Annotated in this window: 50 protein-coding genes, 1 pseudogene and 1 CRISPR repeat array (1 of these 52 running past the window's edge); of the genes and pseudogenes, 23 read left to right on the top strand and 28 right to left on the bottom strand. The window is 42.6% G+C overall.

The genetic code is table 11. The features are described 5' to 3' along the window. The 4 genes from CDG76_RS07385 to CDG76_RS07375 form a co-directional block, all read right to left on the bottom strand. Positions 1–2,507 carry the 5' portion of a PAS domain S-box protein gene (locus CDG76_RS07385; protein WP_094348397.1) on the bottom strand. The gene continues 865 nt to the left of window position 1, outside the view, so 2,507 of the gene's 3,372 nt are visible here — the first part of the coding sequence; it begins with the start codon at positions 2,505–2,507; the stop codon falls past the left edge of the window. Between the two features lie 13 nt (positions 2,508–2,520). Continuing rightward, the gene (locus CDG76_RS07380; RefSeq protein WP_094348396.1) at positions 2,521–4,500 is read right to left on the bottom strand and encodes an ATP-binding protein; all 1,980 of its coding nucleotides are present in this window, start codon (positions 4,498–4,500) and stop codon (positions 2,521–2,523) included. Then, positions 4,487–4,702 carry a hypothetical protein gene (locus CDG76_RS35935; protein ID WP_143854041.1) on the bottom strand — a complete coding sequence of 72 codons (216 nt, stop codon included), beginning with the start codon at positions 4,700–4,702 and terminating at the stop codon, positions 4,487–4,489. The genes CDG76_RS07380 and CDG76_RS35935 overlap by 14 nt, the downstream gene beginning before the upstream one ends. Before the next feature lie 381 nt (positions 4,703–5,083). Beyond that, positions 5,084–5,584, bottom strand: coding sequence for a fatty acid hydroxylase (locus CDG76_RS07375; RefSeq protein WP_094348395.1), 501 nt, complete (start codon positions 5,582–5,584; stop codon positions 5,084–5,086). A gap of 1,025 nt (positions 5,585–6,609) precedes the next feature. Here CDG76_RS07375 and CDG76_RS07370 point away from each other — a divergent pair. Next, positions 6,610–6,756, top strand: coding sequence for a ribbon-helix-helix protein, CopG family (locus tag CDG76_RS07370; RefSeq protein WP_094348756.1), 147 nt, complete (start codon positions 6,610–6,612; stop codon positions 6,754–6,756). Positions 6,757–7,097: 341 nt separating this feature from the next. Here CDG76_RS07370 and CDG76_RS07365 read toward each other — a convergent pair whose 3' ends face one another. Then, positions 7,098–7,277, bottom strand: coding sequence for a CopG family transcriptional regulator (locus tag CDG76_RS07365; RefSeq protein WP_094348394.1), 180 nt, complete (start codon positions 7,275–7,277; stop codon positions 7,098–7,100). A gap of 648 nt (positions 7,278–7,925) precedes the next feature. Here CDG76_RS07365 and CDG76_RS07360 point away from each other — a divergent pair. Beyond that, a complete protein-coding gene (locus CDG76_RS07360; protein ID WP_094348393.1) occupies positions 7,926–11,528 on the top strand; it encodes an NB-ARC domain-containing protein in 3,603 nt (1,200 codons plus the stop codon). Positions 11,529–11,643: 115 nt separating this feature from the next. On the opposite strand, the gene CDG76_RS07355 is transcribed toward CDG76_RS07360, so the two are convergent. The 4 genes from CDG76_RS07355 to CDG76_RS07340 are packed head-to-tail and all read right to left on the bottom strand — an operon-like array spanning position 11,644 to position 16,367. Next, on the bottom strand, positions 11,644–12,399 hold the full coding sequence (locus CDG76_RS07355) for an SDR family oxidoreductase (protein WP_094348392.1): 756 nt from the start codon (positions 12,397–12,399) through the stop codon (positions 11,644–11,646). A gap of 48 nt (positions 12,400–12,447) precedes the next feature. Continuing rightward, positions 12,448–13,416, bottom strand: a complete 969-nt coding sequence (locus tag CDG76_RS07350) for an SGNH/GDSL hydrolase family protein (protein WP_094348391.1) — start codon at positions 13,414–13,416, stop codon at positions 12,448–12,450. A gap of 40 nt (positions 13,417–13,456) precedes the next feature. Further along, the gene (locus tag CDG76_RS07345) at positions 13,457–14,596 is read right to left on the bottom strand and encodes a 3-oxoacyl-ACP synthase III family protein (protein ID WP_094348390.1); all 1,140 of its coding nucleotides are present in this window, start codon (positions 14,594–14,596) and stop codon (positions 13,457–13,459) included. Positions 14,597–14,609: 13 nt separating this feature from the next. Next, positions 14,610–16,367, bottom strand: a complete 1,758-nt coding sequence (locus CDG76_RS07340; RefSeq protein WP_094348389.1) for a ScyA-related TPP-binding enzyme — start codon at positions 16,365–16,367, stop codon at positions 14,610–14,612. 225 nt (positions 16,368–16,592) lie between these two features. Between CDG76_RS07340 and CDG76_RS35930 the strand changes: the two genes are divergently transcribed. The 3 genes from CDG76_RS35930 (at position 16,593) to CDG76_RS07330 (ending at position 18,622) form a co-directional block, all read left to right on the top strand. Then, a complete protein-coding gene (locus CDG76_RS35930) occupies positions 16,593–16,772 on the top strand; it encodes a hypothetical protein (RefSeq protein WP_143854040.1) in 180 nt (59 codons plus the stop codon). A gap of 32 nt (positions 16,773–16,804) precedes the next feature. Further along, positions 16,805–17,497, top strand: coding sequence for a haloacid dehalogenase type II (locus tag CDG76_RS07335; protein WP_094348388.1), 693 nt, complete (start codon positions 16,805–16,807; stop codon positions 17,495–17,497). A gap of 255 nt (positions 17,498–17,752) precedes the next feature. Further along, a complete protein-coding gene (locus tag CDG76_RS07330; RefSeq protein WP_094348387.1) occupies positions 17,753–18,622 on the top strand; it encodes a DUF5895 domain-containing protein in 870 nt (289 codons plus the stop codon). Between the two features lie 71 nt (positions 18,623–18,693). On the opposite strand, the gene mltA is transcribed toward CDG76_RS07330, so the two are convergent. Together mltA and CDG76_RS07320 are read right to left on the bottom strand one after the other, a co-directional pair. Next, a complete protein-coding gene (gene mltA, locus CDG76_RS07325; RefSeq protein WP_094348755.1) occupies positions 18,694–19,977 on the bottom strand; it encodes a murein transglycosylase A in 1,284 nt (427 codons plus the stop codon). A 3-nt stretch (positions 19,978–19,980) separates the two neighbouring features. Continuing rightward, a complete protein-coding gene (locus tag CDG76_RS07320; RefSeq protein ID WP_094348386.1) occupies positions 19,981–20,235 on the bottom strand; it encodes a hypothetical protein in 255 nt (84 codons plus the stop codon). Positions 20,236–20,581: 346 nt separating this feature from the next. On the opposite strand from CDG76_RS07320, the gene CDG76_RS07315 reads away from it, so the two are divergent. Beyond that, positions 20,582–20,908, top strand: coding sequence for a DUF4278 domain-containing protein (locus CDG76_RS07315; protein WP_094348385.1), 327 nt, complete (start codon positions 20,582–20,584; stop codon positions 20,906–20,908). 165 nt (positions 20,909–21,073) lie between these two features. Then, on the top strand, positions 21,074–22,462 hold the full coding sequence (locus CDG76_RS07310) for a serine/threonine-protein kinase (protein WP_094348384.1): 1,389 nt from the start codon (positions 21,074–21,076) through the stop codon (positions 22,460–22,462). Between the two features lie 56 nt (positions 22,463–22,518). Here the strand turns inward: CDG76_RS07310 and CDG76_RS07305 are convergent, their stop codons facing one another. Beyond that, positions 22,519–23,433, bottom strand: a complete 915-nt coding sequence (locus tag CDG76_RS07305; protein WP_094348383.1) for a Tll0287-like domain-containing protein — start codon at positions 23,431–23,433, stop codon at positions 22,519–22,521. A gap of 181 nt (positions 23,434–23,614) precedes the next feature. On the opposite strand from CDG76_RS07305, the gene CDG76_RS07300 reads away from it, so the two are divergent. After that, positions 23,615–24,475, top strand: a complete 861-nt coding sequence (locus tag CDG76_RS07300) for a phosphate/phosphite/phosphonate ABC transporter substrate-binding protein (protein ID WP_094348382.1) — start codon at positions 23,615–23,617, stop codon at positions 24,473–24,475. A 329-nt stretch (positions 24,476–24,804) separates the two neighbouring features. Here the strand turns inward: CDG76_RS07300 and CDG76_RS07295 are convergent, their stop codons facing one another. The 5 genes from CDG76_RS07295 to CDG76_RS07275 form a co-directional block, all read right to left on the bottom strand. After that, positions 24,805–25,575 (bottom strand): hypothetical protein, encoded by a 771-nt coding sequence (locus CDG76_RS07295; protein ID WP_094348381.1) that lies wholly within the window; start codon positions 25,573–25,575, stop codon positions 24,805–24,807. A gap of 635 nt (positions 25,576–26,210) precedes the next feature. After that, positions 26,211–29,000: a GAF domain-containing sensor histidine kinase gene (locus tag CDG76_RS07290; RefSeq protein ID WP_094348380.1), complete on the bottom strand. Its 2,790-nt coding sequence runs from the start codon at positions 28,998–29,000 to the stop codon at positions 26,211–26,213. 556 nt (positions 29,001–29,556) lie between these two features. After that, positions 29,557–30,027, bottom strand: coding sequence for an NADAR family protein (locus tag CDG76_RS07285; RefSeq protein ID WP_094348379.1), 471 nt, complete (start codon positions 30,025–30,027; stop codon positions 29,557–29,559). A gap of 243 nt (positions 30,028–30,270) precedes the next feature. Further along, a complete protein-coding gene (locus CDG76_RS07280) occupies positions 30,271–31,050 on the bottom strand; it encodes an SDR family oxidoreductase (protein ID WP_094348378.1) in 780 nt (259 codons plus the stop codon). 118 nt (positions 31,051–31,168) lie between these two features. Next, positions 31,169–32,008 carry a hypothetical protein gene (locus CDG76_RS07275; protein WP_094348377.1) on the bottom strand — a complete coding sequence of 280 codons (840 nt, stop codon included), beginning with the start codon at positions 32,006–32,008 and terminating at the stop codon, positions 31,169–31,171. An 84-nt stretch (positions 32,009–32,092) separates the two neighbouring features. Here CDG76_RS07275 and murG point away from each other — a divergent pair, with 84 nt between their 5' ends. Further along, a complete protein-coding gene (gene murG / locus CDG76_RS07270; RefSeq protein ID WP_094348376.1) occupies positions 32,093–33,166 on the top strand; it encodes an undecaprenyldiphospho-muramoylpentapeptide beta-N-acetylglucosaminyltransferase in 1,074 nt (357 codons plus the stop codon). Between the two features lie 25 nt (positions 33,167–33,191). Then, complete coding sequence (locus CDG76_RS07265; protein ID WP_094348375.1) at positions 33,192–34,481, top strand: hypothetical protein; 1,290 nt, start codon at positions 33,192–33,194, stop codon at positions 34,479–34,481. A 175-nt stretch (positions 34,482–34,656) separates the two neighbouring features. Here CDG76_RS07265 and CDG76_RS07260 read toward each other — a convergent pair whose 3' ends face one another. Further along, positions 34,657–35,022: a VOC family protein gene (locus CDG76_RS07260; protein ID WP_094348374.1), complete on the bottom strand. Its 366-nt coding sequence runs from the start codon at positions 35,020–35,022 to the stop codon at positions 34,657–34,659. A 314-nt stretch (positions 35,023–35,336) separates the two neighbouring features. Here CDG76_RS07260 and psbA point away from each other — a divergent pair, with 314 nt between their 5' ends. From psbA to CDG76_RS07245, 3 genes are all read left to right on the top strand, one after another. Beyond that, positions 35,337–36,419 (top strand): photosystem II q(b) protein, encoded by a 1,083-nt coding sequence (gene psbA / locus CDG76_RS07255; protein ID WP_094348373.1) that lies wholly within the window; start codon positions 35,337–35,339, stop codon positions 36,417–36,419. A 266-nt stretch (positions 36,420–36,685) separates the two neighbouring features. Further along, on the top strand, positions 36,686–37,195 hold the full coding sequence (locus CDG76_RS07250) for a hypothetical protein (protein ID WP_094348372.1): 510 nt from the start codon (positions 36,686–36,688) through the stop codon (positions 37,193–37,195). Positions 37,196–37,243: 48 nt separating this feature from the next. After that, a complete protein-coding gene (locus CDG76_RS07245; protein WP_094348371.1) occupies positions 37,244–38,131 on the top strand; it encodes a hypothetical protein in 888 nt (295 codons plus the stop codon). An 86-nt stretch (positions 38,132–38,217) separates the two neighbouring features. Here CDG76_RS07245 and CDG76_RS07240 read toward each other — a convergent pair whose 3' ends face one another. The 6 genes and pseudogenes from CDG76_RS07240 to CDG76_RS07215 all read right to left on the bottom strand — a co-directional run. Further along, the gene (locus CDG76_RS07240) at positions 38,218–38,940 is read right to left on the bottom strand and encodes a hypothetical protein (protein ID WP_094348370.1); all 723 of its coding nucleotides are present in this window, start codon (positions 38,938–38,940) and stop codon (positions 38,218–38,220) included. Positions 38,941–39,433: 493 nt separating this feature from the next. Continuing rightward, the gene (gene rpsU, locus CDG76_RS07235) at positions 39,434–39,628 is read right to left on the bottom strand and encodes a 30S ribosomal protein S21 (protein ID WP_069073011.1); all 195 of its coding nucleotides are present in this window, start codon (positions 39,626–39,628) and stop codon (positions 39,434–39,436) included. 123 nt (positions 39,629–39,751) lie between these two features. After that, positions 39,752–40,063, bottom strand: a complete 312-nt coding sequence (locus CDG76_RS07230; protein WP_094348369.1) for an RNA recognition motif domain-containing protein — start codon at positions 40,061–40,063, stop codon at positions 39,752–39,754. 403 nt (positions 40,064–40,466) lie between these two features. Continuing rightward, positions 40,467–41,327 (bottom strand): 3'(2'),5'-bisphosphate nucleotidase CysQ family protein, encoded by an 861-nt coding sequence (locus tag CDG76_RS07225; protein ID WP_094348368.1) that lies wholly within the window; start codon positions 41,325–41,327, stop codon positions 40,467–40,469. A gap of 118 nt (positions 41,328–41,445) precedes the next feature. Next, entirely contained in the window at positions 41,446–42,303 is an 858-nt protein-coding gene (locus tag CDG76_RS07220; RefSeq protein ID WP_094348367.1) for a sugar kinase, read from the bottom strand. A 102-nt stretch (positions 42,304–42,405) separates the two neighbouring features. Then, positions 42,406–42,939 (bottom strand): annotated as a pseudogene (locus CDG76_RS07215) (PadR family transcriptional regulator); the annotation flags it as partial. 465 nt (positions 42,940–43,404) lie between these two features. On the opposite strand from CDG76_RS07215, the gene CDG76_RS07210 reads away from it, so the two are divergent. The 3 genes from CDG76_RS07210 (at position 43,405) to CDG76_RS07195 (ending at position 46,418) form a co-directional block, all read left to right on the top strand. After that, positions 43,405–43,818 carry a hypothetical protein gene (locus CDG76_RS07210; RefSeq protein WP_190240786.1) on the top strand — a complete coding sequence of 138 codons (414 nt, stop codon included), beginning with the start codon at positions 43,405–43,407 and terminating at the stop codon, positions 43,816–43,818. An 85-nt stretch (positions 43,819–43,903) separates the two neighbouring features. Next, entirely contained in the window at positions 43,904–44,878 is a 975-nt protein-coding gene (locus CDG76_RS07205) for a DNA polymerase III subunit delta' (RefSeq protein ID WP_094348364.1), read from the top strand. A gap of 346 nt (positions 44,879–45,224) precedes the next feature. Beyond that, a complete protein-coding gene (locus CDG76_RS07195; RefSeq protein WP_094348362.1) occupies positions 45,225–46,418 on the top strand; it encodes a Coenzyme F420 hydrogenase/dehydrogenase, beta subunit C-terminal domain in 1,194 nt (397 codons plus the stop codon). Between the two features lie 83 nt (positions 46,419–46,501). On the opposite strand, the gene CDG76_RS07190 is transcribed toward CDG76_RS07195, so the two are convergent. The 3 genes from CDG76_RS07190 to CDG76_RS07180 all read right to left on the bottom strand — a co-directional run bounded on the left by CDG76_RS07190 (position 46,502) and on the right by CDG76_RS07180 (position 48,040). Beyond that, entirely contained in the window at positions 46,502–46,861 is a 360-nt protein-coding gene (locus CDG76_RS07190; protein WP_094348361.1) for a VOC family protein, read from the bottom strand. A gap of 130 nt (positions 46,862–46,991) precedes the next feature. Beyond that, positions 46,992–47,483, bottom strand: coding sequence for an ATP-binding protein (locus CDG76_RS07185; protein ID WP_094348360.1), 492 nt, complete (start codon positions 47,481–47,483; stop codon positions 46,992–46,994). Next, positions 47,468–48,040, bottom strand: coding sequence for a response regulator (locus CDG76_RS07180; protein ID WP_190240785.1), 573 nt, complete (start codon positions 48,038–48,040; stop codon positions 47,468–47,470). The genes CDG76_RS07185 and CDG76_RS07180 overlap by 16 nt, the downstream gene beginning before the upstream one ends. A gap of 228 nt (positions 48,041–48,268) precedes the next feature. On the opposite strand from CDG76_RS07180, the gene ldpA reads away from it, so the two are divergent. The 7 genes from ldpA (at position 48,269) to aroF (ending at position 56,609) form a co-directional block, all read left to right on the top strand. Further along, positions 48,269–49,429, top strand: a complete 1,161-nt coding sequence (gene ldpA / locus CDG76_RS07175) for a circadian clock protein LdpA (protein WP_094348358.1) — start codon at positions 48,269–48,271, stop codon at positions 49,427–49,429. A gap of 82 nt (positions 49,430–49,511) precedes the next feature. Continuing rightward, on the top strand, positions 49,512–51,245 hold the full coding sequence (locus CDG76_RS07170; RefSeq protein WP_094348357.1) for a R3H domain-containing nucleic acid-binding protein: 1,734 nt from the start codon (positions 49,512–49,514) through the stop codon (positions 51,243–51,245). Positions 51,246–51,856: 611 nt separating this feature from the next. Continuing rightward, complete coding sequence (locus CDG76_RS07165) at positions 51,857–52,036, top strand: chlorophyll a/b-binding protein (RefSeq protein ID WP_094348356.1); 180 nt, start codon at positions 51,857–51,859, stop codon at positions 52,034–52,036. Positions 52,037–52,215: 179 nt separating this feature from the next. Then, on the top strand, positions 52,216–52,539 hold the full coding sequence (locus CDG76_RS07160; RefSeq protein WP_094348355.1) for a hypothetical protein: 324 nt from the start codon (positions 52,216–52,218) through the stop codon (positions 52,537–52,539). Between the two features lie 430 nt (positions 52,540–52,969). Beyond that, a CRISPR array of direct repeats spans positions 52,970–54,368; the repeat unit is 37 nt; unit sequence ATCGCAATCAACTAAAATCCCTATTAGGGATTGAAAC. Positions 54,369–54,513: 145 nt separating this feature from the next. Next, entirely contained in the window at positions 54,514–54,783 is a 270-nt protein-coding gene (gene rpsO, locus CDG76_RS07155; protein WP_094348354.1) for a 30S ribosomal protein S15, read from the top strand. Positions 54,784–54,794: 11 nt separating this feature from the next. After that, positions 54,795–55,265 carry a PAM68 family protein gene (locus tag CDG76_RS07150; RefSeq protein ID WP_094348353.1) on the top strand — a complete coding sequence of 157 codons (471 nt, stop codon included), beginning with the start codon at positions 54,795–54,797 and terminating at the stop codon, positions 55,263–55,265. A 285-nt stretch (positions 55,266–55,550) separates the two neighbouring features. Then, entirely contained in the window at positions 55,551–56,609 is a 1,059-nt protein-coding gene (gene aroF / locus CDG76_RS07145; protein ID WP_094348352.1) for a 3-deoxy-7-phosphoheptulonate synthase, read from the top strand. Between the two features lie 441 nt (positions 56,610–57,050). On the opposite strand, the gene CDG76_RS07140 is transcribed toward aroF, so the two are convergent. Then, positions 57,051–57,302 (bottom strand): hypothetical protein, encoded by a 252-nt coding sequence (locus tag CDG76_RS07140; RefSeq protein ID WP_094348351.1) that lies wholly within the window; start codon positions 57,300–57,302, stop codon positions 57,051–57,053. Positions 57,303–57,671 lie beyond the last annotated feature (369 nt).

Genomic DNA, 57,671 nt, shown 5'->3' with positions numbered 1-57,671 from the left:
AATTTCTCGAATACTTTCGGCTGGTCTTCAGGTGCAATCCCAATACCCGTATCAATGACGCTGATGCAAACACCGTCATTTCCTTGTTTGACGCGACAGGTGACACAACCAGATTCGGTAAATTTAACGGCATTAGAAATCAGGTTGATTAAAACTTGCAATAGACGATTGCGATCGCCTACTATCTGAGGCAGTCCTGGTTCAATCTCGCACACCAACTGCAAGCCATTGGTTTCAAATAACCCGGCGGTAGAATTGCTTGCCCAATCGAGTAATTCACTGGGATCGATCGGCTGCATCTGCCATTCCACCTTACCTGCTTCCATCTTGGCGATGTCCAGGACATCATTAATCAAAGACGTGAGCCGTTCTGCTTCCGACACAATAATGTTGAGATTGTCAGCCACCCGCTTAATCGTTTTCTGAAGCTTACGGTCTTCGGTAGAAATCATTGGGAACACATCGGTTTCCAGCTTTTCTTGAATGATGGACGCAAAGCCGAGGACAGAAGTCAGTGGCGTCCGCAGTTCGTGGGAAACTGTTGAGATGAAATCGGTCTTCATCTGGTCGATTTCCTTTTCTGCCGTCACATCTCGAATCAGTAGTGCTGAACCGAAGCAGGTATCAGGTTCATTAGCTGCCGCCTTTTTGAAAATGGCGGTTGCTACTGCCTGACCAATGCGTTCCTTTGTCAGTGCAACTTCGGCAGAGAACACCTCTTTGGGATGGGACTGAGTTCGTGTAACCAGGTCTGCTAAACCAGATATCGGCAATTCTCGGTAGTGACCGTTGAGGGCGGTAGCTGTCAATCCGTACATACTTAAAAAAGCAGGATTGAAGTGGGTGATTTGTCCTGTGGTGTCTGCCACCAACAAACCATCTGCTAAGTTATTTAAAATGGCATTTAACCCCTGCGCTTCTGCTAAGGTATTTTGCAAGGCAGCCGTCCGCTCGACAACTCTGGCTTCCAGTTCTTGATTCAGTTGCCGCAGAGCGATTTCTGCTTGTTTACGGGCAGTGATGTCAGTATTGATTTCTAGCATGGCGCAGGGTTGACCGGATAAATCTCGTTGCAAAGTCCAGCGGCTCTGAACGGCGATCTGTCTGCCATCGCGCGTGATGTGTTCCAGTTCTCCTTCCCAAGTGCCCTCCCGTAGAAACTCTGATAGAATTTCTTCTAAAGGTTTTGGAAAGGTTGATTTTAGAAATGCGTGAATGTATTGGTCTTTCACTTCCTCACGCGTCCAACCGTAAAGCCTTTCAGCACCCTGATTCCAGTGATAGATTTTGTCGCTCATGTCGCGGACAATGATGGCATCGCTGGAATGATTCAACATATCAAATAAACGTTGATTTTCAGCTTCTGCCTGCTTGCGATCGTGAATATCAGTACATGTGCCAATCCATTCTCGAATACTGCCGTCTTTTTCTAGGACGGGGGCACCACAGACAAAAAAGTAGCGGTATGTGCCATCCTTGCTACGCAGCTGATATTCAGTTTGGTAGATACCTCCGTTTGCCACAGCAGTATTCCAAGCTTCTGTGGAACTGGCACGGTCATCGGGGTGAATTTGATCAATCCAGCCCCACCCTTCAACTTCAGCTTCGCTCTGCCCTGTATAGTCCATCCAGGTAAGCATTTCACTGCTTATTCCCAGTCCTTCCGGGGTAGCTCCCCAAATGATCTGTGAAGTAGCAGTTACTAAAGAGCGATATCGTTCTTTAAGACGCTGATTTTCGGCTTCTGCCAGCTTGCGATCGTGAATATCGGTGCAGGTGCCAATCCACTCCTGGACGCTGCCATCTTCTTCTATAACGGGCGCACCCCAGACCCAAAAGTAGCGATAGTTGCCATCCTTGTCACGAATTCGGTATTCGATTTGATACATACTCAGGTTTGCCACGGCAGCACTCCAGACTTCTCCGGTATAGGCGCGATCGTCAGGATGAACGGCATCAATCCAGCCCCCATTCTCAGCTTCAGCTAGACTTTGACCTGTATAGGCTATCCAGCTTGCCAGTTCAAAGCAAATTCCCTCTGGTGTGCTTACCCAGACAATTTGTGTATTAGCTGTCACCAGAGAACGGTATCGGGCTTCACTCTGTTTCAGTATTTGTTCGGTATCTTGGCGTTCCTGCTGGACGCGTCGAAGGTAGCTGATGTCCTCTACACTACACCAGATCAGTCGCTCTCCATCTTTCTCAATCATCTGTCCAGAAATCCTCACCGGAACCAGATGCCCGTCTTTGTGGATTAACTCCCTTTCAAATGGGCCGTAGCGACCAGTTTGCTCTAGTTTCTCTAGGGTAGCTTGGTCAGTGACGGCATACTTTTCAGGAGTAATCTGGCGATCACCCAGATTCAGGGTTTCTGGAACAGTACGCCCCAAAATGGCAGCATAGGCGGGGTTGATGTTAATTACTGTTCCATCTGTTCGGCATAGTGCTAGCCCAACAGGACATAGTTCAAATAGGTGACTGTTGTATTCATCAAGTTGGTTAAACATGGTTGAGCTTTCTTTAGCGGCGTATTTGGGTAGGGTTAGAACAACAGAACCAAGACAACAAAGTGGCGTAAAGCTTTAACGAAATTGGGTGGTGTTGAAACATCTGATAAAGTTGATCGGGTGATGCAGCTTCCACATCTGGACTGTGCTGTGAAAGTCGCTGGATCAATTGAGTGTGGCGGATCAGCAAATCTGTCGGTTTGAGCATTGGAACTGTTGATGGAATGAAGCCGTCGATATCGGGAATATGAGATAATTCTGTGGTGTGAGTTGACGAGGCAGAAGCGCAATTCTGTTCTTCAGTAGCTTCTGCAAATGCACAATTTAACGGAATCTGAATCCAAAATTCTGTCCCTTCACCTGGTTGAGAACGACATTTGAGCATTCCCCCATGCTTGTCTACAACAATTTGGTAGCTGATTGCCATGCCTAACCCGGTTCCCTTGCCAATATCTTTCGTGGTGAAGAAGGGATCGTAAATACGGCGAATTACCTCCTCCTTCATTCCTGGGCCGTTGTCAGCAATGCGAATCACAACCCATTGTTGGTCAAGGACTTTGGTACGAATAGTGATTTGGGAATTGGGGATTGAGGATTGGGAACTACTCCTGACTCCCGAATTTTCTATACCTTCTTCCAAAGCATCAATGGCATTTGCCAGGATGTTCATAAATACCTGATTCAACTGTCCGGGGTAGCATTCAATCAGAGGAAGTGTTGCATAGTCTTTAACGATTTCAATTGCCGGACGATGAGCATCTGCTTTCAGGCGATGGTGAAGAATCATTAAGGTTCCATCGATGCCATCGTGGATGTTAACGGCTTTCATTTCTGCTTCGTCATGGCGGGAGAAGTTTTTCAAGGATTGGACAATTTCAACAATGCGACTTGTGCCCAGTTTCATTGAATCTAGCAGTTTGGGGAGATCCTGCATAATAAATTCCAGGTCTATGTTGTCTAACTCTGATTCCAGTTCTGGAGGAGCAACAGGTAGGAATTTCTGATACTTTTCCAACAGGTGCAACAAGTCTTGGGCATATTCGGCAACATACTTTAAATTGCCGTAAATAAAGTTAACCGGGTTGTTGATTTCGTGGGCAACTCCGGCAATAAGTTGCCCTAAACTGGACATTTTTTCGCTTTGGATCAACTTAGTTTGAGCTAATTGCAACTCATGGAGAGCTTGCTGAAGTTTCTGTGTTTGGGCTTTTGCCTGGAGGGCTGCTTGAGTGCTTTGCTCGTAAAGCACGGCTTTATCAATGGCGATCGCTGTTTGAGAGGCAAAGATACTCACCAGTTTCAGGTGTTCAGCCTTATATGAGTCAGTTTTGGAGGTTCCAATAGCGATCGCTCCTAGTACCCGCTCTTTGGCTCGTAACGGTACACAAATCATTGCAGCAACGTTTTTTTGCCCCTCTAATCGAGAATCAGCTTGCACATCATTGACAAGTTCTGCTCGGTTCGATTGCACAATGTTGCCGATAATTCCCTTACCCGGTTCCGGCTGATTATGGTCAAAAAAGGCTCCAAATTCCGCAATAATTTCAAACGCAGTTGCATCAGGACTCAGTAGCAGAATCATCCCCGCAGACGATTCAATTAATTGACTCAATTCCTGAAGCACAAGTTGGGCAATCTGTCGCGTATCTAAACTTGTTGTGAGTTTAGTTGAGATATCGTCAAACAAATCAATTTCCTGGTATCGCTCCAGCAATTCTATGGCGAGTATTTTCTTCTCAGCTTCCTGCTTTGCCAGAAATGAGAGCAAATTTGCAAGTATAGTTGCCTGTTCTCCGCCAACAACCCAACCGATGATCTCTCCTGAAACCTCGATTGGATAACGGTTTTCTACAGTTTGCTCTCCAATGCTAATCAGTTTCGTGCCGTCTACCAGTTCAACATCAATGGCAACGTTGAACTGGTAGATTAAGTTATGAAGGAGAGATGGCAACTCTTTTTTGTTGAGCATCTTTCTGAGGCTAACTGCGGACATGAGACACCTCATCTAGAGCAGGTTGCGAATTTCTGGCAATTAGTGTAAGTGTGTTCGTGTTGCGTCTCGCAGAGAAACCTACACCGTATTCCAACTTTCTGCCTCCTACCTCCTGCCTCCTGCCTTCTTCACCGTAGCTATCCGTACCCCTTCGGATAAGCAAGCTACGCCCAGCATTTCCAGAAAAGAGAGGAATTGTCATAAAAATCTAGGAATATAATAATTTACTAATTAAGACTAGTTTTCCCAAAAATATTGGCGATATAACAGCGAAGTTGAGCGGAAGTAAATACCTTTAAACTTCCTACCAGAGGCATCCTTCCGTCTATGTAACTTGTTTACTTTTTGATGAGTTCTATAAAAATATAAGTAAAATTTTAGGTATTAAACAATCTATAGGTTTAAATTATAATTACTTTATGTCTCTTATTACTACTATTCGTAAATTGGGAATCAGCGTTTTTGAGTATGTGGGTGAGCGCATTTATGAGATTGGAACAATCCCCTCTAGTGTATAAAAAGAAGCTGCGATCGCAGCTTCTTTTGGTAATTTTAAAAAGTATTTAGTAAGCGCTAGTTTTAGTTAGATCCGAGAATCGCGAAAACGAAGTCTGAGTAATCGCAGCCAGCGCAACCACATTTGTGCAGGTTGTTCAAAGAAGGTGAAAATATCGCCAAAACCTAAATTAGTTTTGTGATGATGTAACCAGTGTCTCTCAGGAGTGGTAATAAATAGAATTTGACATAAGATATTTACAGGCTTTGGAGTTTGCCAACCTAGTACACTTATGTGTCTCCACCATACATGAAACTGACCAAGCAGTAATCCAGAGATAACGCCAATGGGAGAGAAAGACCACAAGACTACTGCTACAAGTACATAAGGTAAAGCTCCCAAGATACCATCTAAAAGAACCTGGGGATTAAAAGTCAAAATAGCATAATGGCGGAAGTCCTTCTTCCAGGAGTGGTGCGTTTTTAAATGAAGGCTACCAAAAACGTGCTCGGGTACGTGATAAAAGAATGTAGATAGAAAATCGCCAAAAAACAGTAATAACCAAGCAACAGCGATAGCCTGAAGCATTTGTACTCCTCAAGAATAGTTAAGAAAACTCCACAGAAAATATGCAAGTCTCACGCTGTCGGCATAGACACCTAGTTTTCCGCCACTAAAGCAGCATCTGTGCGTCTTATGTGTCTACGCTCCAGCTAATTTGGCTCAGAGTATATGTAATTGGTTTAGTTGCAGTTTCTATGAATCTCCAATCCTTAATGCAGTAATCAGCAACTCGTAAGAACCTCCAATTTGACTTTTAACTCTGGGTTAATGGTATCAATACATCTAAAACCCGATTGGAATACAGTATTTTGCTATAGTTACTACACAATCTTCTTACTAAGGCATACAGCGTAAGCAAAGGTTGAGTTAAACTTAGTACAAATTTAGGTTAAGGCTTTCTACAATATTGTTAATTCTAAATTTATTGCAATTAATCTTCAATTATGACTTGATTTAGAATGATATAAATAGATATTCTGCCAATATTAATTGAGTTGCTGAGGTGAATCAAGTAGATTTATAGTTTAATGGAAACGCTGTAAAATTTTGCTCGTCTAGAATTAACTAGATGCCATATATATTTTCTGTAAATCGAGTAATAATATCGCTCTCAACCTGCACTTTCAATGATGAATTAACATTCAAAAGACAGGAATAATTTTAGAATTTATCTTTATTTGCCAAGTGCGTTTGGATTCCCTTACTCTAGATCATTAGCTGACTCTTGTTGTAGACACTCGCAACTTTATGTGTCACCCTTGTCCTGTAGTTGCTGTTGCACATAGCTTGCTACGCGCAGCGAACGGGTAGGCATTAGACTACAGCCTAAGCTAAAAGGGATAAAAAATTAAATGATAGAGTAGCAAATATTGATTCTTCCTTTATCATTTATAGAAAAGTTAGTAAATTAGTAAAGCACACCTGTAATATTTATTTACAACGTGTCCTATTGAAAAAGTATCTCAGTATATCCAAAATTTAGGTTACTTTCCATTTGGAAGGTAAAATCAGGATTTGAAGTTATGATTACACGATTTATCTATTTCAGTATGAACAAAAAATGGGCGGTCAAGCGAATCACTATAAACCTGGCATCAAATGAAGCCAAAAACCTTGAAAAATATTGTGAACAGACAGGCAGACCAGCAACGGATGTAATTAGAGAACTCATTCGGGCCTTGCCACTGACGAAATAAAAGTAGATTTGCTAACTATTTCACCTTGGTTCATTTTCAAGATATAAGTATTAAAATTTGGTTTAATTGGGGAGCATCTCACTTTTGTAAAAAGCCTAGCGAATGGAATTCGCGCCTACACGGACAAAACCCGCGTAGGCGGGTTTCCAATTTCTTAAGTCCGCGCAGGCGGACTTCTCTGCGAGACGCACTCGCGTTCGTTTCTATGATTACTGCTCTTGCAATTACTCACGTCAGAGTAAAATTGGAAACCTTTGTCCAAATCTGCAACACTTTCTACTTCAGCTAAAACTCTTCTGGACTGGCGCTTTTCAGACTTGGCGTCAACGTTCAGCAGCAGGTCAAGGCAAAGCTTGAATGAGTTCTCGAATCACGTCTATTGCTAGTTTGCCTGTCTGTTCGCAATACTTTTCAAGGTTTTGGGCTTCATCTGATGTCAAATTGATAGTGATTCGCTTAAGCGCTCTTTTTTGACTGGAGGTTGTCAAACGGGGAAATTTAAGTGCAGCAGTTTTATTCATTGATTGATAAGCTAGATATATACAAAACTTTCTTTATCAAGATTGCCAATTCTGAACTGTCTTTACCAGTGAAAATCGAGATTTTGAGATTGAACTTAAGCTTTACGCCCCAAAAATATTACGGATAATACGAGGTATTAAATAACTAGTACCATACGTAATAAATCTGTCATCACCAAATGCAAGAAGCTTTCGGCTGAAGAGATGGTGTCAGCAATGCCCTACAGTCCAGATGGTCTGTTGAGCAAACGGTGTTGAATTATCGAGATAAGTGGATGCCAAAGGTGCTTTTTATCAGTGAATATTTTGGTAATATACGTGTTTTAAATTCTCTGCAACATAAGATTATCCGTTTGTTATGGCTATTACCCCATATCTATAGCAACCTAGTACCGCAAGGCGGAATTAAAAATTAAAAATTAAAAATTAAAAATGAATACAGTATAAAGGTTTCGTTGATTTGGAATGGTGAGGCAGTCCGGTCTTCTCCCAAGGGGAGACGCCAAGGGCGATGGGGGTTCCCCCCATGAGGAACTGCCGTTAGCGAGCCTGCGAGCGTCACCCGAAGGGTTGGTTTATTTCCGCCGTGTTGTACTAGTAGATAATTCCTTTTCATAAAAAGTGATTAAACGAACAGTGAGTTAATACATGACTTTACAGAATTGGAGACGTAAGCGTGGCGTTACACTTACTACCAATGGGTTACAAAAAATTAAAGAAGCAAAGCATCAGTCAGAAGCAAAAGAAAATTTTGGAAATCGGTATACTCTTGAAGAAATGAGTGTACGTTCTGGTTTATATTCCGCTACCATCTCGAAAGTATTGAATCGGGAAGGAGGAGTTGACAAACAGACTATTGAGAAGCTTTTTTCAGTTTTTAACTTAAAAATAGATAAAAGTGACTATTCAAGCTCAAATACTCGTCTAGATTGGGGAGAGGCTATCTTTAACTCCGCTTTTTATGGGCGTGTAGAAGAACTTATTACATTAGAGCAATGGATTCTCAATGAGCACTGCCAATTGGTTGCACTATTGGGAATAGGAGGTATTGGCAAAACAGCACTGTCTGTAAAGTTTGCTGAAAAAATTCAGGACAACTTTGAGTATGTGATCTGGCGATCGCTACGAGAAGCACCGCCTGTTAAAATTATTCTAGGTAACTTAATCCAATTTTTATCTGACGAACGGGAAACAGAAAGTAACTTACCAGAAAGTTTTAGCGATCGCGTATCGCGACTACTCTATTATTTACAAAATTATCGCTGTTTAGTCATCCTTGATAATGCAGAATCAATTCTCCGTAGTGGCAGCCGCGCCGGACTTTACCCTGAAGGATATGAGGAATATGGTGAGCTTTTAAGACGGGTAGGAGAAGCAACTCACCAAAGCTGCTTAGTGCTTACTAGTCGTGAAAAACCCAGAGAAATAGCATTTCTGGAAGGACAAGCACTACCTGTTCGCTCATTGCCACTGAGTGGATTGAAGGTGGCGGAAGGGCAAGAAATTTTAAAATTCAAGGGACTATCGGCAGCAGAAGATGAATGGAAAGTAATGATTGAACGTTACGCAGGCAATCCATTAGCTTTAAAGATAGTTGCCACAACCATTCAAGATGTTTTTGATGGTAATGTCACTGGATTTTTGCAACAAGACACGGCTGTTTTTGGAGACATTCGCGATATTTTAGAGCAGCAGTTTGAGCGCTTGTCAGATTTAGAAAAGGAAATAATGTATTGGCTAGCGATTAATCGTGAGCCAATGGCGCTTCCAGAATTGCGAAATGATATTACATCCCAAGTACCGCAAGCAAAATTAATGGAGGCTGTGGAATCTCTGCTAAGGCGATCGCTAATCGAGAAGGCTTCTCTACGAGAGGCTGCGCGTAGCTTGCTTCCCGGTAGGGGTACGCTAATGCCAACGCCTACGCTGATTGAAAAAAGTGAAGCACTATTCACACTTCAGCCTGTGGTCATGGAGTATATGACTAGTAGATTGATAGAACAGGTCTGTGAAGAGATTGTCACTCAGAATATTGAGTCCTTTAGGCGCCATACTTTGATAAAGGCGACTGGTAAAGACTATGTTAAAGATATTCAGATTCGCCTTATCCTTAAACCAGTTATAGATGGGTTACTTAACCACTTAAGAAGTAAAAAAAATATTGAAAGTCAGTTAACTCAAATTCTTGCAAGACTGCGAGAAGAATCTCCGCTAGAACCAGGGTATACGGCTGGCAATATTTTCAATCTGCTTTGTCATCTAGAGACGGATCTAAGTGGCTATGATTTTTCTTATCTGACTGTTTGGCAAGCAGACCTACGCAACGTAAATTTTCACAATGTAAATTTTGCTCATGCCAATCTAAGTAAATGTGTTTTTGCTGAAACCATAGGGGGGATTCACTCAGTGGCATTCAGCCCTGATGGAAAACTTTTAGCGACAGGAGATACTAATAATGAGATTCGCCTGTATCAAGTTGTGGATGGAAAACAACTGCTTACCTGCAAGGGGCACAAGGGTTGGATTTGGCCAGTTACCTTTAGTCCCGATGGTTGTGTTCTCGCTAGTGGTAGTGATGATCAAACAGTGAAGCTGTGGGATACTAGCAGTGGTCAATGCCTAGCCACTTTACAGGGCCATAGCGGTGGAATCTGGTCTGTTTCCTTCAGCTCAAATGGTAATATACTAGCGAGTAGCAGTGAGGACACAACAGTGAGGTTGTGGGATATCAGTACCGGGCAATGCCTTAAGACTCTACTAGAACATGGTAGTCGGGTGTGGGCAGTTGCTTTTAGTGCTGATGATACAATGCTTGCTACTGGAAGTGACGACCACACGGTAAGGTTATGGGATATCATCACTGGTCAATGCCTAGCCACTTTAGTGGGACACACCCATAGAGTACAGTCAGTTGCCTTCAGCCCAGACGGTCAAATATTGGCTAGTGGTTGTCATGACCATACAGTAAAGCTGTGGGATGTTGCTACAAGCCAATGCCTTCATACCTTGCAAGGTCATACTGACTTAGTAAATTCGGTTGCCTTCAATTCAGACAGTATGATGTTGGCAAGTGGCAGTGATGACCAAACGGTAAAGCTATGGGATGTCAGTACAAGCCAATGCCTCAAGACTTTCAAGGGGCATGGCACTCGGATCTGGTCAGTTGCCTTTAGTCCTGATTCTACGATGCTGGTAAGTGGCAGTGATGACCAAACGGTAAGGCTGTGGGATGTCAGTACAGGTCAATGCCTTAAGATTTTGCAGGGTTACTGTAATGGAATATGGTCAGTTACCTTTAATCCTCAAGGCACGATGCTTGTTAGTGGTAGTGGCGATCAAATGATAAGGTTATGGGATACCAGCACAGGTAAATGTCTTAAAACGTTCCAGGGGCATAGTAATCGGGTTACATCAGTTTCCCTTAGTCCAGATGGTAGCATCCTTGCTAGTGGCAGCGAAGATCAAACAGTGAAACTATGGGATATTAGCATCGGTCAGTGTCTCAAAACGTTGCAGGGGCATAGTAATCGGATTTTATCAGTTGCCTTTAGTCACGATGGTACAATGCTGGCAACTGGCAGTGATGACCAAACAGTAAAGTTGTGGGATGTCAGCACTGGTAAATGCTTAAAGACTTTACAAGGGCACACCCAGCGGGTATGGTCTGTCGCTTTTAGTTTAGACGATCATACGCTAGCTAGTGGTTGCCATGACCAAACAGTAAGGCTTTGGGATGTCAGCAATGGTAAATGCCTCCAGATTCTGCAAGGTCATACTGACTGGGTCTGGTCAGTTGCCTTCAGTCCTGATGCTACGACATTGGCAAGTAGCAGCAGTGACCAAACAGTGAAACTATGGAATGTCAGCACCGGAATGTGTCTTAAAACTTTGTATGGGCATACCAATTCCGTATATTCAGCTGCCTTTAGTATGGATGGTTGCACATTAGCAAGTGGTAGCGGAGATCAAACGGTGAAGCTGTGGGATGTCAGCACAAGCAACTGCAAGAAAACTTTATCAGCACACACTAAATTAATCTGGTCAGTTGCTTTTAATTCTAAAGGTAATACTTTAGCTAGTAGCAGTGAAGATGGGACAATTAAGCTTTGGGATATTTTAAAAGGTGAATGCTTGAAAACTCTTTTTAGCTCTAGACCTTACGAAGGCACTAATATCACGGCCATTACAGGTATAACTTCTGCAACTATTGCCACTCTAAAAGCTTTAGGAGCAGTTGAATATAAGGAGTAGTATTACAGTTGTAAATGCTGCTCTTACATTTCGCGCTTGTTTTTGGCAAAAGCGATATTCGGGAAGCAAGTAATATCTATCACAACTTATGAAACTTGCCTCCATCTGCCTTGCTTTACTGTGCAGTATATCCTCCATCAATTATCATGTTGTGCCCCGTGATGAAGGAAGTTGCTTCCGAACACAACCACACTACTGTTTCTGCCACTTCCTCCGGCTTTCCAATGCGTCCTATAGGATGCATTGCCTTAAGTTGAGCAAGTGCATCTCTAGACAAAGCACTCAGTATATCAGTCTCGATGACACCGGGACTCACGACATTGATCCGGATGCCTTCCTTAGCATAGTCCATAGCCAACGCGCGGGTTAAAGCGATGACGCCACCTTTGGTAGCACTATAGTTTGCAATGCCCGCAATACCTACAACACCAGCAGCAGAAGCCACATTTACGATCGCCCCGCTGTTCTGTTTGAGCATCGCCCTGATTTCGTACTTGAGGCAGAGCCACGTTCCTTTAAGATTTACCTTAACCAGACGATCCCAGTCTTCTTCTGACATATCATCGGTGATTAAGCCGGGATTGCCCCCAATCCCAGCATTATTGCAAGCGCAGTCTAAACGACCATAAATTTTGACAGTTGTATTGACCAGTGCCTCCACTTCAGCAGCATTTGAAACGTCGGTCTTAACAAAAATAGCTTCACCTCCTGTCTCTTTTATCAGGCGTACAGTCTCCTCACTTTCAGCGAGCCGACGACTAGCAAGCACGACTTTTGCTCCAGCGCTGGCAAATGCGATCGCACTCGCCCGACCAATACCTGATGAAGCCCCTGTAACTAGCGCAACTTTTCCATCCAATTGACCTGTCATAGATGTGTTCTTTCCCTTTTGATTGCTTTGTTTTGCACTAACTGATAGCTATTTATGTTTCCGTAGCGATACTGCACCTACACTAAAAGCTAAGACTCCTAACACAGCAGAAGATTCAGGGACAGACACTGGCTTAAGCGCTGAAAATGCTAATTTTCCGATTAGCTTATGAGTGGCAGTTGTTGGATGGATTTCATCCCAGAATAAAAACTTGTCTGGGATACATATAACTGGCTGTGTGGTAACTTCAATCGGCACCACTGGTGAATCTCCGATGCACGAGTCAGTTCCATTCATGAGACTGAATTCCTCCGGCTCTGCGATGATCCGATTAAAAAGAGAATTAATATCAAGAGGAATAATTTTGATATTAGGGTTTAATTCCTGACTCAAAAGGTTAAGGTTTTTGGTCAAGCTGGAGTTGTGTTTACTGGTAAAAGTGCTAAGTAAGCTAGAAATTTGACGATTACCGCTTGTAACTGGAAACTTTCCTAAATCTGGCAAATTCAATACCATGATATCTCTAGCCCCAACAGCAGCAAGCGATTTTACCGCCGTTGATAAATTTGTAACACTCTGGGTAGGGTTAGGAGTGCCTTGGAAAAAGTAATCTAAATAATCATTAATACCCGCCCACAAGATATAGAGGGAGTTTGGATCGGCAGACGGATTTGCTATTGTAAAGCTGTTGATTTGTTGTTGTAATCCTGGTAGAGTGCTGATTCCTATATTCTTGAATCCTGTAGTTGCACCACCGAAGGCAAAGTTGGTGTTCGGATTAAAAGTTAACCGTAGATTGGAGGCGAGATATTCCACCCAAACCGGACCATTGGAAAAACGTTTATTAAAGTAAGGTGGATTTGGGGGAACGATTCCGTTAGTTGCATTAAATACATTACCCGTATCGGAAAAGCTATCTCCAAAAACATAAATCTCGTCATAATCCTTTGCCGAGACTTTGAGCGGAAATATCAAAGATAACAGGTAAAAGCCCGCCGCCAGAATTTCTTTTTGCACGATTAACTACTGAGTATGATTTAAATCTTGATAGATAACTTTAACAAGGAGCAAAGCTATGATCTAAGGAACTTTTCAGTGCTGATTCAGGTTCGCCCTGATGTGGAAAAAGACCTAGCGCTACGTTACCCCAACGCATCACACTTGCAGAGGCGACTCCTGCTGCACCAAAGCCATAAACGAGAACCAAATCATTTTCACGAATTTTACCCATCTGTGCAGCGTGATAAAGATTGGCCACGGTAAGTACTGGCCCAATATTAGCGTACAGAGGATAGAGGTTAAGGGTGCGCTCTGAGTCAATACCAAGTACACGTACACAGAAGCTTGAAAACCAGGCTGTGGCTGTATTGAAAAGAAAAAAGTCAATCCGATCGAGAGTTAAATCGGCTGCCAAAATAGCACCTTCGCAACAGGTACGTAAAAGCTGCGCCGATTCTTCACTGAGCGCATTTTTTGCGTCCTTGTTCAACTGCATACGAATTCGTGGATTGCCTTGCTTGTTTTCTGTAATATTTAAGGTTAATAAGTCACAGAAACAACTCGTATTAACAGTTTTTGTACTGAGTATTCCTTGGTTAGGTTTGACTGAACCGATAACAAAGGCTCCAGCACCATCGCCAAGAAACCAGGAAACGGTATCGTCCTCATCGACAAAGCGAGAGTAAGTGCACGAAATTACTACCAGTACATTGCGGTACTCACCTGCTTGTACTAAAGCACAGGCAGTTTGCAATGCTACTGGGGTGACACCACAAGCTCCATCAAGATTCCATGCAGCACCTTGCAGTCCCAGTTTTCGGGCAAGGAAGGCGGCATTACCAAATCCGATTTGTTCGGGCCAAATTGAGGCTACGAGCATGAGATCGACTTCTTCAGGGGTAAGCTTCGCCGCTTTGAGAGCATCACGAGCTGCGCGCTCTTCCAGCATCAGCGATGATTCACCTGGAGCAAGTACCCGCTGTTCGACAGTACCACGAAAAGGATCTGACAGATATGGCAACATCTCCAAGTCAAACTCGTTGCTGGGGGTACCAGCAAGCGAAAACAGCCTTCCCAAGCTTTTTTCCTCGACTTGAGCAACTATATCTGGGTATTTCTCTCTGTAATAATCTTTTGTACGTCTGACGCTGGGAAAGTTAACTGCGATCGCGCGAATACCTACTGGGTGATGCACCATGACAAATCTCCTCTTAGTAATTCCTAGCACCTTGTGCAATCAGATTGTGAATATGACTCTTAATTGGTGCAAGGCGGGTTGGGTCAATTACTACGTCAACAACGTACGGACAGGTCGAGGCCATCGCTTTCTCTAAAGCTGCTTGGATTTCAGGTTCCGTTTCAACGCGGATGCCCTCAGCCCCCATTCCAGAAGCTATCTTAACAAAGTCCGCCTGCGGAATCTCTACATCTACATCTTTGAACCCTAACAAAGCCATTCCCTGGTCGCACATACTATAGCGCCCATCGTTTAGTACAATCCAAACAGCAGCAACTTGGTATCTTACGGCCGTGCTTATCTCATTGTTCATTAGCATGGCACCATCTCCAACTATGGCGACAGTCTTACCATTGCGTGCCAGTGAAGCACCCACGACACCTGTGACGAAATGACCCATAGATGCAAACCTGGTACTGGCTCGAAAACGACCTGGTTTGGCAAATCGCAGTAAGTTAATTGCCCAAGCTAGCGAGTTTCCTCCTTCAGCCATGACAACCGCATCGCTTCCCTCAACTATTTGCCGTTGAATTGCATCCATGAGTACTTCCGGTCGCACTAGTCCCTCTGCACGTAGATTAAATATTACAGGCTTAGAACAAGGCAGCAACATTTCTGTTAACTGATTTGGGTGTTGTGGAAAGTACTTTAGCAGTGCCTTTACAAACATTCCCACATCGGACTGGATGGCAAACGTTTCGGCAGATGGATATGCAGTTCCTGGAACCTCTGGGTCGATATCGACATGCACGAACCCTCGTTTTGGAATCATCACGGAATTCCAGAACGAAGTCCACTCACTGAGGCGCGTTCCTAGCACCAACACTCGTAAAGGTCGTTGTTCTTGCATATACGTTAAAACTGACGTATGTCCGGCAAAACCTGTAACACCAACAAATTGAGGATGGTTTTCGGGAAAAATGCCCTTGCCTCTAGGTGAACACATCACTGCCGCTCCCGTCGCTTCTGCAAGCTGACAAATTTCTGCTGCTGCACCCCGCGCACCAAAGCCGACCCAAATGGCAAATGGCCCTTCTGAAAGCAACCGCGTACATTCTGCAATAGTTTCCTCATTTACGGCTGCGGGAGCAAAAGAGAAAGCCACTCGTGGCAATGATGTCTTAACTGAACTAGTTTGGATATTAGTGGAGATATTTAAGTGTGCTACAAAACCATCTGGTCGGGCTATACCAAGTGCCAACCGTCGATGAACCTTTGATAGTTCATCGCTGCATTCGAGAGTCGTCGCATAATGAAACAGTGGTTCTGATGTGAACAGTCCCCCACTAGGCATGGTGTAAGTGCTGGTTTCTTGGAATGCCCACCTTCCACGCTGCGATGCCGATGTTGAAGGTGACAGAAAAATAACTTTAGCACCCTCCCAACGTGCAGCAAACAAGCCAGTTAATGCATTCGTAATCCCTGGGCCTATTGTAGTAAACACTACGACGGGGCGATCGCTAGCAAAGTACGCCTCAACGGCGGCAAAAGCAGATCCTGCTTCGTGGCGAAAGTGCAGCACCTTGATTGAACTGTGTTGTAGCGCTTGCCATAGTGGCGCGATCGCACCTCCCGATACACCAAAGGCATACTGTACTCCCATATCTTCCAGGATTTTTACCACTGCCTCCGCTATCGAAAAAGTTTCGGATGGCTTGCTATGAGATGGCTGTTTACTTGAGTTTAATTCTGTAGTGGTATTTGCTTGTGTATCCTGAAATTTAACATCCATACAAACTATACTTAGGAATAATTTCCTTTCTGGAATAACTATTATCCCACACCTCAACTTAGTAATATTGTAATCTCAATGTAATATGAATTTGTTTGGATAATGCTAATACAACTTCGGTGAGTACTGCTTTCTAACGCAGGTATAACAGTAAAACTACCTTGGCGGTTCACTTCGCCAATCTTTGAGCAACCTATAAGTTCCGCATTGCCCTGATATAGAAAAATGTTCAGAGACTTCAAGAATAGTAGATGTGGGGATGCCTGCGGTGGTCACTTTGTCGTACCCCTCCGGGGAAGCAAGCTACGCGCAGCGTCTGTCTACGACACGCTGCGCGAACATAGAGAAGTGCGGGCTGCGCCAACGCGGACGACTTCATCCGTCTTTTTAGTTTGTGAAAACTGAACGCTATTAATCAAGCTCTGGAGTATAAAAAGATGATTGAATTAAATCAGTATAAGGCTTTAACTTTCGATTGTTACGGAACCCTAATTGATTGGGAAAATGGCATCTTAGGGGTGCTAAAGCCACTTCTGCTGACACACAACACTAATTTGGATAACGATAAAATTCTCGATATTTTTGCTGAATTTGAAGCAGAACTCGAAATTGGAGAATACATCAAATATCGAGAAGTTTTGAAAAGAGTAGTCCAGAAATTTGGTGGACGATTTGGCTTTAAGCCAACTGCTGACGAACTAAATTCACTTGCCAATTCGATTCAGGATTGGCTGCCTTTTCCCGATACAGTTGAGGCACTTAGAACTTTAAAGCAAAAGTTTAAGCTGGTAATTATCTCAAATGTAGATGACGATCTCTTTGCTTTCTCGGCAAAGCACTTGGAGGTGGAATTTGACGAGATAATCACAGCAGAACAGGCAAAAAGCTACAAACCCTCCTTCAACAACTTCAGACTGGCTATTGAGAGAATTGATTTGCCGCTAGAGCAGATATTACACGTTGCCGCTAGTGTATATCATGATATCGTGACAGCCAAATCTCTGGGATTATCAACAGTCTGGGTAAATCGTCGAGCAGAGCAAGGGGTTAGTGCGAGTTTACCAGCAGTCACTCAACCTGATTTAGAGGTGTGTGATTTGAAGACTCTCGCTGCTTTAAGTTCACAATAATTTGCTGATTTGAATTTAACCACGAGAGGAACAAAAAGGAGATCGTATTTAGATAGAGAGATGCCAAAAAAAGAATTTGTTGTTAAAAAACTAAACAGGGATTGCAACATAGATTGATTCTGTCTTACTCTAGAAAAAATACTACGTCAGTTTAATTTTCTTAAACTTTGGAAACCACAGCATATAACTGGCTTTCCTTTCCTGTGCGCCCTGCCGATAACCTTGTTCAATAAAACACTTTGATAGCCTAAAACGATGAAAGCATCTGCTAATTTTGACTTTGAAGACGAGAAATTCAATGCACCGCCTTCTCAAGTCCTTCCCTGGTGTCAGATGATTAATCCTCGGTATGGCACAGATGGTATACAATCTCACGGTTTGGCGATTAAGCTGGATAATGCCAATGCTGTCGGCTTTGTGCCAGATGATAATTGGCAGCAAGTTGAGCATGAATTTAGCTCTGGAGTAGAAACAGTCTTTATTAGCGCTACTCCACGCTTGGTTATAGTGCGTCGGGGGCCATTGTCTGTTAAAGACCGGGAAAGCGGTCTAAAACTGGGTACGCTCAAAGATAATTATGATGCTTTTTTAGCCGACAAACTTAAATTTAAAACCTTTACTCGCTATCTAATTTTTATAGTGGGTGAGAATAAAAAGTTTTTACATGAATCACCACTACAACTAACTCTCAATGGTGCAGCCGGAGCGAGTTTCAGCAAAACCTACTGCGAATATCAACAAGGCAGAGTAGTAAGTGGATTCGTTGCTGAACTAGAAAAAGCTTACGCTATCTACCGCAAGCAACCTTTAACATCAAAAGGGCCTTTGTTCCACGCTCACGGGATTTTTTGTCCCATCATTGAGTGTGAAGAAAGAGGTATTGAACCAAATACAGTTTTGGTAGCTTCAACTGTGGACTATAAACATCCCACCGTAGGGACTTTAACGCAATATTTAATTGCTTCCGATGCTCTTGAGTCTGCAATGATTTGCAAGACTTTTGAAGAACACAAAGATTTTGGCAAGGAACCTGTAAAATCAGAAACGCCTAAATTGGCAATGGCAGGAGTTTCCAACTCTTACGTTTATGCTGATGAAGATGATTTTGCTTATCCGCCGTACTAAGGAGAGTGAGGAGTGAGGAGTGATGAGTTTTGAATTAATAACTCCTAACTCCTAACTTCTAACCTCTAACTTTATTCTTTGAGCAGCAAATAATATAATGAACCATTACCGCCTGTGACACCAGCGCGATCGCCTGCTAGTTTGCCAGACCCCATAAAATAATCCACCCGGCCCGGCCCTTTGATGGCGCTTCCTGTATCCTGGTCAAGCACAAAGCGGCTGACAGTACGCCTCTCTAATTTGCCACCACTGGCAAGATAGGGAAATGAGTTGTAAATCAGGGCTAACGCTCCCGGTGGCATGAGAGACTTATCTGTAGCAATGGAACGTTCTGCTGTTACTGGCACATGAATACTACCAGTAGCACCTCTACCGCTTGTTTCTTGGAAGAAAATAAATCGTTCCCAGCGGGGCAGATAATTGTTCAACTCTTGGGGCTTTTGTCGGAAATAACTAATCAGACGTGGCATTGTCAATCCATTTAGTGGAAGTTTGCCATCTTTCGCTAGTTCTTTGCCGATACTAGTCCAAGGGTAATCAGTTCCACCGGCATAGCCAATTGATGTTGTCTTGCCATTAGTTAATTTAATTTGGGCAGAACCTTGGATATGTACCATGTATGCGTCTAGGCGATCACGAAACCAAAGCAGTTCTAAACCGCGTAACTTGCTCTTATTCCCTTTTAAACCATCTTTCCCTTCCAAATCAATTCGTTTTGGGTGGGGTTTAGGCCATTGCCTGAAATCAGGTGGTAGCCGATAAAGAGGATACTTATAGATTGCAGTCTTTACACGGCTAGCAGTGTAAACAGGTTCATAGTAAGCAGTGAACTTAACAGTACCCTTGCCATCATTGCCCACGGACTGGTAGAAGACAAACTCACGGCGGACAGCGGCTTGTAATTGCGCTGCTGAGTTAGAACTGACAACCAGTTGGCGGAAACGCAGCAAACTCCGGCGGACGCGATCGAGGGTAATTTCCCGAACTGGATAATTTTGATATGCTGCGATCGCGTCACCCTTTGTTAGGTAAAGCAGACTGTTATCAATGGAAGCCAACAGCGCTTTGCGATCGCCTCCGGTGGGCGAAGCGCCAACGCCTGTTTTACCTCTTTGACTCCAAATTTGCTCATCCCAACCCAAGCAAGTTGGCCGGACTGTACAATCGCTTCCGATAGTGATTGGTTTTAGCGGCGGCGCGATCGCAGGAGTGATCGGTATTGGTATAGGTGGAAGATCGGGAGTAGTCGGTAGTGGCAACGGCAGTAAGTTAGGAACCTGAGCAACAGCCGACCAGAGAGGGTTTACGAGGGCAATTCCTAGACTCAAGGAAAGCAAAGCAAGGGTTTTTCTCATCATTTAGTTGAATCTTTCAACACTGGAACTAAAAATCGGTTCTACCCGGATTGCCACAATCCGAGAAGGGCGTACTACCATATATTCCCCTTGAATATTTTTGATCGGCACGCTAATAAAGTCATTAGAAGCAGATTTTGGCACAAGTTCGCCGCTATACCATTTCTGAAACTCTTGAATAGTAGGAAAACGTACTTCTTCTCGGTGGCCGCTTTCCAGTAGGATGTATACGGCATATTCGTTTGCAGTTCTAGCCATAAAGTTGAATCATTTAAAAAACATTCAACCCATTGTTAACCACCTAACCCCCGAATGAAAAGGGTAAGCATACGGGAGGTTGGAAGCAAGGGAGAATTTGCAGTAAGTTTTTTTCCTCTGCCCTTCGGTAACAGAGCGCAGCCTCTCGTAGAGAAGTGCTGCTCCTTTGCAACTCTGCCTCCCTTGCTCAATGCCCCATACCCAATGACTCTTCACTCTAGACGCCTAATCCTTTAACCAGTTCCTTAAAAAGTGTAATTTTACATTAGCTCTTGCATAACATTCCAATCAACCTCTGATAAATCATTGGCATTGTTGAAAAACAGTTATTCAGGAGACAAAAATTATGAAACTTTACTATCGTGGTCTGAGCTACGAATATAACCAAAACAAAGTTGGCAGCAAAAAAACAGAACAGCTGTTTCAACCAGTTCCTCAAATTGGGCCAGCTTATAATTTGATGTACCGTGGCGTTAACTATCGTGTCGATCCAAATTCCAAATCGGCGGAAGTTCCTCTAGTACCAATAACCTATAAATTGAGCTTTCGGGGAATCACCTATTTTGTAAATAAAACTCAATTAGGAGAAGTTAGCGTAGTCTCTCAACCAACAGCTATTTCAAAACTTGAGGCCCTGGCGATTTCTGAGGAATTATTAAAGCTTCAACAATAATATGCCTGCAAGCCGATCTGGAGTCTAGTTAGTTATAAACTTGTAATACAATCCTCAAAAAACCTTGCTTGGAATTTTGGCACTACCTACTTTCTGTCTGAACAAACCTTACCAAAGCTGGTAGTTGTGTCAAGATTAATTTGAGGAATTAAGGCTTGTGACACAATGTTAGGACAATTATTAGACGGACGTTACCAAGTCCTCCAAATATTAGGTGGAGGTGGATTTGGTCAAACCTACATAGCCCAAGATACCCATCGGCCAGGTTTCCCAAAATGCGTTGTCAAACACCTGAAGCCCGTCACTCGTAGCCCTGAATTTCTCGAAACTGCCAGACGGCTATTTACTAGTGAGGCAGAAACTCTAGAACAACTGGGCTACCATGACCAGATTCCTCGGCTTTTAGCCTATTTTGAAGACAACCAAGAGTTCTTCTTGGTGCAAGAGTTCATTGAAGGACATACCCTGAAAGCGGAACTATTCCCCAATCAACGTTGGACAGAAGATCGAGTCATTCAATTACTCCAACAGGTTCTGGGTATTCTACAATTTATTCATAGCCACAACGTTATTCATCGAGATATCAAACCGGACAATATAATTAGGCGGGAACAAGACGGTAAGCTAGTGCTGATTGACTTTGGCGCTGTTAAACAAGTCCAAACTCAACTGCTCACAATTGCAGGGCACACGGGGGCTACTATTATTATTGGTACTCCCGGATATATGTCTACAGAGCAGGGACAAGGTAAGCCCCGCCCCAATAGTGATATTTATTCTTTAGGCATTATTGGTATACAATCGCTGACAGGGTTACATCCGATAAACTTTGAGGAAGACCCAAATACAGGAGAAATTTTTTGGCAGCATCAAGCTAACGTCAGTTCTGAGTTGGCATCTGTGCTATCTAAGATGGTGCTACATCACTTTAAACAGCGCTATCAGTCTGCCGCTGAAGTTTTACAGGTGCTTAAGGATCTTGATCCTAGAGTAGAAGCGCAATCACTTCAACTACCATCTTCTACACAACCGCCTCAAGCTTCGCTTGCTCAACAAAACTCAATTGGATATCCGCCTGCTTCTATTCTGTCTGGGGAAAATTACAATCGCTTAGAAACAATTCTTTTAGAATTTGTCGGCCCCATCGCCTCAAGATTACTACGACAAGTTGCGGCCTCAGCATCCAATTTTGAAGAATTAATTAGTCAATTAGCTCTTCATCTTCGAGAAAATCAACAAATTGATTTTAAGAAGAAAACAATCTTTCTACTAGAGAAACCTACTCTACTACAAGAACTTACTATTAAATCCGACCTATCTGGTATTAACTCAAATGGTTTACTAAACCAGGAATCTCAAGTCATCAGTGACAAATTTCTAGAAGAGTGCGAACGTGAGTTGGCTAAATTAATTGGCCCAATAGCTAAGTTTATAGTCCAAAAAACTGTTAAATCTTCTGGGCAAATCTCTCGTGCAGAATTTGTGAAAATTTTAGCATCAAAAATCCCCGAACCTCAAAAAGCTTTGCAATTTGAGCAACGCCTACTATCTTGAATTTTTCAAAATTGCGTTTTTGTCTTCGTTAATAACGAATAACGAATTACGAATTATTAGCCTTGGTTATTCAGCATTTCCAGAGCTATTTTTAAGCTCGCTTTCATCCGATTAAATGCTTCTGCTAACCCGCCAATTTCATCATGAGAGCTTTCCTCAAAATCAGCGCTCATATCACCAACACTAACTTTTTGAGCTATTTTCTCTATTCTTCTGATGCGCTGAATCACATATTTTGTAATTAAGAAGTTAATTAAGAAAACTACGATCGCAAAGATCGCAATTAAAAGTCCCATTATTAATATCCAAGTCTGCTTGGCATTGGCAAAAATATCTTGAGAAGGAACAGAGATTATTTGAGCAGAAACAATCTGATTGAGTTGCCAGCCAAAACCATTTTCCGAGCCATAATTTAGCAACTGACTTTTAGGAGCCTGATCTGGTGTAGAATGGCATCGCAAACATTTGGCTTGTGTAATCTTTAGTGGTTGTGCAATGTAAAATACTTCGCCTTCTGACAATTTACGAAAGCCTGTAATTTCTAGAGTATTAGGTTCGTTGCGAAAACGCTCGACAAGTTGAGTTTCAAAATTATCAGCTTTATCCGCTAAATTGGTTGGATTAAGTGTTGCATCCTTATGAAAAAAGTTTTTAAATTCAGGCTTTTTACGAAAATTTTCAAAAACCTCTTTAGACGAAAAAGTTGGTACTACTTCAGGCATGAATGTTGGGTTAGTATCTAATCTAGGTTCTAATAGGGGAGCAATACGATTTTGTGTATAATCTCTAACTGCATTCACCATTTGGATGAGAATCTGCGCTTGAGAACTTACTTCATTTTGCGCTCTCCCTTGAAGTACACTGGATAAGGCAACACCACTTCCCAAAATACTGATGATAAAAACTAATATTAAAAGCAAGTTAAATTTAGCACCTATTTTTAAGTTTTTTAACGTAATGTTGTTTAACATAACCTAAGCAACGAAGGTGGCCTGTGAGTGTGTCTAATATTTATTTATACCTGTTAGAAAGCATCTCAACAATATTTAAATAAATATTAATTTTTGAGTGCAATATAACCTCTTTAGGCAGCAGTTAAATTTATTTAAATTAGTCCTGAAAGCCAAATTATTTCCTTAACCATAATTAATGATGTTTGTGCGATTTCCCCGTCGTTTATTTCTATTTTATCTACTAGGTTTTACATTTGCTGCCTGCAAACCACAAGATGGAGATGGGGTTGAGGGCACGTTAACTATTGGTGTAATCAACTATGGTGGAGGCGAACAGATAATTAATCAATATGCTAAATTTAATAGTTACTTAGGTGAAAAAACAAACTCATATATTCAGTTAGAGCCTGTTTTTAATGAAAATAGAGCGGTTGAGCGCCTTAATGCTCGTGCTTGGTCATTGGTATTTGCTCCACCGGGTTTAGCGGCTATCGCGATCGCACGTCACCAATATGTTCCCCTATTTCCTTTAATAGGTATTAGTAATTTACGTTCAATCTTCGTTGTTCGTAAAGATAATCCGATCGCTGACTTGAAACAATTGCAAGGCAAAACAGTGGCTTTAGGACAGTTAGGTTCAGCAACAGGATATTATTTTCCTCTTTACAATCTTTATGGTACAACGCTGGCTGAGATACTGTTTGCACCCACACCCAAAGCAGCACTGGAATTGGTCGCTCAAGGAAAAGCGATCGCCTGTGCCGTATCGGAGGCAGAATTAAGTCTCTACAGCTCACAGTTGGCGCCAACCGAATTCCGCATATTATTTAAAGACCCTCATTATGTACCATTGGGCGTGGTCTTGATTGGGCCGAATGTAGAACGTAACCGTCAAGAATTTATCCGCAAAGTGATGAGTGAATCGTCTTCAGATTTGGCTCAAGAAGTGGGGTATGTACCCAATGGACAAGTACCAGATTACAAATACATGATTTCTGTGGTCGATCGGGTAAGCTCAATTAGTTCCAAGCTGCAAAATAAACCTGTTCGTTTATTCTAATTAAAGCAATAACAATACTTTCAGCCTTTGTTTTCTCTAAAAAAAGCCCTCCTGTGAAAGAGGGGAGCATCTCAATGAGTGTAAAAACACGCCTGCCCTGGCGAATGGAATTCGTGGCTATACAAACAAAACCCACCTCCGTGGGTTTCAAATTCTTCGAGTCCGCGCAGGCGGACAGGCGGACTTAGTTTGTGTAGCCGCGATTTCTAATCGCCTGGTATATTTGCAAAGGTGAGATGCTCCCTGAAAGAGAGCATTGTTATTGCTAAATTTTGTAAAGTATAAACTGAGAAGAAAAAACAGCCAGCAAGTCTGACTGGGAAATAAGGTTAAAAAAACAATTTGAATCGTGCTAGCTGGTTTTTAATCGTCTCTGTCAGGATTTTGTCCAGTTCTGTAGTGTCTTGAAATTGTAAAATTTGCTGCGTCGGTAAGTCGAAGGGAAATTCACCTTCAAAATCTGGGCGTTGCATTTGCGCTAGTAGAATCTGTTCAGATCGTTTACTTTGGATGGCATAGCCAATCTCAATACAGACATTCGGACTGGGAATTAATTGGAGGGTTTCTTTACCTTCAATGCTAGCAATAGGGGTGGTGTCAGCGATAAATAACAAACTCTTACGGATTTTCCGCATGATTGTGCGGTTAATTCGGAAAGTAGCACCGCTAGGACGAGAGGATTCTATTAATGTTAGGGGAAGACGCGATCGCAAGTTTAAATTGTCTAAACTTTTTCGCAGTTCTTCTTTGAGAATATTCGTTGCTGCGGCATACTCAGTTTGATAGGATAAAAAAATCGTTGGTTCTAACTGAGCCAACACCGCTTGCTTGGTGAAATAAATTTCATGACTAATTAAGTCAATGTTAGAGACGCAATAGCCACCACTACCTTCAATATAAAATTCAATATTTTCCCCTTCCAGATAGCGCCCAAACCAAGTTGATTGCTTAACTTCGTCACTTTCTTCCAAAAAGTCTGCTCGCAATGCTGATTTCAGCAGACTTTTTTTGCTTAAGCGAATGTCTGGCGGACGTTTTTCCAGTTCTGGAATCGGCTCATAATCCTGTAGATACCACGCTCTGAGCGCAATTATTGACATAAGGCGCTATTTTAACTGTTTCTCGCTATTTAACTTCGTATAATCTTACACCCAGAGGAGTCCCTATTTCAGACTTCTCTTTAAACACAACAACACCCAAACCTCTACTCGCTGAACTATCTCCTCTTTTTGTTGATTATAGCCAGGGATGCACTAACTTCCATTGCTTTTGTAAACAAGTAATGAAAATCAGTTACAGTGCCCCCTAATCTTCCACATTTGAGGAAACAGCAGTTTTTGCGTTGGGTGTTGCTGTATTTTGACGAGACAGATGTAAGTTAAACAGCGTCTTGTACCTCTTACTAACATTTCAAATGCAGCTGTTATATCTGCCAAGTAAGCTTATTTCTTAGCTTCAATTATTAAATTATCACTTGTAGATAGGAAAGACTTTTTTTGCAATTAAACTTTACTTTTAAATGGTTTGTAATCAAATTCAATATATTGCACACTCTGGATAAACTATAGAGATTTTATTGAGTCTATTATTAAGAAAATTATCATCTACCTTTTGGATGAGTTTAAAAATTGACTGAGCAATTTTTAAGTTTTGAAACTAATAATTGAGCATTGGTCAATAACCAATAGTTATTCTTCGCCTGTGTCCTTATCCGCCACTCCCTACTCCTCTACCTTTAGTTAACTATTTTGGCTGGAGGCTTGACGGGAATCTCAATCCAGAACTCTGTACCTTTGCCAGGTTCTGAAATGCACTCCATTATTCCACCATGTTTTTCGACAATAATCTGATAGCTAATTGACAGTCCTAGTCCTGTACCCTTGCCTACAGGTTTGGTAGTATAAAACGGGTCAAAAATTCGCTTTTTCACCTCTTCAGTCATTCCAGCTCCATTGTCAATAATCCGAATCAACAGACGAGAGTTGTCTACTGAGAGTTTAGTGGAAATGTGGATAGTGGGCAGTTGTACTGAGCGTTCCCGAAGTACTAGGCTATACTCATTGCCCCCATTATCCTCTGTGATCATTTCCTCATTCGCCATTCCCCATTCGCCATTCCCCATTCCCAAGGCATCTATGGCATTGCTGATAATATTCATGAATACCTGATTCATTTGGCCGGCATAGCATTCCACCAGTGGGATGTTGCCATAGTCTTTGATTACCTCAATGCGGGGAAATTCAGCATTTCCTTTCAGCCGATGTTGCAAAATTAATAAGGTACTGTCAATGCCCTCATGTAGGTCAACACGCTTGTTTTCAGCCTCATCCAAGCGAGAGAAATTGCGTAATGACAGTACTATTGAGCGGATGCGATCGGTTCCTACTTGCATTGAGGTGATGATTTTCGGGAAGTCTTCTAGCAAAAAGTCAAAGTCCATTGCTTTGATCGCGGTGCTAATTTCACTATGAGGATGGGCATAGTGTAGCTGGTAGAGACGTAAAATTTCTAGCAGTTGTTCGGTGTAGTCACTGGCGTGGCACAGGTTCCCGTAGATAAAGTTAACGGGGTTGTTGATTTCGTGGGCGACACCCGCCACCAACTGTCCTAAGCCGGACATTTTTTCGATCTGAATCAATTTTGTCTGTGTTTCTTTGAGTTCATGCAGGGAATGCGCTAACTGGGCAGCTTGATTTCTGGATTCAGTTTCGGCATTACGGGTTTGTTCGTAGAGTTGTGCTTGTTGAATAGCGATCGCAGCCTGAACTCCTAGCTGTTCCAATAAATCAATTTCTGCATCCTGCCAATCTCTGGGAGCCTCACACTCATGGGCAATTATTAAGCCCCATAGTTCCATACCTATATTAATCGGAACTATTAAGTTTGCTTGCACTTGCATACTTTGCAAAAACTCTCGATGACAATCACTTAAAGTAGCCGTCGAAACGTCGTTAATTGCCTTTACCCTGCCCTGAAAGGATAGACGGTCATACTCATCAGGAAAGCATTCTGCTGGTGCATTCAATCCCAAAACTGACTGCCAATTGCCATTAATCTCTTCCACAATCACTGATTTACTCTTCATTTGGAAAATCAGCACTCGGTCTGAATTTATCAGGGGACGGACTTCCCGAACGATGGATTGCAGGGTTGTCTGCAAGTCTAATGTGCGGCGAATATGCTCTGTGACTTGCTTGAGGACTTTGGCAAGCAGTAATGATTTTTCGAGTTCAGCAGTTTGCTCTTGCACCTGCAATTCTAGGTTGGCATTGAGCATCTGTACCTGTTTATACATTTGGTGTTGCTCAATTGCCATTGAGAAATGCTCGGATAAGGCTTGCGCCAACAAGATTTCTTCCGCTTTCCACTCAGATGATTGACCCTTTTTTTTCTCTCGCCAAAGCTCAAAGGAAAGCTGAGGTAACACTTGTCGCCGATTTTCTTCACATCGTCCCGCCCACAAGACTTCTGTTTCAAATTCAGAGCGAAAAATGCTTAATACACCAATAAATTTTTCGCGGTAATGTAGAGGAATCACCATCAGTCCGCGAATTTTAGTAGAACGGAATCCTAAAGCCAAAACTCGCAAACGTGGTTCTTTGTAGAGGTCATCGCTTACCCAAACATTACCTGGTTTACACTCAGCCATCCAGTCTTGCCATACGAGATGCTGTTCGATAATACTGTTATCTGACTCATAAGGGAGTCTCGGCTGCTCGCCCCAGGTGTATAGTTCCTGATTCTCTTCAATGTAAAGCCTGCCACCGACTCCACCGAAGCCAGTAATAACTTCTTCTAGCGCTTTCTGTAATTGGATTGTCGGTAGTTTATGTAATAGTGTGGTAACTCGGTTAATAGTAGCTTCTCGCTCTTGCTTGGCGAGGGATTGGGTGAGTAGATTACTTTGAGCGATCGCAATCCCTACTTGGTCAGCAACTTCCTGCAATACTTTTAGTTCCCCCTTCAAAATCTCTCGCGGTTCACTGTGGTGAGCTACCAATAATCCCCACAATTTAGGCTTTCCCGATTGTTCTTGGAGGTCGGAATTTAAAATTGGTATTACCAACGAAGACTGCACGCCCATTGCCTTTAGGTATTGAATATGGCACGAGTCTACTTGCCGATAGTAGATATTGCTTTCTAGATGTTTCTCAGATTCTATTGACTGTACAGGCGATAGCCCGATCTTCCCGTTTGGCACATCCACAATCGAACGTTGCCTCGCTAACAAAAACATCTCTCTGGCGGCTTCTGGAATATCATCAACTGGGAAGTTTAACCCCAATAACGATGGCAGACGTTGCTCATGAATAGATTCAGCAATGACTTCACCACTACCACCAGCATTAAAGCGATACACTTTCACCCGATCTACATTCAAAAATAAACGCACTTGGCTAACGGTAGTCGTTAATATTTCTGGGAGGTCGAGCGATCGCCTGATCTGTTTGATCATCCGGTGTAGTAAACTTTTTTGGACTACTAAGCTTTGCTGCAACTCGTTTGGTTTCTTGGTAAATGTCATTGTTTATATACACTATGACTGAAGTCTAATTTTTTTTATAATTGTCCCCGCTCGGAATTTTCAACTTACAATATTTTGATTTTCATCCCATTTCACGAAATTGCTGGCTGCTACAAATGCGTTGCTAGTGGCGTACATCTGTTGCCAATATTTTGGCAAATAGATCAGATAATATTTGAAAAGCGTCAGATATTTCGCTTGATCGCTTTAACTCTTTTCAAGTTGATTTAGAAAGATATCAAACGGCTATATCATTAAAGACTTTTTAAGTTTCATCTCAATTTTAAAGTTAAGTAAATTTTAATCCTTGACATCTATCTAATTTTATATTCTCATTCATTAAACTATTTCAGTGTTTTTACTTAAATTAGTGCTGGAATAATTTCTTGAAATTAAAATATTTTTTCCCATTTTTGCCCATTAATTCAATTAATTAAGATATCTTCAAAGCAATAACTAAATTATTAGTAACTTTTTAAAATATTTTTTGCTGGGGAATTTTACTATTCCCCGTTGAATTACTGACTTTATATTGAATGTAACTATTTTGATTAAGTTATTCGTAAATTACCGTTAAAGATCGTAAATTACGAATTTCTTCACGCACACTCATGAGAGTTTTACCGAGATGGTTTTGACCGCTTTTATTAGCACCACAGCCCCAAAAAGAATCGGTTGGGGAATTTTCAACCAAAATCTCATCACCTGTCTTTAAGAGAACTTCTCGAATATCAGTATGAGTGAGAAACTTTTTGAGTACAGCTTCTCGCATAATTTGAGTTTTGACCAAATCCCAGTCTCGACGCAGTTGGCGAGTGCTACATCTTCCCAAGATGGCAGCTTCTTCTGGGGTGCTGGCAGCATGGATGAGAGGTATAATTGCCGCATCTGTGCTGCCTACAAACTTTTGCGCTTGATAATAATGCTCAACCGTTAGCCAGTAAGCACCCTCGATGTGAATTCCGTGGAGAGAAAAGTTAGAAAAACAGCCATAAGGCTGCCAAACCTTATAAAAGTAAATGGTCATTTGAAAATTGCTCTTTTATATATCAATTTCACTCTAGCTGAGTCGGTAAAGCCTTAACAAACTCTCTAGACGTAAACTGAAACATCAACTGTAAGACTTTCAATATTTGGTGAAATTAAATATGCGTTATCCAGAACCCTTCTAGAGACGTAGTACTACTACGTCTCTACATTTTTTCTACCAAATGTCTCTTGAGTAGAGTAAGTGGCAGGGGTAAGCTTTTTTAGAATCGTATGAGATGGGTTACTTTGATGTTCGTCGATTAACTAGGGTAGCGCTAGCTTGGTCAACAGGCATTAGCACAACTTCATTAATATTGACATGGGGCGATCGCGTCACACAGAAAAATATCACATCAGCCACATCATCTGCTGTTAGGGGTGTAACTCCTTGGTAGACTTTGTTAGCACGTTCAGTATTTCCGTGAAAGCGCACCTCGCTAAATTCCGTTTCTACCATACCAGGATCGACAGAAGTTACACGGACTCGCGTACCCAACAGGTCTTGTTTTAAACCTTCAGAAATGGCTCTCACAGCAGCTTTGGTAGCACAGTAGACATTGCCACCGGGATAGGTTTGATGTCCGGCGATGGAACCTAAATTTACCACATGACCGCGATCGCGACTTACCATTCCCGGAACGACATAGCGGGAGACATAAAGTAAACCCTTAACGTTAGTATCAATCATGTCTTCCCAGTCTTGAAAGCTGCCTTCGTGCAACTTGTCTAAACCACGACTTAGACCAGCATTGTTAATGAGAATGTCGATGTCAGACCAGGCGGGGGGTAGAGTTGCAATGGCAGATTCAACAGCATTGCGATCGCGCACATCTAGTTGTAGTAAATGAATTTCAGTACTAAAATCTTTACTCAGAGTATCTGCTAGCTGCTGCAAACGTTCTAAGCGTCGTGCCGCTAAAATCAGTTTTGCACCCGCACCAGCGAAGATTCTTGCACAAGCAGTACCAATACCACTACTTGCACCAGTGATCAAAATAATTTGATTTTGTAGGGAAATCATTAGGATAGTTAGGAGTGAGGAGTTAACAGTTATGAATTATGAATTAGCAGAAGTTTCATCGTTCATAATTTATCATCAGTCGGTCTATAACTCCTAACTCCAAACTCCAAACTCCTAACTACTTCTTCACCACTTGCAAGCGCTGAGTTACCATCGTCATCCCATTACCCCGCAGGATGACAGCAGAAACCCATTGGCTACCTGGGGTAGATGGTGCTTGTCCAACTTTAAACAGTCCGCCAGATGTTAGTAATTGCAAATCTACGGGTGTGGGGTTGAGAAATTTTTCTGGTTGGATGGGTTCCTCTAGTGCCGTTCCTAGTAGAAAATCATCACCAAGTGGCTCTTGGACGATCGCATCAAAATTATACTTCTGACCAACCAGCACCTGCTGCGGTAATTTAAAATCAATTTGGGGCGGTTTGCTGCCAGAGGTAAGCAAGGTTCGTTCTGACAAAATATCTTGGCGGACTATTTTTCCGCCTTCAATACGCTGACGCGATTTAATCGTCGCATTGAGAGCCAACTTATTACCGTTACCAGAGGGTAAGCCAGTTATCTTCGTTTCTGTTTCAGCAATAATCCCATTGGCTTCAGGTTTTGAAGATAGCAATTTCGTGCTGTATTGCAATTTCGGATATCGTTGCCAAAGTGAAGTCAAAGACTTTTCTAGGGTTTGGAGGTTTAATCCATCCCCATGAGTGAAATTGGGGCTATAGAATTGCAACACCCCTTTGACATCGCCTCGGTTGGCGGCGCTATCAACTTGTGTCAACAGGCTTTTCAGATCGGCTGGTGCATTTTGCGGTGTCGTGGCTTGGGATAATTGCTGTGGTGTTGCAGCCTGAGTGCGTTGCCAACCGCTTGTTAAACCAATGGTTAGCAGGAATGAAACCAGCCAGATATTTGCTGGAAATTTGAGTTGTCGTCTCACTAAGGCGGTAATAATGTTAGTCATTGGTAAGAATTTACTGATTTGATTAGAGAAAGTAAGCAAATTGTTTTATCTTAGTTAAGCTAGACGCTAAACGGTAGAGGTTTGATGGCAAACGCACCGATACGATTATTAATAGCTGCCAGTGGGACTGGTGGACATTTGTTTCCAGCGATCGCCCTGGCGCAAAAACTTCCAGATTATCAAATAGAATGGCTGGGAGTACCCGATCGCCTAGAAACTCAACTTGTCCCCAAACAGTATCCCTTGAATACTATTGCAGTTGAAGGGTTTCAGCAAGGGTTTGGACTTTCCTCGATTCGCATTTTGGGTAAACTCGCCCTTTCGATTCTAGAAGTCAGACGAATTCTCAAACAGGGAAATTTTCAAGGGGTGTTTACCACAGGCGGTTACATTGCCGGGCCAGCCGTGATTGCGGCACGTTCTCTCGGTTTACCCGTGGTTTTTCACGAATCTAACGCCTTACCAGGGAAAGTAACTCGCTTTTTTGGCCCTTGGTGTAGTGCGGTAGCCTTGGGATTTGAAGTAGCTGCTAAGTATTTACCTCGTGCCAAAAATGTCTATGTTGGTACTCCTGTAAGAGCGCAATTTCTTGATGGGGCAATTAATGCACCACTTGATTTAGCTATTCCTGATGGTGTGCCTTTAATTGTTGTTTTTGGTGGTAGCCAGGGTGCAGTTGCAGTAAATAAGTTGGTGCGCGAATCTGCAAAAGCTTGGTTTGATGCTGGTATTTATGTAGTACATTTAACTGGCGATCGCGATCCCGAAGCAGATAGTCTCAAACACCCACAGTACATAGCCTTACCTTTTTACAACAATATGGCAGCATTGTTGCAACGTGCTTCTTTGGCGATTAGTCGTTCTGGCGCAGGTAGCTTAACAGAATTGGCAGTATGTGGAACGCCAGCGATTTTGATTCCTTACCCCTTTGCCGCAGAAGACCATCAATCTTACAATGCAGACGTATTTACTTCATCGGGTGCAGCGTTAACGTTGAAGCAATCTGAGTTGACGACTGAAGTATTGCAAAATCATGTGTTGAATTTATTGCAGTCACCGCAAGAGTTAGTAAAGATGGGGGAAAAAGCTTATGCGATCGCAGTTCCTGATAGTGCGGAAAAGCTGGCGCAGTTAGTGCGTGAGGTGATAGAAACATAACGTTAATTATTTAGCATTAAAGAATATGTTATTTAGCAAAAAATTCCGCTTTACAGTAGGTTCTGCTGCCTTATTAATTGTCAGTTTAGCAAGTAGTTATCTATATACCCACTCAAAAACTAAACAACTAGCTCAAGAAAATCACTCATTTACTCAACAAGAAAATTCTGCCCTACTTCAATCACAGATTTCTCTGACCTCAAATCAAGCTGCCGAACAACTTAACTCAAGGCTTCCAAATGCTTTTTCATCTCGACAGAATTTGTTAGCAGCATCTGCACCTTATCCAGTTGTTGATGAGTTCAAAAAATATAAATTTAACATTAATGGCAGCCAAATTGCTACTCCAGGAAAACTCCCAAATAGTAAGGTTAAATTCAATCAAGGAGATTTATTAACTGTTCTCGTTAATACTAGAAAATATTTTCAAGATTATGCTTCCCAAGACCCAGATATTATGCGTACAGGAGTGCTTGCTACTCAAGGAGTTACTGTACCAGATGTCCTCAAAACTTTAGATTTCATGATTGCTGTTTTGAAGGAGGATATTGCTAATAATCGGGCTACTCGTTTACAAGACTCTAATTTTATTAATACCAATTTCCGAGTTATTAAATGGTCTGCCTACAACCCTAAAAGTAAACAGCAAAAACAATTACGAATTACCAAATATGCTGTATTTACTCACCCTGGTTCCCGCAAGAAAACCTCTACTTTTAATATACCAATTTATAGCTTAAAAGACAACTCTAATAACGATAAGTTCTACACTCGATACACAAAGCAAGATGTTTTGTCTGGTATTTATGAACCAGGTGGTAGAGAATTTGGAAAAGTTAACACTCTTGCTTATCTAACCAGAAACGGCTTAGAAGAAGCAATTATGGAAGGAACAATCCTGATTAATTTTACCGATGGTGATAAGGCCTTTTTTAATGTAGATAGAAACAATGGAATAGCTTATATCCGCGGATTAAAGGCAACAGCACAAAAGCGTTATTGGTATTTTAGAGAAGTTGATGATATTAAAGGCTATGGATACAAAATAGATGCAAAAATTTCTATCAAACCCGGAGTTACTTTTGCTGGAGATGTTTTAAATATTGGTTTAGGTAAGGTGGTTGTGATTGAGCATACTCAAGGTGGGCGCAAACATCTGCAAATGGGAGTCATCGCCGATACAGGCGGAGCATTTTTACCCAATCTTTATCAGCTCGATTTTTTGGCTGGTATTTTTAAGAATAAAACAGAATTTGGGCAGAATATCAGCCAATTACCGGACTATGCCACAGCATATTTCTTAGTCAAGAAGTAATGCATTGACCTTTTTTTAATTAAAAATTAAGACTAATAATTTTTAATTAATTTGGCGTACAAGCTCCCACCCTTCGGCAATTAAAAATTATTAATTAAAATTTGTTTATTCAATTTCTAATTAATAATTTTTAATTTTTAATTGGAGCGAAGCGACTTGACCTGATGTCAAAAATCTATGCACGGGTTAATAATTCTAAGTTGTGGCCATCGGAGTCATAGAAATAGAAGCCACGACCTTCCTTTCTGTGGTTAATTTGTCCTTTATTCTGATGCATGGGGTCGCTACTGTATTCAATACCCGCTTCTTTGACGCGTGCAAAAATTGCATCAAATTCTTCATCACTGACATGGAACGCATAATGATGTGGCTCGAACGCTTCAGCGTCGGCGAAGTCGAGCGTTAATGCATCATTTATATGCACAGCAGCGAAGTGACCAACGGGAAGCTCGACCTCTAAACCGAAAATTTTTGCAAACAACCTCGCCGATGCTTCTTTGTCATGTGCGGGCACTATGGTGTGATTTAGAGTAATTGTCATGTCACACCTTCCCTCCTAACTCTGGTAGTAATTCATATCAACTGTTTATTCAGAGTCGATAACAACAACGTTCCTTTCTATTTTATCTTTTCAGCGCTGACACCAGAGTAAACATATCTAAATTATATGTTCACTGTATTTGGAACACCTGCAAACACTAGAAAGATCGAGCTTAAATAAGTAAACCTAATGACTTACATCAGTTTTACTGAAGTAATAAAAGTTGATTAAAAATTGTAAAGCATTGTAAAGTAGATTCACAGGCAAAGACTTTACCGCCTGATTCATAAATAACTAACCGCACTTATAAAACAATGACAGCAACCTTACAACGTCGCGAAAGCGCCAACGTATGGGATCGATTCTGCGAATGGATCACCAGCACCAACAACCGGATCTACATCGGTTGGTTCGGCGTAGTAATGATTCCAACCTTGCTAGCGGCTACCGCTTGCTTCGTAATCGCCTTCATCGCCGCTCCTCCAGTAGACATTGATGGTATCCGCGAACCTGTTGCAGGTTCCTTAATCTACGGAAACAACATCATCTCTGGTGCAGTTGTTCCTTCCTCCAACGCTATCGGCTTACACTTCTACCCAATTTGGGAAGCAGCTTCTCTTGATGAGTGGTTGTACAACGGCGGTCCTTACCAATTGGTAATTTTCCACTTCCTGATTGGCATATTCTGCTACATGGGTCGTGAATGGGAATTATCCTACCGCTTAGGTATGCGTCCTTGGATTGCGATCGCATATTCTGCTCCAGTAGCAGCAGCAAGTGCAGTATTCTTGGTATACCCCATCGGACAAGGATCATTCTCTGATGGTATGCCTTTGGGAATAAGCGGAACCTTCAACTTCATGATCGTGTTCCAAGCAGAACACAACATCTTGATGCACCCCTTCCACCAATTAGGTGTAGCTGGTGTATTCGGCGGAAGTTTGTTCAGTGCAATGCACGGTTCTTTGGTTACATCTTCCTTGGTTCGTGAAACAACTGAAACCGAGTCTCTTAACTACGGTTACAAGTTCGGTCAAGAAGAAGAAACCTACAACATCGTTGCAGCCCACGGCTACTTCGGTCGTTTAATCTTCCAATACGCTTCTTTCAACAACAGCCGTTCACTGCACTTCTTCTTAGCAGCATGGCCTGTAATCGGCATCTGGTTCACCGCCTTGGGTGTAAGCACAATGGCGTTCAACTTGAACGGTTTCAACTTCAACCAATCAATCATTGACTCTGAAGGTCGTGTGATTGCAACTTGGGCGGATGTAATCAACCGCGCTAACCTGGGTATGGAAGTAATGCACGAGCGCAACGCTCACAACTTCCCTCTAGATTTGGCTGCTGGCGATTCTGCTCCTGTAGCTCTTACTGCTCCTGCTATCAACGGTTAATCGTAATCTGAGATATAGTCTTCAAGTTTATCTGTAGACGAAAGACGCTCTCCCGAAAGGGGGGGCGTTTTTGCATTGCATTAATTGCTACGTTGAGTATGGCATTGAACTTTTTTTTGAAGTGCAAAATGATGGGTATTACATCAAAACTAGACCTCTATATTTAAGAACTTAGGCAATAATTATCAAAAAGTAAATTTTACGGGTAATAATTGCTAGCAGCGCAGATAATTGCCTGAAAGCTCAACTATAAGGAAAAGCCAAGAATGATTTTACACCGTGGGCGTAGGGTAGTAGCCGCTTTGTTGCTGTCAGTGGTACTACTGACAACAGCCTGTAGCCCAAAAACACCTGGACGTTTTGACCAGGCGCAAAAAGAAAGTACTCAACAGAAAAAGGGTCTTGCGGTAGCTAAAACCGCAACTCAGGGTAGCGAATTTAATAAACTTTTCCCAAAAGCTGGTGATGGCTACCAACGCGTCTATACCCAAGAGAAAAAAGGCTTTGCGGAAGCGAAGTTGAAAAAAGGCGGTAAAGATATAGCGGTGCTGTCTATTTCTGATACTACTAGCACACCCAGTGCAGCAGCAAAGTTCTCGAAAAGCACTAAAAAAATTGGCGGTTATCCCGCAATAGAAGTTGGTAAAACGCAAACTGCAATTTTGGTAGGTAAGTACCAAGTAAAAGCACTTTCTCGTGATTCATCATTTACAGCTAGCGATCGCGCAGATTGGCTAGAGAAGTTTAATCTTAATGGTCTAGCTAGACTGAAATGATTTGCACTACTAACATTCAGATCATAAAACCTAAATAAGGAGATTTTTGTGAGCAAATCGATTGTTGAGTTGGTCGATCAATTGCCAACTGGCGGCTTGACTGTTTCTATGTTGAAGTCCCTCGATTTTGTTGCTCCTGGAGAGTGGCAAAACACCGTCGGCTTTGTCAACACTATTAAGAAAGTCACTGGCGAAGACGACGAAGATTTAATTCAGCAAATTGGCGAAAGAGCGATTTATCTATTCAACGATAAATCCCAAGGATACCAAACAGCTTTGTGGTTATATCAAACAGTTGATGCTACAGATAGAGCACTTGGTGCAGCAGCTTTAGCTAACAAAGTCGGCGAAAAAATTCCTCTGTTGGGTTTTTTAAACTCTGTCACTCCTAAACCTGACAAAGCCCAAACCATTGATTTGACATTAAAATTAGTGGCTGAGTTGGTAGCCTTCTGTCAAATTAACGGCATTCCGGGAGACAGTATTGGGGATTTTGTCGCCTCTTTAGGTGAGTATAGTGGTGAGTCGCTGATCCGCATGGTAGCGTTAGTTTGCGTTGATGGTTTGATACCTTTGGGCCCAGATTTTATCAGCAAAGCGATATCTGGGCTGAATCAAACAAATCCACAGGAGTTAGAACAAAACTCGACTTTCCAAAACATCAAAGATGTGATTCCAGGGAGCAACGCCGGCAGTAAACTCAACTTTATCGGCGAAAGCTTTGACTCTGTGAAAGGTTGGATGAGTGGGTTAGTTAGCGCCAATAATTTAACGCCGCAAAAGGTTGTCCACAACTTGCAAAGTTTTACCGATATTGCTGATGACAAGTTGGACTACCTCGCAGCATTCCTGGATGTAGCAACAAATTATTATGAGCACACTGGCACGCAAACTTTAGCACATCGCTTGATTGAACGCGCGGTGGCTGAGATTTAGGTTGATGGGTGATTGAAGAAGGTTACAGGTTACAGGGGACAAATTATTCCCTATTACCTGTAACCTGTAACCTCCTAACCCAAGGCCTATTGGGGTAAATGCAAATCTGCTGCGATCGCATACAAGTAAGGTTGAAAAATAGCCAAGTTTTCTAGTTTATCAAACTTACCTGTTTGCCTACCTGTGTCAAATGCAGTGGTAATTACGTAAAGTTTAGTGCCATCAAAGGCAACATGACCGATATGTTGCTCTTGTACTCCACCTTGTTGATTGAGTTCAGCGAACCCATAGCGGATTCCCTGAAGCTTACCAACGGGTACTGGTTGCGGTGGGTAGGATGAGAAAGTAATCTGTTTTCCATATTTACCCTGACGATCTTTGGCAAACGCAGCGTAGTGGTCTGCAACCCAAGTCTTAAGTACTGGTAATAATTGGGTTTGGTACTTGGGACTTTGGTAGTCTACTAGGGAAGCAGTTGGAATACCAGCTGCTAAGAGTTTCTTTCGTAAATCCTCATTGTTTGCTAGTGGATAAATGTTAATCTCAACTGTACCCAAACGTTTTCCTTTGGAGGAGACACACAACAGCGGTGCATTTCCTTCACAGGGAGCAACTTGCCAGTTAGTTGGAGCAGCAGCACTTCCCAGAATTTTCTGCCAGATATTTCCCTGATTAGAGTTGGGAAGTTTGGCAACGGTAGGAGTTTTTACTACTTTGGGTGGAGAAAATTGGGGTAGAAGAAATTTCGCTCCCACCGGTATTGACACCAGCAAAATAGAGCCTAGTAATAAATGATAAAGTCGTAACATTTTTATTTCAAAATCCAGAGCCAGAGATTGCAGACTAACGATATCTACAATACTTTATGGATACAGAGGGAGAATACATTTATATTGCTGCGAGTTCCGTAAAGAGAACTCAACAAACTATAGCGCTTCTTTGTGAAATCAGGTATAAGTGATGGGCGCATAGCTAGCTGTGCGTCTCTACGAACTGCTCTAAGTAGCTATGTATAAATAAATTAAAGTTTGCAGTAAGGACTTTAGTCCTGATAAACCTTGCTATGAGCGATGAATCGCTCACTACAAACTAGGATTTTATTGTATGTTTAATTATGCCTACTTAGTTAACGCAATTCAAAATATATACAGTTAGTAGCGCTGAAAAAACAGTACAGCGCTACTACGAACAGCTTGTTTATTGATTGATGTATGCCTAATTACTTGTGGCTTGCCGGAAGTATGGCAACAATGAAGAGATGCTGGCTAGATGTCAAATGGAAGGGCAAATTTGCTTGGACTTTTAATTGAAGCGAGAACGTTGTTGACGACGTTGTTTGTGCCTAGCAATTGCTTTACGCTTCTCTTTTTCTATCGGTGTCTCAAAGTGACGCTTTTTTCTCATATCTTGGAAAATTCCTGCTTTAGAAACTTCCCGTTTAAATCTTCTCAAGGCTGATTCAATACCTTCATTCTCCCCTAAAACTACTTGTGTCATTCTCATTCCTCCTTAATGTGGATGAATAGTTCAGGACTAAATACCAAATAAAATATTCCAGCAGAATCTAGCCTTTAGCTTTATCTGCTGGAGACTCTAAATGTGAAATTTTCAGGAATCGACTTAGTAGCGATTATTGTTGCGGCGGGCATTACCGCCACCCCAGCTACCACGAGGAGAACTGCTTCTTTCCTCACGAGGTTTAGCTTTGTTCACTTTCAAATCACGTCCCATCCACTCAGCACCATCAAGTGCATCTATGGCAGCTTGTTCTTGTGTGTCTGATTCCATTTCCACAAAAGCGAACCCACGAGGCCGGCCTGTTTCCCGATCTGTGGGTAGTTGAACACGATTTACTGTTCCGTATTCTGCAAAAGCCTGCTTTAGGTCCTCTTCTGTAACCTGATAGGACAGGTTTCCGACGTAAATTGACATAGAAATCTCCGAATTCAGGGAGTGTAGAGAGTTAAATTCGGAGAGACGGTTTTTAGAAATCAAAACGAGTTACTCAACCGAAAATAATCTTTATGTCCACGAGTGTAGCACAGCATTCAGCCTTTGAATATTGTCTGATAGTGAATTTTATTCACAAATCAAACCTTTAAAGGCGGTTTGCAGACTTTCTAAAGACTGGCTTTTTTTTGCTTGTACTATATAAAGTTACACTTTTAATCGGAAATCGTAATTAACTCGCGATCGCCCAGATATTTAGTGTTTTCAAAATTAAGCTGTGGACTAAGGGGTAAAGATTATTTTCGCTAATGGGATTAATCATACCACGATCAACTGTCTTAAAAGCAAATTAATCTAAATTAAAAAATATTTATCCTCAAGTACATTAGCTATGGTCAAACTGCGCTAAGATACTCTCTGCTTTCTTACATAGTTCTTCGTGATATTCACCATTACTAGCTAGCAAACCTCCCCATTGATTGATATCACCAGTGTTATACCGCAACGGAGTGCCGTCGAAGTGAGTAAATTTACCACCAGCTTCTGTTAAAATCAATTCTGGAGCGGCTATATCCCAGTCTTTGGGCGCAGACTTGCCGGAAAGGGAAATGTAGATATCTGCCTGTTGCTCGACAATGGTGGAAATTTTACAGCCAACACTACCCACAGATTTCTGATTTTGACAGGGTAAGTTTTGTAGCAGATGATCTAACCGTTGGTTGCGGTGAGAGCGACTAACGACTAAGGTTAAATCTTCAATTCGTTTACCTGAAGACACTTGTAAAGGAACAGAACCGTTACAGGTTTCTACAAACGTACCCCCGCCTTTGGTAGCGTAATATAACTTTTGAGCCTCTGGTACTGCCACCACTGCCAACACTGGGCGTGTTTCCTTGACTAAAGCAATGTGAACTGCATAGTCTCCAGTTTTTTCGATAAAATCTCGTGTGCCATCCAAAGGGTCAATTATCCATACCCAAGGGGCAGAAGGCTGTCTACCACTACTTGACGATTGATAAGTTTCTTCGCTGATGTAAGCAAAATCTTCGTTACCCAAAGTTGCTTGTAGCCTCTGCAAAATGTATTGACTTACAGCTACATCGGCAACAGTGACAGGCTCATTCTGCTTATATTGGATTTCTAAGTCAGGGTCTTTTGCAGTGCCGTCGTAATACGATCGCAGTATCTCTGCTGCGCCCCAACCTACCTCACGAGCGATCGCTAATATTTCTTGTAAATCTTTCATTAATTTGGCCTATCTAAAAATATGTATAACGTGATTAGGGGCGCACAACGATACTTAGTTTAACTAATTACGTTAGCGCAGCGTTAGCGAGTCATTGAGCGTCATTACGAATTACGAATTATCTTAAATCCATCCAGCGCCGAGTACCAAAAAATTTACAGGAATCAGCAGCAATATTAGCTGCCAGTGCCAGTGCATCAGTAAAGCTTTGCCTTAAAATGTAATGACAGAAAGCACCGTGGAAAATATCTCCAGCCCCTAACGTATCAACCGCTTGAATCTGCGGCACATCTACGATACCAGTTTTAGTGCCACTCAAGTATTCAATTGGTTCTTGTCCGTGGGTAATGGCGATATGAGGAATGTCAAATCCACTGAGATAGCTAAAAACGTCTTCTCCAGTCTGGCAGTTGGGGGGATAAAAATTAGCTGAACAGATAGCATAATCCACAAATGGTAGAATTTGCTCAAATCCAGGCTTCCAACTACCACCATCGATCGCTACTGGGATATTATTGGCTTTAGCCATTTGAACGATGGAATCACCAACCGTTATCTGATGTCCATCAATCAGTACTATATCGACATTCTGCAAAATATCTAGCGGAATAGATGCGCTGCTAGCTTGAGTTTTGACAGCATTGATCGAAACCACAGCGCGTTCACCTGTGGCTTGAGTGACAATAATCGAAGATACAGGCGGTACTAAATCAGTGCTAGGCTCAAGGTCGGCGATCGCAACTTTGTAATTTGCCAAGTCATCTCTAATTAGCTGCGTCATTGGGTGAGAACCTACTACACCTAAGACTGTAGCCTGATTTCCTAAATAATTAAAAGTTACAGCCGCGTTTGTTGCTGGCCCCCCTGCCGCTACAGTATAGTCAGTAGCGACAATCTTCTGATTATTATTAGGGGCAGAGTCAGCAAGATAAATCAAATCTAAAGTTACTAAACCTACAAATAATCCACGATTCATCTGCTCTTTCGTTCAAAATTCAATTCTGAATTCTGGCTCACTTCGACTACGCTCAGTGACCTCCTGACTCCTGAATTCTTTCTTGGTACATGGATATGGCTCTTGGCGACTGACAACATCAATCACTGTCTTCAACCAATCAATATAAGTCTCTTCTCTTCGGATTACCAACTCCAGCACCAGCCTTTGCATCACCTGCTTGCGGTTGGCAGATTCATCGCCGAGTGATGGCAAATCGATAGTTTCACATTCAGCCAGCTTCTTGCTTCGAGCCGCCAATTGTTGCTCCAGTACGTAAATGATGGTTTCATTCGACAACTGATCTGCAAAATGCAACTGGACGAGTAAAGGTTCTCTGATAGTCGGTAAGGGCTGATGAATCCCTAACCATCGGCTAAATTCGGCTTTCCCTGGCTCCGTCACACTGTAGACTTTGCGGTTGGGGCGATCGTGTTGAATCTCAATGTTACAGGTAATCCAGCCTTGCTCAACTAGCTTATCGAGAGTTCTGTAAATTTGTGCCTGATCTGCTGGCCATAAATGGGCAATGCATTGATCGAAGCAGCTCGTTTTGAGGTCGTAGCCCGTCATTTCTTGCTGCTGAAGAAGACCTAAAATTACATTTGCTAGCGACATGAAGATGGTTTTCCCATAATTGATATTTTCTCGCTCGGTTCTACACTATGTACTTCTTATAATTTTATGCTATTATATGATTAATCAAATATAAGATATAACGGTTATAAAAAGATATGCTCATTATAATGCTTCTTAGGAAGGAAACCAAATACATACAAAACTCCATTCACAAGGGCATGGGGGAGAAGAAGGGAATAGGTTAAAGGTTACAGGGTACAGATCCCTATCACCTGTTACCTGTCACCTCTTCCCCAATCCCAATACAACTCTTGGAGAGGCTGCGCCAACGGCTTCTCTACCAGACGCTGTTCGCGTTCGCGGTTCCTGAGCGTAGTCGTACCCCTCCGGGGAAGCAAGCTACGCGTAGCGTCCCGCAGGGAAGGGCAGTACAAGTGCCCAATTCTCAATGCTTAGAAATTATTTAAGCCATTGAAGACTATTGTAACGAGAGGATAAGTAACATTGACTTCTAACACACTTACACAAAGAATACGTCAGCATCAATATCTGCGTGATTTACGAAACAAATTACTCGACCTTCACAAGATGTTGCTGGAGACAGAACGCATTGCCTACGAACAGATTAGTGGACGAGTATCAAGTGGAGAACTTCTTCAGCTAGTCATCGCTCACGAACAATTTGCTTGGCTACATCGCATTTCTGAGATGGTTGTGCAAGTTGATGAAATGCTCCAAGCAGATGAACCGATATTGCTGGACGATTTCCAAAAATTGATTGCTGATGTCCGCACGCTGATTGTACCGTTAGAGACGGGTAATACCTTCGAGAGAAAGTATTACAACGCTCTCCAGCGCGAACCTGGTGCTGTGTTGGCACACGCGGAGATATCCAGATTTCTCACGTCTAAGGTTTGATTGCTAATCCAAACAGTGCTGAGTACAAAAGTAAGAATCGTACTCAGCACTTCAGCACTCATCAACCAACTGCCACCAAAGGCTAATGACTAACGATCCATTTGCACCAGTTATCGGACAACAGCAAGCTATAGAATTACTTACTCAGGCTGTCAGGCAAAACCGGGTTCCTCCAGCCTACTTATTTGTGGGGCCAGATGGTGTAGGCAGGAGTTTAGCAGCTAGGTGTTTTGTGGAATTGCTATTTTCTAGTGGGATGGGAATTACTGCGTCTTTACAAAACCGTTTGCGTCAGGGGAACCATCCAGCTTTGTTGTGGGTGCAACCAACGTATCAATACCAGGGACAACGATTAACAGCAGCAGAAGCAGCCGAGAAAGGACTAAAGCGTAAAGCACCACCTGTAATTAGACTAGAGCAAATTCGGGAAATTACCGAGTTTTTAGGTCGTCCGCCTTTGGAAGCGCCGAGAAATGTGGTAGTGCTGGAAGAAGCCCAAACAATGGCAGAAGCCGCAGCCAATGCTTTACTTAAAACCTTGGAAGAACCGGGACAGGCGACATTAATTTTAATTGCACCTACACCTGAATCTGTGTTGCCGACTTTGGTATCACGCTGTCAACGCATTCCTTTTTATCGCTTAGATGCACAGTCCTTGGCTGTTGTACTTACACAAACAGGCCATCAGGAAATTTTGCAAAATCAGGCAGTTTTGAGCATAGCAGCTGGTAGTGCGGGAAGTGCGATCGCATCTTATGAGCAATTACAAGCTATTCCCGATGAGTTACTCGAAGACTTGAAAAAAGCGCCTAAATCTTACCGTAACGCCTTAGAGTTAGCCAAAAAAATTGATAAGGATTTAGATACAGAAGCACAACTGTGGTTAGTTGATTATCTTCAGCAATTTTACTGGCAGCAGTGGCATCAACCTAGTATCATTAACCAGCTAGAACAATCTCGAAAACACTTGCTTTCTTACGCTCAACCACGACTAGTTTGGGAATGTCTGCTTTTATCTGTGTATCAAAAATCAAATTCTATTTCTCCTACTCATCGCTAATTGATATTGTATTTCTATAGTTCCTCATCAAAGTCTCAGTACAATATTTAATTAATTCGTAGCGAAATAAATTCAGAAAAATCTCTGCGTTACTTTGCGTCCCTCTGCGTTTCAAAACATTAGACTTCTTGCATGAATCAAAAGCCCTCACCCTAAATCCCTCTCCCAAGCTTGGGAGAGGGACTTTGAAATTCACTCCCCTTCTCCCAATTTTGGGAGAAGGGGTTGGGGGATGAGGGCGAATTTTGCATTTGTGCAAGATGTCTTGTTCATCCTCTATCGTCAAGTTCATAGCGAGTGAAGGTATTGTAATAAAAGCGATTCCTGGATAAAACAAAAAGTTTATATGACCTCAGTTTCTCCTCACAAAAAAGCTAGAGCCTTAAAAGCTACCAGCCGCCGCCCTGCGAAAGAACTCTGTAGCGAGTGCGGACTATGCGATACATATTATATTCACTATGTCAAGGAAGCTTGCGCTTTTATTAATCAGCAAATAGGCGAACTTGAACAAGAAACACACACGCGATCGCGCCATCTCGAAAACCCCGATGAACTCTACTTTGGTGTTCATCAAGACATGATAGCGGCGAAGAAACAGCAGCCCATCGAAGGCTCACAATGGACGGGTATTGTTAGCAGCATTGCCATTGAAATGCTTAATCGCGGCTTAGTTGAAGGTGTAGTCTGCGTGCAAAACACCAAAGAAGACCGCTTTCAACCCATGCCCGTCATCGCCCGTACCCCAGAAGAAATACTAGCAGCACGGGTAAATAAACCAACACTTTCCCCGAACCTTTCTGTGTTGGAACAGGTAGAAAAATCGGGGATGAAACGACTGTTGGTAATTGGTGTTGGTTGCCAAATTCAAGCATTACGAGCCGTAGAAAAACAACTTGGTTTAGAAAAGCTGTATGTTTTGGGTACGCCTTGCGTAGATAACGTTAACCGCGCCGGACTGCAAAAATTCTTAGAAACGACCAGCCGATCGCCTGACACAGTTGTGCATTACGAATTTATGCAAGACTTCCGGGTTCACTTCAAACATGAAGATGGCTCATCAGAAACAGTACCTTTCTTTGGCTTGAAGACCAATCAACTCAAAGATGTCTTTGCCCCATCTTGTATGAGTTGCTTTGATTACGTCAACTCCCTAGCCGACTTAGTTGTTGGCTACATGGGCGCACCCTTCGGCTGGCAATGGATTGTAGTTAGAAATGACACTGGTAAGGAAATGCTGGATTTAGTGAAAGACCAGTTAGACACTCAACCAGTAACGTCTAAAGGCAACCGGAAAGAAGCCGTACAACAAAGTATTCCCGCTTATGATAAAGGCGTTACTCTGCCGATGTGGGCAGCAAAACTGATGGGTGTGGTAATCGAAAAAATCGGCCCCAAGGGTCTAGAATATGCGCGATTTTCCATTGATTCTCACTTTACTCGGAATTATTTGTATGTGAAGCGGAATCATCCAGAGAAATTAGAGGCGCACGTTCCAGAGTTTGCCAAGCGTATTGTTGGGCAATATAAGTTACCAGAATAGAAGAGAGGGGAGAGGGGAAAGGTGACAGGTGATAGAAAATAATTTGTACCCTGTAACCTGTACCCTATTCCCTTCTTCACTCCTCACTGCTGACTCAACTCGATAATATTCCCATCAGGATCTTGAGTGAACAGAGCAGCGCGACCGGAGGCGCTAGCTTGAATGGGATAATTCTGATTGATGAATTCCTGTTTGGCGGCGTCTAAGTCAACTACTGTGAAGGCGACGTGGGGATTACGTCCCCATTTTTCGTTTGGGTTTTCCGTAGGGACAGTGGGTGCAACTATCAGGTGAATTTGATAGTCACCGACTTGATACCATGCACCAGGGTAGTTTAGGGAACGATCTATTTTGGATAATCCCAATACTTTGCCATAAAAATGTTCCGAGCGTTCTAAGTCAGTCACAAGAATCGCTGTATGGAGACTTTGGGTAATCTGCATTGTCGGTAAGATGCGATCGCGTTTATTTAGATTTTGGCGTAGTTTGAACTCTTTCGGTGAGTGAGAAAGACAGGAGGAGAAGAATTAATAACCACAACGCCTAATGACAAAGGACAAAGGACAAATACCATTACAAACTTAAAGACAGTTGAACTGTAAACGTTGTCCAGCCCTGAGAACTGCTAACTTCAACCCTACCTTGGAGATATTCTACTAACTTCTTAACCAATGTTAAACCTAATCCCGTGCCACTCTGTTGCCAGCGTTCGCTTTCAGGAATCCGGTAAAACGGCTCAAAAATTCGAGATTGTTCTTTTTTCGGAATTATCACCCCAGAATTGCTAATTGTGATTTGAAAATAAGAAACTTGAAAATTATGTAATACACCAGATTTAGCATCCTCATTTATCAGACTTTTTGTGATGTAAATTACCTGGATATTTAATGCAATAGAGTCATAGCCAAACATCCGCTCGAATTTAGGATTGGCGTAGACAAACACGCCATCCATAGCACGAACTAGGCAAATTCCCTCCGCCATGTTGCGGGTAATTACCGCCTGCAACTCTAACATTTGTTCAGCGCGTTTGCGATCGCTGATTTCAACTACGACAATGCCCATGCTAATGGGTTCAGCGTAAATTGATACAGCAGTACTCGATCGGTGTGCAGTAACTGGCGGACTTGTTGAACACTCGTGGCAAGGATATCTTGAAGCTTCAAGGATTGGCGAATATTAAGAGCGATCGCTCCTACTAACTTTTGTTGTTCCTGTTGTTGTTTTAGCTGCCGCATTAGCTGCATCTGCTCGATCGCCCCATGAACCGCTCGACGTAAATTGTCAGAGGTCAACTTTCCCTTGACTAGATAATCTTGCGCCCCACTCTTGATCGCTTGGACTGCGATCGTTTCGTCTCCCTGTCCAGTCAGCATAATTACTGAAATTCGGCTGTTAGAAGTTTGCCTCTGTAGCCTAGTAAGAAATTCCAGCCCGTCTAAATCTGGTAATCGATAGTCCAACAAAATCACATCTGGTATTTTTGTTTGACAAGCTTGTAGGGACTGATTTCCAGACTCAAATTCGTAAATATCATAAGTGTAGCGATCGTCCCGCTCTAGGAAGCGTCGATACAAAGCTCTATCTTCAGCAGAGTCTTCTACAAAAAATACAGTTGTCATGTATGTCGGCCTCCTAAGATAGCTGCGGGAGTGGGGAATGGGGGAGTAGGGGAGACAAGGGGACAAGGGGGAATTATTGAACAAGTCTCTCCCTCGTCTACCTTGTCTCTTGTCCATTCCCAATGCCCCATGCCCAATCTCCAATTCAATAAACCCTAAATCAGCAAATTCGGACTTTTTCTCGATCGCAGACTACTATTTTTAGTCGCATAAACGCATAATAGAATAGTGACTGATCTGTTTCTACCTTTACAATCTCTCAAACAAGGTGACTGGTTCAAGCTGATCTGCGGAGCCAGCTTCCAGCATTTGCCGGCAGTCAGAAGTTTAACGTTAGCCTATACTTTGGCGGGCGCTGACTGCATAGATGTTGCAGCTGATCCAGCAGTAATTGCAGCAGCGCAATCAGGGCTACAAGCAGCCAAATCTCTGGCTAGGGATGCCCAAAAGCGAGGCTTTGACTACAAAGGCAATTTACCCTTTTTGATGGTCAGCCTAAACGATGGAGAAGACCCCCATTTTCGCAAAGCAGAATTTAATCCTCATGAGTGTCCTACAGACTGCCCTAGACCCTGTGAACGGATTTGTCCGGCACAAGCGATCGTGTTTGACAGTATCAAAGAAGACTTTTCAGGAGTAGTATCCGAAAAGTGTTATGGCTGCGGTCGTTGCATACCAATTTGTCCTTATAGTATAATTTATACAGCTTCATACGTGACAACGCCGGGAGCGATCGCGCCATTGGTAATGTCAACGGGAGTAGATGCCGTAGAAATCCATACACAAGTCGGGCGGTTGGCAGAATTTGAGCGATTATGGCAAGCAATTTCACCGTGGGCGGATCAACTAAAGTTACTAGCAATCAGCTGTCCTGATGGCGAAGGGATGATTGACTATTTGAGAGCGCTGTATGACAGGATTGCCCCACTCAAGGGTGCTTTAATTTGGCAAACCGATGGTCGTCCGATGAGTGGTGATATTGGCGATGGCACCACAATAGCCGCGGTGAAATTAGGGCAAAAAGTTTTGGCAGCTAAGTTACCGGGATATGTGCAGTTAGCAGGCGGCACAAATAAGTATACCGTTGCTAAGTTAAAGGCAATGGGACTGCTAAAAGAGGCAGAGGGGCAGGGGGCGGGGGGCAGAGGAGAAAAGTTTTCCCCCCTGCTCCCCGCTCCCTGCCCCCCCTCCTCCATTTCTGGGGTCGCCTACGGTAGCTACGCTCGTGTACTGCTGTCACCAATTCTCGAACAGTTAGAGAATAAGGAGGTAAGTAACATTAATATGAAGGCGAATGTTCGCTTAGAAGAAGATGAAGTATTACTTTGGCAAGCTGTAGAACTTGCCCATTCTCTCGTTTCCCAGATCAAGTCACAGCAGGAGCATTAATCGCTCGTTCGGAAAATACCCAGGACGGGTTCTCCTGCACGCAAATGTCCTCGCTATCTCTAAAAACGTCACCATAGAAAGCATGACGATTACAGACGATCTCCAAAAGTTATTAGACATTTTGCCCCAAGACCTGCAACAAGTACTAGAGAGTCATCCCAAACGAGATAGTTTAGTAGAAGTGGTCTTGGATTTGGGTCGTCGCCCAGAGGCTCGCTTTCCTAATCAAGCTGAGTATTTGAGCGAAGTACCCGTTACTCAAGAACAAATAGATGATTGCATTCAACGAGTCGGAATCTTTGGCGGAGATAATCGAGCAGGAATTGAGCAAACTTTGCATCGGATCAGTGCCATTCGCAACCGCACTGGTAAGATTATTGGCTTGACCTGTCGCGTTGGTCGGGCGGTATTCGGAACCATTGGCATGATCCGCGATTTGGTAGAAACTGGTAAATCGATTCTCATGCTGGGGCGTCCAGGCGTGGGCAAAACTACCGCCTTACGGGAAATAGCCCGTGTTTTAGCGGACGATCTGCATAAGCGAGTGGTGATTATTGACACCTCCAACGAAATCGCTGGGGATGGTGATGTTGCTCACCCTGCCATTGGTCGCGCTCGGCGGATGCAGGTGGCTCATCCAAACGAACAGCATCAGGTGATGATTGAGGCAGTAGAAAACCACATGCCAGAAGTCATTGTCATTGATGAAATTGGCACGGAACTGGAAGCTTTAGCGGCTCGTACCATTGCGGAACGGGGCGTACAGTTGGTAGGTACTGCCCACGGTAATCAGATCGAAAACCTGATTAAAAACCCCACCCTCGCTGATTTAGTTGGGGGTATCCAAGCTGTGACGCTGGGAGACGATGAAGCCAGACGGCGAGGCTCTCAAAAGACCGTTTTGGAGCGGAAAGCGCCGCCTACCTTTGAAATTGCGGTGGAAATGTTGGAACGCCAACGCTGGACAGTACACGAAAGTGTTGCTGACACCGTAGATAATCTGTTGCGGGGTCGTCAAGCTACTCCACAAACCAGAACCGTTGATGACCACGGCAAAATTGCGGTTACACGTCAGTTAGCTGTTGTCAACGGTCGTGGTGGACAGCTAGCAACAGTGGAAGATTCTTTCCCGCCGGCGCGACCGTCTAATGGCTGGCGTTCATCTGGACAAATGGTTGCACTACCCCAATTGCCTGTAGAGCGGGTAACTGGGCGCAGCGAGTTTGACCGTTTACTGGATGAATCTTTCAATTATTCTGAGAGCATTGATTTTGATGCTGCTACAAGAGTGCCAGGGCCGAATGGGGAAGATTTGCCATTGCACGTTTACCCTTATGGGGTTAGCCGTCACCAACTGGAACAGGTAATTAGCGTGCTAACTTTGCCCGTGGTATTGACAAAAGATATAGATAGTGCTGATGCAATTTTAGCACTGCGATCGCACGTCAAAAACCACGCCAAATTGCGCCAAATGGCCAAAGCTCGTCATGTACCCATCCACGTAATTAAGTCCAGCACCATTCCCCAAATTACCCGTGGTTTGCGGCGGTTGCTGAATATTGACGATCCAGAGATGGCCGATGATAGAGAACTACAATTGTTTTTGCACAATGGTAGCGATGATGAAATGGATGCCTTGGAAGAAGCTAGACTTGCCGTTGAGCAAATTGTGATTCCTAAAGGACAGCCAGTCGAGTTATTGCCGCGTTCTCCCCAAGTCCGCAAAATGCAACATGAGTTGGTAGAACATTATCGCCTCAAGTCGCATAGTTTTGGCGAAGAACCAAATAGAAGATTACGGATTTATCCGGCGTAACTTTAAGGGACTTCCAGTTAAAAAAAATATCCCATAGTAGGGGCGCAAGGCCCATCATTGGTGTCAACTTAAGCTAAAACGCTTATTCCACAGGCGTTTTACCCCCCTTAATCCCCCCTTGTAAAGGGGGGAAACAAGAAAATCCAGTTCCCTCCCCAATACATACGGGGAGGGTTAGGGTGGGGTAATGCATCCCGTGATGGGAAGCCAGAGAACTGAATATCACGTTTTGAATCTCGTTTCCAGCCCAGAGGCTGGAAACGAGATTCAAAAGCGGCTCTGCCGCCAGCAAGGGAGGCAGCAGCCCCAAAGACGGCATTCCCAGTCTGAGAGGTTGTTTGAAAAGTGTTTCGCTGTGACTTTAAGCACATTTGAAAAGCGCTTTAACCATCAAAAATCGTCAAAATCATTATCTATACTCAAGCTAATAGTCCAATTTTCTTGCACTAATTCGCTGTTATCATCAACATCACGCAGCGTCTTGTAGACAAAGAATTCGTAAAGAGTGAGTAGATTCTAATTCGCTCAATCTTGCATTTTTTTAAACATCTGTTACATTACTTTACAGACAGTTACAACTGCTACAACACTTGAACTTTGGAGTTATTCTCATGTCAGGTTTTAAGAATCCTGCGCCTATTGTTTCAGAAGATCCTAATGCTGTGCGTTTTGGCTTCACTCCTCAGAGTGAAAATTGGAACGGTCGTCTTGCAATGATTGGTTTTGTATCTGCGATTTTGATTGAAGCTTTTTCTGGTCAAGGGCTACTCCATTTCTGGGGTATCCTCTAAATTGACGATCGTAGGGTAGTATAACCGTTCTACCCTACAAAACTCCCTATATTCCATACCAGTCATTCGTTTCTAACATCTGGCGGCTGTTGCCATTGGTGCAAAATATCAGATTTTTCCGGTTGAGCCAAAATATAAGTGAATAATTACTTTACGTTGAATATGTATAGCTAAAACTCATGGAACTACCCCAACGCGTATCAGTCCGCTACAAAGACGCGTCCTTCAACACCAATGAAATCCGTTTGAGAACTTTTCGGCTTGGCTTGCAAATATGGGATGAACAGACCAAACCCAGAAAAACAGAGCTTTATCAGTTTATATCGTCTTGCTTGAAACAAGTTGACCGCCAAGATCGTTTTATGTTTTCTCTGTTGTTCATAGAATTAACAGACCTCATACGCAACTCTTCTCTAGAAAGAGGAACAAAAGAGGTTCTGATTAAAACAGCTTTTAGAGAATTTGCTTATGCAATAACAGACTTTGAAGACGTTGACAAATAAGGTTAGTCATGGGGATGCTGGAATTGCGTAAGCCTAGGCATCACCCTAAAGTCGGCCTTTTCTTCCCAAATACACGCCAAACCCACATAGATGCTGGAATTGCGTAAGCCTAGGCATCACCCTAAAGTCGGCTGACCTAATCGAGTAGGATATATGTAAGTAAACAGAAACAGCTTTCCAATCAGATTAGTTTTTTCGCTCAATGCGCGGATGGGTAGGTGTTGGCGAAGGGGTGAATACAAAAATAGCTGAATTGCCGTATATGCAAGGATTTGAGGGCTGTAGTATCTTGAAACCATCCGCGCACCTTATGTAGACTGACTTTCAGCTATTTACAGTTAGCACAATTGCTACTCCTTATGTTATGATTTTTGCATTCGCGCTATTGAACCTTGAAAATCAAATAACACAAGCCTTTCAGACGACTGCGATCGCAATCAACTAAAATCCCTATTAGGGATTGAAACACGAACAAGAAGGCTTCAAAGATAAGCACCTTGAATCGCAATCAACTAAAATCCCTATTAGGGATTGAAACCCACACGTCATCCCATGCCAATCTACGAAATTTATCGCAATCAACTAAAATCCCTATTAGGGATTGAAACAGCGCTGCACGTCGGGCATCTTGCGCTATCAATATCGCAATCAACTAAAATCCCTATTAGGGATTGAAACATAGTTGCGCCCAGAACCAAACTACCAACCATCATCGCAATCAACTAAAATCCCTATTAGGGATTGAAACTCGTCTCGATAGTAAGGCAGGACATTGCATTTTAAATCGCAATCAACTAAAATCCCTATTAGGGATTGAAACCGGTGACAGATTTGTAACTAATGGATTCAGGGACATCGCAATCAACTAAAATCCCTATTAGGGATTGAAACACAGGGTATACACTGCTCTTAGTATTCCCGTTTATTCTCAGATCGCAATCAACTAAAATCCCTATTAGGGATTGAAACGCTGCGATTGAGTTATCAATTCCCCTAATTGCATCGCAATCAACTAAAATCCCTATTAGGGATTGAAACAGCGAGTCGCTGTGCATCCTCCTGTAACAGATCGCAATCAACTAAAATCCCTATTAGGGATTGAAACTTGCTTTTAAAACAGCAATTCCTCGACTATATAAATCGCAATCAACTAAAATCCCTATTAGGGATTGAAACCAATCGTTGGGCAACGGACACTTTTTATATTTGGATCGATCGCAATCAACTAAAATCCCTATTAGGGATTGAAACCCATTGCACTAGTGCGATCGCTTAGTTTACAAGGATCGCAATCAACTAAAATCCCTATTAGGGATTGAAACACAAAGTAAAAAACGCTTAAAGGAAATATGAGAGAATCGCAATCAACTAAAATCCCTATTAGGGATTGAAACAAAATTTAATGTATCAGCAAAACTAAACTTTAAATTATCGCAATCAACTAAAATCCCTATTAGGGATTGAAACTCGAGCGATCGCACCACACAGCTTAAACCTTGTCATCGCAATCAACTAAAATCCCTATTAGGGATTGAAACGGGTAAATTTCAAATTCTGGCTTTTCAACTTCAAATCGCAATCAACTAAAATCCCTATTAGGGATTGAAACTCAGCAAGTCTATTTAAACCCGCTAGTACTAGAGAATCGCAATCAACTAAAATCCCTATTAGGGATTGAAACATCACGCATAGGCTTATTTGCTACTGCATCTCTATATCGCAATCAACTAAAATCCCTATTAGGGATTGAAACTTAGTAGCTTGCCCCTTCCGGTTCCCATATTTCTACTGGATCGCAATCAACTAAAATCCCTATCAGGGATTGGAACGAAGTCTACTGAGAGCTATCCTGTAAAAGATAGTATCAAAAAGTACAAATATTACCTCAAGAGTCATTCCACATCCAGCTTGAGGGCTGTGATATTATAGGAGACTGCTGCATACATTTTAGAAAAACTAGAAACTGAATCGACCATGGCCCTCACGCAACTGCGGAAACAAGAAATAATCTCCAACTACCAAGTTCACGAAACTGACACTGGCTCGGCCGATGTCCAAGTTGCGATGCTAACTGAGCGCATTAACCGCCTCAGCGAACATCTCCAGGCAAATAAAAAAGACCATTCTTCTCGGCGGGGACTGTTGAAGCTAATCGGTCAGCGCAAGCGTCTTCTAGCTTATATATCGCAAGAAAGCCGGGAAAAATATCTAGCTTTGATTGCTCGTCTCGGTATTCGTGGATAGGACTACCGCTTATGTCTGCTGAAGAATCTGAACGCAGTCGTTTGCCCTTTGAACCGAACAAAAAGCGCCAAAAACCCGCAAAAACTCAAAGTAAACCAGCAGCACAGCCCCAAGAATCCGTCAAACAGGCTGAGAAAAAAGTGGTTTACAGCAAACAAGAGATGGCAATTCCCCAAGTAGTCAGCCAACGGATGATCCGACGGGTAGCTGGGTTCTCTGGTGTACCAACAGCTTTGGGCATTAGCGCCTTGGTTGCTAGCTATCTGCTTGCTGCCTACTCTGATATCCGACTACCTCCCATCGCCGTGTTATTGGTGAACATGGGATTATTTGGTTTGGGGGTTTTAGGGATAACTTATGGCGTTCTCTCTGCCTCTTGGGATGAAGAAAAAGTCGGAAGTTTGTTGGGTTTGGGTGAGTTCAGCACCAATTTGGGACGAATGGTGGCAGCTTGGCGCGAAACTCGGCAAAAAAACTTATAATGAACGGCGCTCAGGCATTAAGTAACTGTGATATTGGGTAAATGAAAAAGTTAATGTTGAAGTTGAAATTTTATCACTTCAACATTGTAATTAAAATTATATAATCCTTTTTATACCCCATATCTAGTTATTTAGTGGTAAGACTACTGACTGAGCGCTACATTTTGTCTATTTATTTTGTAAACAAATTTTATTTTTAACTATTTGTAATTAGGCCAATAGGTAACAATAAAGTTAGCCTATTTACAGAAAATTTTACTCAATTAATTAATCAGGAACTTTCAGATGATTATAGTAATGAAAAGTGGTTCCCCAGAGGCGGAAATAAACCGCATTGATGAGGAACTAAGCAGTTGGGGGCTAACTCCAGAAAAAATTGTTGGTCAACACAAAGTAGTTATTGGTCTAGTAGGTGAAACCGCCAACTTAGATCCGCTACAAATTCAGGAACTTAGCCCCTGGATTGAGCAGGTGTTACGGGTAGAGCAGCCTTATAAACGAGCTAGTCGTCAGTACCGCCACGGCGAAGCTTCGGATGTGGTGGTTAATACTCCCAATGGAGCGGTGGTATTTGGCGAACATCAGCCTTTGGTAGTTGTTGCTGGCCCATGCTCCGTAGAAAATGAAGAAATGATTGTAGAGACGGCGCGGCGTGTCAAGGCTGCTGGAGCCGCATTTTTGCGCGGAGGGGCATACAAACCGCGGACTTCACCTTATGCCTTTCAAGGACACGGTGAGAGTGCTTTAGATTTGTTAGCGAAGGCGCGGGAAGTCAGCGGACTTGGGATTATTACAGAAGTGATGGATGCCGCAGACCTGGATAAAATTGCCGAAGTTGCTGACGTGATTCAGGTGGGGGCAAGAAATATGCAAAATTTCTCCTTGCTCAAAAAAGTGGGAGCGCAGCCGAAACCAGTTCTGTTGAAGCGGGGAATGGCAGCTACTATTGAAGATTGGTTGATGGCAGCCGAGTATATTCTGGCATCTGGCAATCCCAATGTAATTTTGTGTGAAAGGGGAATACGCACCTTTGACCGTCAGTATACGCGAAATACACTGGATTTATCGGTAGTGCCCGTGTTGCGAAAGCTGACTCACCTGCCAATCATGATTGACCCCAGCCACGGCGTAGGTTGGTCTGAATTTGTGCCTTCAATGGCAATGGCTGCGATCGCAGCTGGCACAGATTCCCTGATGATAGAGGTTCACCCTAATCCTGCCAAAGCTTTATCGGACGGGCCCCAATCTCTGACACCAGACCGTTTCGATAACTTGATGCAAGAATTGGCAGTAATTGGTAAAGCGGTAGGACGCTGGCAGCAACCAGCAGTAGCTCTAGCTTAAAATTCAGTTGCAACTCTATTGCTAGGCATAAAGAAATTAAAGTTTGTAGTCAAGACTTTAGTCCTGATAAATCAAATTCTCCCCAAATTGGGAGAATAGGAGCCAATTTCAAAGTCCCTCTCCCAAGCTTGGCAGAGGGATTAAGGGTGAGGGCTGAAGTCTATTGTAATATGAAATAATGCCCCTTTAGAAATATTCTAAAGGGGATTTTTAAACACTAACTAAAGCTATGAAAAAACAAATTTGCAATCAATATTGATGGACAATATTTTTTGCAATTGTAAGACTTCTTATATCATGTCCGCTTGATTGCTTATTAAACCCGAAGAACCCCACCCCCACCAAAGCGTAGCTTTGTCTCCCCTCCCCGCTTGCGGGGAGGGGATTAAGGGGTGGGGTGCAATGACTGTGGTTAGCATAACTAATTAAGCGGACATGATATTATCTATATACAGAGCGAGCAGGTATCCAGCGGCGACCACGATTTGTTTGCACCCAACGTCCAGGAACCACTATTCTCCTTCTCGCTTGAACAGGGGTACGAACTCTAACTCGCACTGGTCTTCTGATTATTCTAGTTGGAACCGATCGCCTAACTGGTCGTCTGATCTGAGCATCGGCTTGAAAAGGAATAAAGGTAACAGCAATTGGTAAAATCAGCGCTGCAATAGCAAGCATTCTTTTAATACTCATTCGCAAACTTCCCTTTTATGATATTGACATCAAAGAAATTAATTTTTCATAAAATATGAATTCCTTTGACAAATAAATACTAGGGCTAAAAAGAGCTATTCACTAGTGAAAAAGGTAATTAGTTGAATCGTGACTAATGTCATGGATAAAAAATCTAAAGATGACTCTGCTATTGAATAAAACTATTTTTACATAGTGGGACTGTTAATACCGAAAACTTCGATTTTGATGTTTGTAGCAGTGCTTACCTGACTGCAATACGGTTACTGCAACTCAATTTTGCCACCAGAAAAAAAGGGACGAGCAAAATACCCATCCCAAAAAATTCACTTTTATTCAATAGACCTCTTGCAAAAGTCCCCTAACACC

Origin of the sequence: Nostoc sp. 'Peltigera membranacea cyanobiont' 210A, assembly GCF_002246015.1 — a bacterium.
Lineage (GTDB): Bacteria > Cyanobacteriota > Cyanobacteriia > Cyanobacteriales > Nostocaceae > Nostoc.
Note: the sequence above shows the minus strand (reverse complement) of the source record. Positions and strands in the feature narration are given on the sequence as shown.

Coding starts and splice junctions, on each gene's coding strand:
- CDG76_RS07380 (WP_094348396.1), bottom strand. CDS start 4,500: ATGTCCGCAGTTAGCCTCAGAAAGATGCTCAACAAAAAAGAGTTGCCA.
- CDG76_RS35935 (WP_143854041.1), bottom strand. CDS start 4,702: ATGACAATTCCTCTCTTTTCTGGAAATGCTGGGCGTAGCTTGCTTATC.
- CDG76_RS07375 (WP_094348395.1), bottom strand. CDS start 5,584: ATGCTTCAGGCTATCGCTGTTGCTTGGTTATTACTGTTTTTTGGCGAT.
- CDG76_RS07370 (WP_094348756.1), top strand. CDS start 6,610: ATGAACAAAAAATGGGCGGTCAAGCGAATCACTATAAACCTGGCATCA.
- CDG76_RS07365 (WP_094348394.1), bottom strand. CDS start 7,277: ATGAATAAAACTGCTGCACTTAAATTTCCCCGTTTGACAACCTCCAGT.
- CDG76_RS07360 (WP_094348393.1), top strand. CDS start 7,926: ATGACTTTACAGAATTGGAGACGTAAGCGTGGCGTTACACTTACTACC.
- CDG76_RS07355 (WP_094348392.1), bottom strand. CDS start 12,399: ATGACAGGTCAATTGGATGGAAAAGTTGCGCTAGTTACAGGGGCTTCA.
- CDG76_RS07345 (WP_094348390.1), bottom strand. CDS start 14,596: ATGGTGCATCACCCAGTAGGTATTCGCGCGATCGCAGTTAACTTTCCC.
- CDG76_RS07340 (WP_094348389.1), bottom strand. CDS start 16,367: ATGGATGTTAAATTTCAGGATACACAAGCAAATACCACTACAGAATTA.
- CDG76_RS35930 (WP_143854040.1), top strand. CDS start 16,593: ATGTTCAGAGACTTCAAGAATAGTAGATGTGGGGATGCCTGCGGTGGT.
- CDG76_RS07335 (WP_094348388.1), top strand. CDS start 16,805: ATGATTGAATTAAATCAGTATAAGGCTTTAACTTTCGATTGTTACGGA.
- CDG76_RS07330 (WP_094348387.1), top strand. CDS start 17,753: ATGAAAGCATCTGCTAATTTTGACTTTGAAGACGAGAAATTCAATGCA.
- mltA (WP_094348755.1), bottom strand. CDS start 19,977: ATGAGAAAAACCCTTGCTTTGCTTTCCTTGAGTCTAGGAATTGCCCTC.
- CDG76_RS07320 (WP_094348386.1), bottom strand. CDS start 20,235: ATGGCTAGAACTGCAAACGAATATGCCGTATACATCCTACTGGAAAGC.
- CDG76_RS07315 (WP_094348385.1), top strand. CDS start 20,582: ATGAAACTTTACTATCGTGGTCTGAGCTACGAATATAACCAAAACAAA.
- CDG76_RS07310 (WP_094348384.1), top strand. CDS start 21,074: ATGTTAGGACAATTATTAGACGGACGTTACCAAGTCCTCCAAATATTA.
- CDG76_RS07305 (WP_094348383.1), bottom strand. CDS start 23,433: ATGTTAAACAACATTACGTTAAAAAACTTAAAAATAGGTGCTAAATTT.
- CDG76_RS07300 (WP_094348382.1), top strand. CDS start 23,615: ATGTTTGTGCGATTTCCCCGTCGTTTATTTCTATTTTATCTACTAGGT.
- CDG76_RS07295 (WP_094348381.1), bottom strand. CDS start 25,575: ATGTCAATAATTGCGCTCAGAGCGTGGTATCTACAGGATTATGAGCCG.
- CDG76_RS07290 (WP_094348380.1), bottom strand. CDS start 29,000: ATGACATTTACCAAGAAACCAAACGAGTTGCAGCAAAGCTTAGTAGTC.
- CDG76_RS07285 (WP_094348379.1), bottom strand. CDS start 30,027: ATGACCATTTACTTTTATAAGGTTTGGCAGCCTTATGGCTGTTTTTCT.
- CDG76_RS07280 (WP_094348378.1), bottom strand. CDS start 31,050: ATGATTTCCCTACAAAATCAAATTATTTTGATCACTGGTGCAAGTAGT.
- CDG76_RS07275 (WP_094348377.1), bottom strand. CDS start 32,008: ATGACTAACATTATTACCGCCTTAGTGAGACGACAACTCAAATTTCCA.
- murG (WP_094348376.1), top strand. CDS start 32,093: ATGGCAAACGCACCGATACGATTATTAATAGCTGCCAGTGGGACTGGT.
- CDG76_RS07265 (WP_094348375.1), top strand. CDS start 33,192: ATGTTATTTAGCAAAAAATTCCGCTTTACAGTAGGTTCTGCTGCCTTA.
- CDG76_RS07260 (WP_094348374.1), bottom strand. CDS start 35,022: ATGACAATTACTCTAAATCACACCATAGTGCCCGCACATGACAAAGAA.
- psbA (WP_094348373.1), top strand. CDS start 35,337: ATGACAGCAACCTTACAACGTCGCGAAAGCGCCAACGTATGGGATCGA.
- CDG76_RS07250 (WP_094348372.1), top strand. CDS start 36,686: ATGATTTTACACCGTGGGCGTAGGGTAGTAGCCGCTTTGTTGCTGTCA.
- CDG76_RS07240 (WP_094348370.1), bottom strand. CDS start 38,940: ATGTTACGACTTTATCATTTATTACTAGGCTCTATTTTGCTGGTGTCA.
- rpsU (WP_069073011.1), bottom strand. CDS start 39,628: ATGACACAAGTAGTTTTAGGGGAGAATGAAGGTATTGAATCAGCCTTG.
- CDG76_RS07230 (WP_094348369.1), bottom strand. CDS start 40,063: ATGTCAATTTACGTCGGAAACCTGTCCTATCAGGTTACAGAAGAGGAC.
- CDG76_RS07225 (WP_094348368.1), bottom strand. CDS start 41,327: ATGAAAGATTTACAAGAAATATTAGCGATCGCTCGTGAGGTAGGTTGG.
- CDG76_RS07220 (WP_094348367.1), bottom strand. CDS start 42,303: ATGAATCGTGGATTATTTGTAGGTTTAGTAACTTTAGATTTGATTTAT.
- CDG76_RS07205 (WP_094348364.1), top strand. CDS start 43,904: ATGACTAACGATCCATTTGCACCAGTTATCGGACAACAGCAAGCTATA.
- CDG76_RS07195 (WP_094348362.1), top strand. CDS start 45,225: ATGACCTCAGTTTCTCCTCACAAAAAAGCTAGAGCCTTAAAAGCTACC.
- CDG76_RS07190 (WP_094348361.1), bottom strand. CDS start 46,861: ATGCAGATTACCCAAAGTCTCCATACAGCGATTCTTGTGACTGACTTA.
- CDG76_RS07185 (WP_094348360.1), bottom strand. CDS start 47,483: ATGGGCATTGTCGTAGTTGAAATCAGCGATCGCAAACGCGCTGAACAA.
- CDG76_RS07180 (WP_190240785.1), bottom strand. CDS start 48,040: ATGACAACTGTATTTTTTGTAGAAGACTCTGCTGAAGATAGAGCTTTG.
- CDG76_RS07170 (WP_094348357.1), top strand. CDS start 49,512: ATGACGATTACAGACGATCTCCAAAAGTTATTAGACATTTTGCCCCAA.
- CDG76_RS07165 (WP_094348356.1), top strand. CDS start 51,857: ATGTCAGGTTTTAAGAATCCTGCGCCTATTGTTTCAGAAGATCCTAAT.
- CDG76_RS07160 (WP_094348355.1), top strand. CDS start 52,216: ATGGAACTACCCCAACGCGTATCAGTCCGCTACAAAGACGCGTCCTTC.
- rpsO (WP_094348354.1), top strand. CDS start 54,514: ATGGCCCTCACGCAACTGCGGAAACAAGAAATAATCTCCAACTACCAA.
- CDG76_RS07150 (WP_094348353.1), top strand. CDS start 54,795: ATGTCTGCTGAAGAATCTGAACGCAGTCGTTTGCCCTTTGAACCGAAC.
- aroF (WP_094348352.1), top strand. CDS start 55,551: ATGATTATAGTAATGAAAAGTGGTTCCCCAGAGGCGGAAATAAACCGC.
- CDG76_RS07140 (WP_094348351.1), bottom strand. CDS start 57,302: ATGAGTATTAAAAGAATGCTTGCTATTGCAGCGCTGATTTTACCAATT.